The sequence below is a fragment of the Flaviflexus huanghaiensis genome, from assembly GCF_014118685.1.
In the GTDB taxonomy this organism is placed as follows: domain Bacteria; phylum Actinomycetota; class Actinomycetes; order Actinomycetales; family Actinomycetaceae; genus Flaviflexus; species Flaviflexus huanghaiensis.
In genome coordinates this window covers 172,278-229,948 of record NZ_JACFAK010000002.1, presented here as the reverse complement: position 1 = coordinate 229,948, position 57,671 = coordinate 172,278, and the positions used below count along the sequence as shown (strand labels likewise).

Here is a 57,671-nt window from a genome sequence, read left to right as displayed (position 1 = left end):
GAAGGAACTGGTTTGCCTGCAACTGGTAGCCGAGGGTCGACAGCTGCCCGTGGCCGGTGCACAGCACGGTGTCTGGGTTGATCGACACGGTGAGCATGCGCAAGGTCGCCTGCATCTCCCGATCATCCCCGCCAGGCAGATCGGTCCGCCCAATCGACTCACCGAGGATGACATCGCCGATGAAGAGAATGGCGACCGGCTCGGCTTCGCCGCCGGCCCCACAGTCACACCCGTCACAGCCGCCGCCTCCGCAGCCGCCCGATGACACGGTGATCGCTCCAACTCCGTCCTCGAGAGTTCCCGCAGTCAGGTAGCCAACTGACCCTTCCGTGTGGCCGGGCATGAGAACGGCCCGAACGGGGAAGCCGGGGAGAATCTGCGCGCCGGAGCCCTGGAGGCATGCGTCGGGGATCATGTGGACGTTGTCAGGCTTGTCCCACGTGAGGAACTGGCTGATGAGGGGAGAGGCGGTGAATGGCGTGTGCGACAGCGGGTCATCAAGCCTGTACGCATCCGGCTTGGCGATGAAGACCGGCTTGTCTCCAGCCACCTTCGCAGCATCCCACACGTGGTCCGGGTGCCCGTGAGTGAGGAGCACGCCGACGAGCTCCAGTCCCTCGGCCGCGAGCTTCTGCTCGACCCACTCGGCGCTACCCGCACCGGGGTCAACGACCATGGCCTGCTTCGTGTCTGTATTCTCCCAGATGTAGCAGTTCGCCTCGAAGGCCGTCTCGGTATAAATGAACAAGCGCATGAACCCACGTTAGCCCTGTCCGTCCGGTCTTTCCAAGACGATGAACTTCCGTCCGAGTACCCATAGGCGCCGGGGAACGTCGTACAATGTTGACGTCCGAACACGAGAACGGTTACGCGCTTGCCGACCCCGTCCCAAGGAGCGATATGACGCAGTCAACGCAGGGTCATGAACCCACAGAAAACGAAGATCCCAGGGTCCCCGACCTCCCTGAGGAAGGTAGCGAGACGCCTGCGTCTGACGCCCCCCTCGTCTCGCCCGGGCCGAACACCCAGACGCCCGTCCCGACCGACCCAGTCGAAGGCACAGCAGTCCCACCCTCGGAGCCCACTCCGGCCGACCCGACGGAGGAACCGTCCGCACCGCCCGAGACTGAGAGCCAACCCGAGCGAGCAGATGAGCCAGCTCCCGAGACGACATCGGCCGAGGATCTCCTCACCGACACACCCGCACCCGATCCTGTGGCCGCGGTGAGTGACCCGGGTCGTAGCGGTGACGGCCAGACGTCGGATGCGGAAATCTCAACCGAAGCCACTGTGGATGACGTCGCGACAGACGCACCCGCAACCGTCGCCTCCGACACGGGGGATGTGCCCGCCGCGGAGAAAACGGATGAGCCTGACGTCGAAGGAGCTGAGTCTCAGTCCCCTAAGTCTGAGCAGGCCCAGCGCGCCCTCTCCCCCTCACATCCCAAGCCCGCACTCGGGGCCGCACAGGAAAAGCATGCACTCGGCGCGGCTCAGAACAGGCAGGCACTCGAAAGTGGCGCGGGTCAAGCCGTTCCTCACGGCACAACGCCTGCCCCGGGGCGGCCGACTCCGAAGCCGCCGAAGGGCGGCCCGAAGGCCCCTCCGCTCCCGAAGAAGCCCGCGAGTAAGCCGGCAGTCGTCCCGCCCGCTCCCCCGGTTGATCCGAAGGCGGCCTCCGAGGCTGCCGCCTGGGGCCGTGTTGACGACGAAGGCAATGTCTACCTTCGTGCCTCTGGCGATGAGGGCGAGCGTCTCGTCGGACAGTACGCGATCGGCGATTCAAAGGATGATGCGCTTTCCGTCTTCGTCCGTCGGTACCTCGATCTTGTCGCGCAGGTTGCACTCCTCGAGTCCCGTCTCGAGTTCGTCAACCCGCAGGAGATCGTCCCCGCGCTTAAGTCTCTCGAAGAGTCACTTGTCGAGCCGGCCGTCGTCGGCGACGTCGCGGCGCTGCGCACGCGCACCGAGGCCGTCCGCGAACGGCTCAAGGTTCGCCAGGCGGAGTTTGAGGAGGAGCGCAGGGTCGCGAAACTGCAGGCGCTCGCCGAGCGCACCGCGCTCATTGAACGTGCCGAAACAATCGCCGCTCAGGACCCGGCGAAGACTCACTGGCGTGATTCACGTAATGAGCTCAACTCGCTTCTTGATCAGTGGAAGGCCGCCCAGAAGTCTGGGCCGAGGATCGATCGTTCTTCTGAGGAATCGTTGTGGAAGCGTTTCTCGCGGGCCCGCACAGAGTTTGACCGTCATCGCCGCCAGCACTTCTCGCAGGTCGAGGCGAACCGCAACGAGGTGACCGCCAAGAAGGAGGCCCTCATCAAGCGAGCCGAAGAAATGTCGACCTCAACGAACTGGGGTGCGACATCGGCCGCCTACCGGGATCTTCTCGAAGAGTGGAAGGCCGCTGGCCGGATCACCCGCAAGGAGGACGACAAGCTGTGGGCACGGTTCCGTGCGGCCCAGCAGGTGTTCTTCGATGCTCGGCAGGCCGACCGGGACTCCATCAGTAGCGAGCAGAACGCGAATCTCCAGGCGAAGCTTGAGCTCATCAAGGAAGCTGAATCGATCCTGCCGATCAAGGATATCCAGGCCGCCAAGGCGAAGCTCCACGATATCCAGGACCGCTGGGAGGACATCGGCTTCGTCCCCCGCAAGGACATGAGCCGCACCGAGGGCAGGCTGCGTGACATCGAATCCGCTGTCCGCTCCGCTGAGGACGAGCAGTGGCGCCGATCCGACCCGTCGAAGGTTGAGCGCGCCTCCGGGTTCGCCGCGCAACTCGAGGAGGCCATCGCCAAGCATGAGGCTGAGCTCGAAGACGCGAAAGCGAGGGGCGATGAGCAGGCCGCCGCGCGTGCCCAGGAGGCACTCGATGCTCGCCGCGCCTGGCTCGACCAGCTGAAGTAGCACCATCTCAGGCATGGGGCCCCGTCCACTCGGACGGGGCCCCATTCGTTCATCCACAGCCCTGGGGAGCGGCGGCCATCGCCATCGCTGGATCGTGGTGTCCTTGAGCAATGAGTTGGCGTCCGGTGGTGACAATAGCGGCGGGAACAGATTTCTACGGGGATCCTCGCGGTGATGAGCTGTGCGTCGTCGCCCGCGGCAGGGCAGTGCCGTCGGACCTGTGTCGAACCGCGAGCATGCGGGCACATGCCGTCCACGCCAACATCCGCGGCAATGCGGTTCTTGTCGATGAGGCCGCCGTCTTCGTCCACACCGGGCAGTGGACCATCAACCCGCGGTCGATGCGGGAGATTCCTACCGCTCCCCTGCCGGGTAAATCAACCCGATGGACGACAGATCGCAGGCTCCTCAAGGACGATCACGTCCTCTGGTTCGACGGGGTGCCCGTCACGACTCTTGTTCGGACGACGGCTGATCTTCTCATGGCACCACCGGCCCGCGCTGTTCCCGCAGTCCTCGCACTCCTGCGCCACGGTGTCGAGACGCACGAGGTCATCGACTTTCTCGGTGACCGCTTCCGCGGCCGGGATACGTGGGCTGCTATCCAGCTGATTGCTCAGCTGGCTGTGACGGGCGTGTCGTACCGGTAATCCGGTACGCGTCGTAGACTCCCTCAATCTCCCGCAGGGCCCGCAGTACCGTCTGCAAATGCCTCGCGTCCGCCATCTCGAACGTGAACCGCGAGATCGCGACGCGCTCCTTCGTCGTGTTGAGGTTGCCGGAAATCATGTTGACCCCATGCTCGGACAGGACGCGGGCGATATCGGCGAGAAGGCCGTTGCGGTCGAGCGCCTCGACTTGAACCTGGACGAGATAGATCGACCCGCCCTCGTCGGACCACGAGACCGGCAGGAAACGCTCCGGCTCACGCTTGAGGCTCTTGACGTTCGGGCAGTCCGCACGGTGGACGGACAGTCCGTTGCCCCGGGTCACGAAGCCGACGATCTTATCCGGCGGCAGTGGCGTGCAACAGCGAGCAAGCTTGACGAGCACATCGGAGTCGTCGAGATTCTCGACGACAACGCCGGCGCTCCCTCCGACCTGGCGGGTCCTGATTCTTGTCGGCGTGACGGCCTCAGCGAGCGTCTCCTCGACGCCCGCCTGGCCGCCCTGGGACGCGATGAGTTTACGGACGACGTTCTCAGCCGACACGTGGCCTTCGCCGACGGCGGCGAACAGGTCGGACACATCGGAGCGGTTGAGATCATCGGCGACACCCTTGAGGGTGTCGTGGGTCATGAGGCGCTGGACGGGCTGGTTCTTGCGGCGGATCGCCTTGGCGAGCCGCTCCTTGCCGACGTCGATGGCCTCCTCGCGTCTGCTCTTCGTGAACCACGATTTGATCTTTGCGCGAGCTCGCGGCGAGGCGACAAATTCGAGCCAGCCCTGGCTTGGCCCAGCATCGGGGTTTTTAGCGGTGATGATCTCGACCGTGTCACCCGATTCGAGCTTGTGGTCGAGCGTGACAAGGCGGTCATTGACCTTCGCGCCAACAGTGCGCTGGCCGACCTCGGTGTGAACGGCGTAAGCGAAATCGACCGGTGTCGATCCCGCCGGCAGATCCATGACCTCGCCCCTGGGGGTGAACACGTAGACGCGGTTTCCTGACATTTCGTATCGCAGGGAGTCGAGGAACTCCGTCGGATCGGCAGTCTCACGCTGCCAGTCAACGAGCTGGCGCAGCCAGTTGAGCTGGGTCTCCTGGTCGGACGTTTGATCGCCCTTCTTCGAGCGAGCCGCGTTCGGATCCTCCTTGTACCGCCAGTGCGCAGCAACACCATACTCAGCTCGCTTGTGCATGTCGTACGTGCGGATCTGCACCTCCATCGTGTTGCCCTCTGGGCCGATGACGGTCGTGTGTATCGACTGATAAAGGTTGAACTTCGGGGTTGTGATGTAGTCCTTGATCCGGCCTTGGATGGGAGTGTAGAGGGTGTTGACGACACCCAGAGCCGCATAGCAGTCGCGGACAGACTCGACGAGGATACGGACCCCGATGAGGTCGTAGATATCCTCAAAGTCCCGTCCCCGCAGGATCATTTTCTGGTAGATGGAGAAGTAGTGCTTCGGCCGGCCCGTGATCGTGCATCGGATCCGGTTAGCCTTGAGCTCCGACGCGATCTGATCCTTGACCTTCTCCAGGTAGGCCTCGCGCCCGGAACTGCGTTCGGTGACAAGCCGCTCAATCTCCCGATAAACATCGGGGTAGAGCGTCTTGAACGACTGATCCTCCAGCTCCCACTTAATCGAGTTCATGCCGAGCCGGTGTGCCAAAGGAGCATAGATCTCGAGAGTCTCGCGAGCCTTCGCTTGAGCAGACCCAGAGGAGACGTACTTCCAGGTTCGGGCGTTGTGGAGGCGGTCTCCGAGCTTGATGAGGAGAACACGGATGTCCTTCGACATCGCGATCACCATTTTGCGTACCGTCTCCGCCTGGGCCGCCTCGCCGTACTCGACCTTGTCGAGCTTCGTCACGCCATCGACGAGAACTGCGACATCGGAGCCGAACTCCTGTTTGACGGAGTCGAGAGAATAGCCGGTGTCCTCCACCGTGTCGTGGAGCAGGGCAGCGACGAGCGTGTCCGTGTCCATCCCGAGCTCCGCAAGGATCGTCGCAACCGCGATCGGGTGGGTGATGTAGGGCTCTCCAGATTTCCGTGTCTGACCCTGGTGGCAACGCTCCGCGATCTCGTAGGCGCGGATAACTTTCTGGCGATCGACGTTGCCGCCCTCAATGGCAGCCATGAGCGGTTCGAGGGCGGCCGGCACATGAGGAGTCCGCCCGCTCAGCCAGGACAGCCTGGACCGGATGCGGGGAACATCACTCTCGATTTCGGCCATAGGTCACATTGTACGGCCGGGACTAGACATTTCGGAAACGCCTCGAGGATATCAGCCGCGCATGCGCACCGTGTTGCGTCAGTACGTGAGGACAGAGTGGACGTGACGGTCGTGCAGGCGGCCGCGGCCGCCGAGGTCAACGAGTTCGAGGAGCACGCACAGGGTGTCCGCAACGCCGCCAGCGGCCTCGATGAGCTGGAACGCAGCATCGGCCGTGCCGCCTGTCGCGAGAACGTCATCGATGACGAGGACGCGGTCCCCGTCCTTGACCGTGAAGGGCTGCAGCTCCATGCGGGCCGAGCCGTATTCGAGGTCGTAGTCGATCCCGACGACCGGGCCGGGTAGGCGGCCAGCTTTACGGACTGTCACCATGCCGACGCCGAGAGCCACGGCCAGGGGCGCCCCGAGGATAAAACCGCGGGACTCGAGCCCGGCCACGGCATCAACCGTGCCGCGGTAACGGTCCGCGAGAATGTCGATGAGGGAGGCGAAGGCGACCGGGTCGGCGATAAGAGGGGTGATGTCCCGGAAGAGAACACCGGGTGCGGGAAAGTTCTCGACCTCCCGGACATGGGATTCGACAAGCTCCACAACATCCTTGGGGAACGGGTGATCTGTCATGCCTTCTTCTTCCGAATAATCGTCGTGTCCTGAGCTCCCTGACGGGCGCTGAGCACGCGCTCCGTGTGCTCCTTGATGTCTTTCCTTCGCTCTCCGAGTGTGACCGCAAGAGGTGCGGCCAGGAAGATCGACGAAACAGCCGAGATCAGCATACCGACAAACAGCGCGAGCGACAGGTCGCGTAGCGTTCCTGCTCCCTGGAAGAGAACACCGATGACGAGGATCGACCCGACCGGGAGTAGCCCGGTCACGGAGGTGTTGATGGAGCGGATAAGGGTCTGGTTGACGGCCAAGTTTGCCTGTTCCGCGTACGTCGTCTCGTTCTGGTCGAGGAACCCGGCCGTGTTCTCGCGAACCTTGTCGAATACGACAACCGTGTCATAGAGCGAATAGCCGAGGATTGTCAGCAGACCAATGACGGTCGCGGGCGTCACCTCAAATCCCGAGGCGCCGTACACACCGACTGTGATGATGAGGTCGTGTAAGAGAGCGCCAATGGCGCCAACCGCGATCGTCCACGTTCGGAAATAGCCCCACAGGATGAGCGAGATGAGGCCGACGAACATGACAAGTGACTGCAACGCCTTGCCCGACACGTCGGCTCCCCACGAGGGGCCGATGAAGGTTGACGTCACGTCATCGATTGGCACGTTGTAGGCCTCGGCGAGGCCCGCCCGTACTTCTTGCGTTTGCTCATTCGTCAGCTCGGACGTTTGAACCCGGATGGAGTTCGCGCCCACCTCGGAGACTCGCGCTGTGTCATCCCCCGTTTGTTGCGCGAGGACGTCAATCGCATCCGACTGGCTCATGTTCGCCGTGCCGGAGATCGTGAACTGCGACCCACCCCGGAAGTCAATGCCAAAATTAATCGGCTTGACGAGGAGAAGGAGCGCGGACAGAAGGACGAAGACGAGAGCGATCGTGTACCACAGCTTCCGCCGCCCGATAATGTCGAAACTGCGCTTGCCAGAGTAGAGATCGTTGCCGAGAGAGTACATCGACATTTACTCCTCCTCCTTCTCTGCGCGGCGCTGGGCCGCTTTGCGCTGGGCAAGGGTCATCGGCTTCTCGCCGCGTGTGGACCGCGACTCCGTCCCGCTTGCCTTGTCATCCGCCGTCTTGGTTTCTCGCTCGAGTGTGTCGACTGAGGCGGCAGGTTCTGCGCGCTCGGCTGCGGCAACACGTGCTGCGGCGGCCGCTCTCGCGGCCTTCTTCTTGGCCGCCTTCGCCTGCGACTTTGACACGCCCGTGTCACGGATCCGGCCGCGGCCGGCGTAGACGGGGTCGGCGCCGAGCGAAGCGGCTGACATGCCGGACAGCCTATGACCCTGTCCGAAGAATGTCGTCCGCACGAGCAGCTTGACGACGGGGTAGGTGAAGAGGAAGACGACAATGACATCGATGACAGTCGTGAGGCCGAGAGTGAACGCGAAGCCGCGTACGCTGCCGACGGCAAGGAAGTAGAGAACGGTTGCGGCGACGAGGTTGACGGCGTCCGAGACGAGAATCGTCTGACGGGCCCTCGTCCAGCCGTACTCCACTGCATCCTTGAGCGTTCTGCCCTCGCGGATCTCATCACGTATTCGTTCGAAGTAGACAATGAAGGAGTCGGCAGAGATGCCGATGGAAATGATGAGGCCGACAACGCCGGCGAGCGACAGTCTGTACCCGATCGTCCACGACAGAAGGGAGATCGTGAGGTAGGAGATCCCCATGACCGCCGTGATCGACATGATCGCAAGGACGCCGAGCCCCTGGTACTGCCACAGGAGGTAGAGGACGATGAGGCCCGCACCGACGGCGCCCGCAATAAGGGAGTTGACGAGCTGCTCGGAACCGAGTGTCGCCGAGATCTGTTCTTCCGACTGCACCTCGAACGTGAGCGGCAGGGAACCGAACGACAGCTGGTTGGCGAGTGACGCCGCCTCGGGTGCCGTGAATGATCCCGAGATTGAGGCGCTGCCGCCCAAGATCGGAGCCTGAAGAGAGGCGACGGAAATGATCGAGCCGTCAAGGACAATGGCGAAGAGGTTCTTTGCCGTGCCGTACGGATAGCCGGCAAGACGAGTCGTCACCTCGCCGAAAAGGTCCCCGCCTTCGCCGGTGAAGTCCATGTTGACCTGCCAACCGCCGATTGTCTGGCCCATCTCGTTCACACGCGGGCCCGAGCTCGCCTGGTCGATGTGGCTACCATCGAGCTCAGCAGGGCCGAGAATGTAGGACGCCCCCGTCGCGGGGACACACGCGACGACCGGCTTGTCAGCCTGGCTATAGGCGTTCTGAACGCGGGCGGACTCTGACGTGCAGTCGAGCGTCATCGCCTGGACGAGGATATCTTCAGTAATCCACTCATCTGCCGATGCCGATTCCGGCGCTTGAGCCGGTTCGGTCGAGATCGTGCCATCACCGTCAAGGTCAGCGAGTTGACGTGCCCGGGCAAGCTGCTCCTCGGTCACCTCGCCGTCCGGCCCGTAGACAGTCTCGAGACCCCTCGTGGCGAGCACCTGCTCCGTGTAGTCAATGACAGCGCGCAAGCGGAGTACCGCCGATGTGCGCACGAGGTCGAGAGTCTCCTCGCTCGGCGTGCCGGGAAGACCGACAACAATGTTCGACCCGCCCTGGGACGTGATTTCCGCTTCGGCGACACCCGAGGCGTCAACGCGCTGGCGGATGATCTCAATGGCCTGGCTGATGTCTTCGGCTGTGATCTCAGAGCCGTCATCGGTGACGGGCGTGAGGATAATCTGGGTGCCGCCTTCGAGGTCGAGGGCGAGGTCTGGGGACCAGCGGGACTCCGACCCCGTCAGTGTGCCTGCCGCAAGGGAGGCGACAAGCGCAATGACAATGAGGGCGAAGACGATAAGACGCGGGCGAGGCGACCTGTCGGTCGCCTCTTCTGTCGCTGTCACCTACCGGTCGCGGTCGATGTCAGAGTCGCGGGGCGCGAGACCGTCGTACGGCTCTTCCTCGTCGGACCCCTCTGCTTCGTAGGCTTGCTCGTAGGGCGGTTCAATGACCGACGAGATGCCGGTGGTCAGCCACTGAGTCTCATCGCCCGACGCGGACTCGAGGGTGACAACGCCGCCGTCGATCTCAACAATCGTGCCGATCATGCCGGAGCCGGTGACGACCGTGTTGCCGATCTCGAGCGCGTTCTCGCGCTGCTCGGACACACGGTTCGCCATCTTCTTGTTGGCGCGAGACATCATGAACATGAAGCCGCCGAAGATGGCGACGAGAATAAGGAGTTCCACGGGGTACTCTCTTTCAACTGGACAATCAGGGCCGAGTATACGGCAGAACCGCTATGTATCGAAGAGCGTGCCATCGGGCGGAAGAAGGCCGAGATGCTCGTATGCGGCCCGGGTTGCGGCCCTGCCCCGAGGGGTGCGAACCAGCAGTCCTTCGCGGACAAGGAACGGTTCGGCAACTGACTCAACTGTCTCCGGTTCCTCCCCAACGGAGATGGCGAGCGTGGTCAATCCCACAGGACCTCCTCCGAAGCGGGTGCAGATGAGTTCGAGGACGGACCGGTCGAGCCGATCAAGGCCAAGGTCATCGACTTCGAACACGTCGAGTGCGGCCTTCGCGGCGGCAAGGTCGAGGATGCCGGTGCCACGCACCTGCGCCCAGTCCTGAACACGCCGCAGGAGGCGGTTGGCGATACGGGGGGTGCCGCGAGAGCGGCCCGCAAGCTCAGCAGCCGCATCACCGGTCAGTTCTGCACTGAGCAGGCGGGCCGAACGAGTGACGACCTGGGCGAGCTCCGAAGCAGAGTAGAACTCGAGATGCCCGGTGAAGCCGAACCTGTCTCGCAGCGGTGCCGGTAGCAGGCCCGCCCTCGTCGTTGCACCGACAACGGTGAACGGCGGAAGGGGTAGCGGGATCGACGTTGCACCGGGACCTTTGCCGACCATGACATCGACCCGGAAATCCTCCATCGCCAAATACAGCATCTCTTCGGCGGGCCGAGCCAGACGGTGAATCTCGTCGATGAAGAGCACGTCACCCTCCTGCAGGGAGGACAGGACGGCGGCGAGGTCACCCGCATGCTGGATCGCGGGCCCGGATGTCAAGCGTAGCGCTCCCCCAACCTCGGCTGCGATGATCATCGCCAACGTTGTCTTGCCGAGCCCGGGCGGGCCCGACAGAAGGACATGGTCGGGTGTGGCGCCGCGTGCGACAGCGGCCTGGAGAACGAGGGACAGCTGGCTGCGCACCGTCTCCTGCCCGACAAACTCGTCGAGCACCTTCGGACGTAGCGCAGCTTCGGCGGCCCGCTCAGCGGACGGCGCGGACGCATCGACGATCGAATAGTCCTCGCTCATCGCTTGCCTCCCAGCTTCTGCAGGGCAAGCTTGAGCATCTGCGACACCGGTTGAAGCCCTGCCTCACCCTCGACCTTTTTCACGGCCTCGGCGGCAGCCGGCTCGGTCCAGCCAAGCCCGACCAGAGCAGCGATGACATCGGTGGTGACGGAGGACGGCGTGGCCGCCTCGACCTGGGACGTGGCGGGCCCGAGCTTGTTGCCGAGTTCGAGAAGGATCCGCTGAGCTCCCTTGCGACCGATGCCGGGCACCCGGGTAAGTGCTGCAATGTCCTCCCGTTCAACGATGCCGCGCAGATTATCCGGGGTATGAACAGATAGGACGGCAAGCCCGATCTTCGGGCCGATGCCAGACAGGCTGATGAGGATGTCGAACGTGTCCCGCTCGTCCTCGTCGGCAAAGCCGTAGAGGGTCATCGAGTCATCGCGGACAATGAAGGATGTGGGAACGGTAGCTTCCGTGCCGACCCTCATCTGGGACAGTGTTGTCGGGGTCCCCATGACCCGAAAGCCCATACCGCCGACGTCGATGACGACGTTCGAGGCCGATACTGACAATACCGTGCCCCTCAGGATCGTGATCATGCAGGCTCCCTGATATCGAACATGTGTTCCATCGTATCAGCGGGCGCGCCTCGCGCTGGCCTGCGCGACGACTCCGGAGAGCCGCGTGCCGCGCTCGGCCTCAGCCCATGCTCGTTGGGCGGCAGTGAGCCCTTCCTGGTCGGACCGCGGCAGGGCCGCACCTCCGTGCTGAGCTGATTGGGCAGTGGGCGACATAGCGCCGCCCCGCCACGCGTGGGTGATGGCGAGCGCCAGCGCGTCCGCCGCATCGGCCGGCTTCGGCGGAGCAGACAGGCGAAGGATGCGCTGGACCATGACTTGGACGGCCTTCTTCTCGGCCCTGCCATCGCCCGTAACTGCAGCCTTCACCTCGGAGGGCGAGTGGAGTGCGAGCGGCAGGCTCGCACGAGATGCTGCGAGCATGGCGACGCCCGCCACCTGTGCGGTCGAGATGATCGAACGGACGTTATCTTCGGCGAACATGCGCTCAACCGCGATGACGTCGGGGTGATGGAGGGCGATCATCCGGTCGATCTCGTCGGCAATGATTTCGAGCCGTTTGTGGGGCGCGGTCTCGGCTGTCGAGCGCGCGACGGTGACATCGACGTAGGCGACCCTGCGGGCACCCGCCGCGTCGATGACTCCCATGCCGCACCGTGTCAGGCCGGGGTCGATCCCTAAGATTCGCATCGTTCCTCCGGGACTAACCTAGCGCATCGACAAGTCCCCGCAGGAGCGTCGACACGGCTCCGAGCCCTGCGACGGCAATAGCGATGCGGCGCGCGACCTGGGGACTCACGCGCAGGGCGAGCCGGCTGCCGAGGGAAACGGCGGCGAGGACAGTGACGAGGATGAGTGGCAGGACCCAGGCGCTTGGCAGATCGCTCACCGGTGTTGCTCCGACACCGATCTTGACGGCGACCGACAGCAGGCCGATCCAGAGAAAGAACGGCTGGAGAGTCGCCGCGAATGAGCGCTGGTCCCAACGCGACGCGAGGGCGTAGATGATGAGAACCGGGGCGCTGATCCCGGAGACCGTGTTGAGGAACGCTCCCGTCGCCGCAAAGGGAATGATCCACGCGTTGTGCCGCAACTCCGGTAGGAGTGTGAGACGGTCAGCCCAGTAGGTGAGCGCGAGAGCCGTGAGAATGATCCCGCCGACGAGGACCGCGAGCCAGCCCCCGTCCATTTCCCGCACGAGCAACCCGCCTGGGATGCTCCCGACGAGGGCAGAAGGAACCATGTAGGCGTATCGGTGCCAATCGATCTGGGCCCGTAGGACGATGCCGATGGTGAAGGCCGAGAAGATCGTCGTCACGTTCGCGACGGTCACCCCGACCGCGGCGCCGAAGATGAGGGTGAGGATCGGGGAGATCATGAGCCCCATGCCCATCCCCGACACGCGTTGGATGGTCCCGCCCATGAGCACCGCTGCAAGCAGTAGCGCGAGGGCGCCGACCGACATCAGTCGAGCTCGGCGGCGACGTGATCCGGGATGTCGAGGTTGGAATAGACGTTCTGGATGTCATCGACATCGTCGAGTGCGTCGATAAGTTTGAGAACCTTCTCTGCACCTTCCTTGTCGACCTCGACCTTCATCGTCGGCACGAACTGGACCTCGGCCGAGTCGTAGTCGAAGCCTGCGTCCTGCAGGGCTGAGCGGACGGCGACGACGTCATTGGGGTCGCAGAGAATCTCGAAGGACTCACCCTCATCGTTGACCTCTTCCGCACCCGCGTCGAGAACCGCCATGAGGATATCGTCCTCATTCACGTCATCGCCCTTCGCGACTTCAACGACTCCCTTGCGGTGGAAAAGGTACGAGACTGAACCCGGGTCGGCGAGCGAGCCACCGTTCCGGGACAGTGCGACGCGCACATCGGATGCTGCACGGTTGCGGTTGTCGGTCAGACACTCCATGAGGATGGCAACGCCGCCCGCCGCGTAGCCTTCGTAGAGGATTGACTCGTACTGGACGCCGTCGTCGCCTTCACCCGCGGCACGCTTGATGGCGCGCTCGATGTTGTCGGCCGGAACCGAGTTCTTCTTTGCCTTCTGAATAGCGTCGTACAGCGTCGGATTACCGGCGGGGTCGGGGCCGCCGGTCCTACCGGCCACCTCGATGTTCTTGATAAGGCGCGCGAACAGCTTGCTGCGCCTGCTATCGAGGACAGCCTTCTTATGCTTGGTTGTTGCCCATTTCGAATGTCCCGCCACGGGTATGTACTCCTGTCAACAGATCGTCCTACCGAACAAGTGTAGCGCGCCCACCGCGTCGCCTCGCTCTCGGCTGTTGCGCGCTCCGAGCGGACCGGCTCGACACGAAGGCGCCTGCGGCTCGGCTGCGCCCGCGGACCTGTCGGCGGACCACACGCCGATGCATGCAGGTCGCTGTGCCGTGGTCTCGTGAGCCGTCTTGGTCAGTCGCCTTTTTTCAGGGTTCGTTGACGTGAATGACGGTCCCATCCCAGTCGTTCCACCACTGCCGTGCGTGCGTGGCGATGCTCAGGGGGTAGATGTGGGTGCCGCGACCTTGAGCGTGTTCGATCTCGTCGATCGTCCACCAGGCAATCTCGTCAAGAACGTCTCGTTCCAACTCGGTGAGGTGGTCCTGGTTCCACGTACTGACAGCGTCGACCTCGTCGTTGTCGACGTGGAGGAGGAAGAACTTCTCAAACTGCCGCCGGTTCTGGAAGGTGAATCGGAAGACGGCCGTCCTCTCCATGACCGGGCCGATGAGACGATCCGGGTTGACCTTGAGGCCCGTTTCTTCGAAAAGCTCCCGAGCGGCTCCCACATGAGCATCCTCGCCGACATCGAGCCCTCCGCCGGGGGTGAACCACCACGTGTGATGGGGATCTTCAGAGTCGTGTCCACGCAGAAGGAACAACCTGCCTTCACGATCGAACATGACGACGCGGGCCGCGGTCCTCTCAAGGAGCCCATCGGGTCCGAGCGTCCACTCGTCGTCGCCGCTCACCGCACTCCTGCCATGAAAATGCTCCTCGCTTGAGCTATCGTTGCTAAAATCTTTGCTTCCTCGCGCTGGGCCGAAGCACCGGGAATAGTTCCTAACGCGGCACGCTGCCTATTGAGAGCGAGGTGTGTGGCCTCCTGCTGGAACCGCTTCATCGCCTCTTTTGCGTGGCCGCCACGGCTCGCTGCCCATGCAGTTGCTCGCCTGCGGCCCTCGAGGCTGCCGAGCATCTCCACCTCGTACGGAGCGAACCATCCGGCCCGCTGATATTCGTCAAGCCGCTGGGAGATCGTGAGGGATTCTTCGTGGCGGAACCAGACAACGAGAATGACGGCCGCGAGATAGGAAGGGATTTGGACGGCGAGGTAGTTGAAACTCATCGACCCGTCCGGCTGAGAATCAGCGATCGTCGCCCACCCGTTGTGCATGAAGTGGATCGCGACGGCAAGGGCATAGCCCGGAACGAGAAGAGGCACTGCTACCCACCGCGACCGTGCGTAGACCGCGAAGCCGAGAAACATGCCAATGATGGCCGTGCACAGCGGATGAAGAAGGGGCGAGGAGAACCGGAGGATCGCAATCTCCCCGAGGTATTCGAAGTAGCGCGTGAAGTAGAGGATGTTCTCCGTGAATGCGAAGCCAAGGCCAGACATCGCCCCGTACGCGAGCCCGTCGAGGGGGCCGTTGACATACTTCCGGAAGAATACGAAGACAAGGACGACTCCGAGACCCTTCGCTGCCTCTTCGACGATGGGAGCGGATACGACCGCAGCCCACATGCTCGCTTTGGCGGCATTGCCGGTGGCGAAATAGTAGGACTCCGCCCAGGCCGTGTTGATCCACGCAGCTAGAGCTACAGCCACTCCCCCGCCCCAGAGGAACATGGCGATCATGATCCACCGCGGTTCAGGCTCCCACGAGTCCACCCACCAGATGATGGCGGTGACAACGATGACAGGAATAAGAGCGATGATTCCCGAACGGGCGGCGGCCCCCGTTCCTGCTGACTCAGTGAGGAGGGGAAGAACAACGATGAAACCGGCGACCCCGACAAGGGCAAGAACCGCGACCGTCATGTAGAAGCCGACCGAATGGCGCCGCGGCAGGCGGTATGGCACCGGCCCGGGCACACCTCGCGGGTTCGGTGCAGGAACCCACGGCCGCTCCTGGGCGCGCTGCCAGTCCATCACAACTACTCGTCATCCATGTCGACCGGCCGTGGCATGGGAGCTCCTCCTGCCATGCGTGCCGCCCGAACGAACGGGTTCACGCGAAGCCGACGAGTCTGGTCGACAAACGCGTTGTGGAACCTGCGGGCGAGCCGGACATTCTCCCTCGTGTCCTCAAGAATGTCGTGGGCCTTCTGCTGCACGGTGCTGAGCTCATCCTCATCGAGACCGTCATGGACAAGCCGAAGGGTGCGGGACAGGTTAGATTCGAGCATGAGCCGATCATCGTCCGAGTCGCGCGACACGTGGCGATATCCTGGACCTGCCTCGAGACCGTCAGAGGCAATCGGCTGATGAGACTGCGCAAGCGCATTTTGCGCCGCATCGGCTAACAGGATGACGCTCGCGACATCGAGCGCCCCGCACGCGGCGAACTCCGCAGACGCAGTTGCACGCTGAGTGAGCGCCTCATTGAGAGTCAGTCGAGACTGGATGACCGTTCGGTGCAACCGGTCAAGTCGGCGTGCCGTCAGCACCCAGATAACGGCAAGGATGAGGAGAACCGCGGCTGCGATGATCCCGACGATGCCCCAGTTCATCGCCCCCACCCCACGACCTCGTGGCCCGCGGTGCGCACCGCCATGGAATAGACGGACAGGATCTGGGAGGCGACGGTCGACCAGTCGTAACGCCAGGCCGCCTTTTCTGCGGCGGTGATTGTCTGTGCGCGACGCTCCGGATCCGCGATGGCAGCGAGGATGACTCGGGCGAGGTCCGCGGAGTCTTCGCTGCGGAAGTGGTCGCCATACGTGCCATGTTCGAGCACGGCCTGGAAGGCGGGGATGTCGGATGAGACAACGAAAGAGCCTGCGCTCATTGCCTCGATGAGGACAATCCCGAAGGACTCACCACCGGTTTGGGGGGCGACATAGATGTCGACGGACGACAGCATGGCAGCCTTGTCTTCCTCAGTGACAGAACCAAGGAACGTCACCGCCTTAGCGGCGTCACCAAGAATGTCGAGGGCTTTCGAGTTGTCCCCGCGGCCCGCGACGAAGAATCTCGCGTTCGGGTACTGGGCAAGAACGGGTGCGACCGCAGCCGCGAGGATCGGCAGGCCCTTGCGAGGCTCGTCGATCCGGCCAAGGAATCCAATGGTCGGACTGTCGGGTGTGCCCGTGAATCGTGGATCCTTCTCCGAGACCGTGAACGCGCCAACATCGACGCCGTTCGGGATGACGTACGCATCCCCGCCGAGATGTTCAACCGCGGTTCGGCGGGCCTCTTCCGAGACCGCGATCCGCGCCCGCGTCTTCTCGAGCACGGGGACGAGCAACGGCGAGGCGATCGAGAGGAACTTCGACCGATCCATGGCCGTGTGGAACGTCGCGACAACCGGACACTCCGCGTTCATGAGCGCGAGCATCGCGAGAGAGGGAACGAACGGCTCGTGAACGTGAAGGACATCGAAGTCCCCTCCGGCGAGCCACCTGCGCACCTGAAGATTGACACGGGGTCCGAAAGCGAGCCGCGCGACCGACCCGTTGTATGGAATGGGGACGGCGGCTCCGGTCGGGATGACGAAGTCGGGCAACTCGGTGCCCTCGACGGCTGGGGCGATGACGGAGACCTCATGGCCACGCCCGATAAGCTCGTCGGCGAGGTCGCGGATGTGGAACTGCACCCCGCCTGGAACATCCCACGAGTAGGGGCAGGCAATACCGATCTTCACTAAAACTCCGCTCTCACACCGTATCCGCTTGGCGCGCTCTCACTCGGTCCATGTCGAGGTCATCGACGAACACCTTCTGAAGCATGTGCCAGTGCACATAATGCTCCCTCATCCACGGCTCAACCGCATCCATCCAGTCGACACACATGCGTTCCACGTCTGCTTCCTGCTCGGCTCGCGGCGCGTCCGGGCCAACGGTGGGGGCGATCGGGTCGAAAACGTCGATGTGGGTGACCCACCGGGTACCCGCCCTCCGACGCTCATCGCCCGTGACGCGCGTGTGCCTCATGAGGAGGGGAACGAAAGGACGACCCGTGCGGATCGCAAGGAGCGCGGGGCCGGGAGCGAGCATGAGCTCGTGCCCGCACAGACGTGTCGGCACACCCGAGGACGTGAGGTCGCGATCGGCGAGCAGGGGAAGAAGCACCGGGCGGGCGGCGTCCTCGACGAGGCTCTCAAACACGTTCGCGCCTCGCTCGGCAAGATAGATCGACATGCCGAGCCCGGTCCGGTAATCGATGAATCTCTGTGCCATCCGCGGGTCGCCGAGTTTCTCGGCAACGGTGATGACATGGGCGAGGTTTTTCTCGGCCCATGCCCCGGCCAGGTCCCAGTTGCCCGTGTGCATGAGAGCCGCTGGTACCGACCGGTGTTCAAGCTGGTCGCGTAGGTAGTCATCCGGGACCATGCGGACGCGGTGGGCGAGCTCCTCTTGAGGGATGCTCGGGGCACGAAACATCTCGTAGTAGTAGCGCATGTAGTTCCGCATGCCGGTGATGGCTGCGCCCTGAAGCGTGAGTCCTTTGAGGTTCGGGTCGATACGGGAGTAGTTCTTTTTCAGCTGCCGTACGCCTTTGATGTTTGCTAACGCGGCACCGATGCCGGCGAGATCGAAGACCGCCCTGCCGAGCGGCTCGGGAGCTTTCTCAACGAAGGCTTGGGCCTTCTCAAAGAGAGCATACGTATCCACTACAGCGACTCGCCCTTCGATTGCTGGCGGACGGTCGCCATCCGCTGGATGACCGTGAAGAAGCCGGCCACGACAAGGAGCCAGGACGCCCCCAGTAGCCACCAGTCCCCCCATTCCATGCCAACGAAGAAGACGGCGACAAGGATGACGAGCAGGCGGTCCGCTCGCTCAGCCAGCCCCACGTTCGCCGTGAAACCAAGAGATTCGGCACGAGCCTTCGCATAGGGCACAACGCCGCCCATGAGGAGCGCGAGCACCGCACCGAGGGCGATCCAGTTCGCATAGGCCGGCTCGGCGTGAAGGACGGCCCAGATCGCGACGGCAAGGAAGATCGCACCATCGGCGAACCTGTCCATCGTCGAGTCGAGGAACGCACCCCACGACGACTCCGTGCCCGTCAACCGGGCAATCTGGCCATCGAGATTATCGAAGATGACAACCGCGAAGATCGTCCACGCTGCCGCCGTCAGATGGTCGGTGGGGATGAGCCAGAGAGCGACAGCGCACGTGAGAATTGTGCCAGCGATCGTCACGGCATCGGCGGTGATGCCGAGCCGGACGAACAGCTTCGCTATCGGGCCGAACAGCATCTGGGCGAGCGGACGCCCGCTACGACTGAGCATGGCGTTCCCCGCTACTGGTTGACCCGTTCGCGGACCTGGCGAACGATCTCCGCGACAGCCTCAGCGATGGGGACACCGTTGTTCTGCGAGCCATCCCGATACCGGAAGGACACGGCGTTGTTCTCAGTGTCCTCGCCGCCGGCAATGAGAACGAACGGCACCTTATCCTTGGCGGCGTTGCGGATCTTCTTGCCGAACCGATCATCAGAGCGGTCAATCTCGACTCGGATACCCTCGGCGCGCAACTGTGCGGCGACGCCCTCAAGGTAGTCCTCGAATGCTTCGGCGACGGGGATGCAGACAACCTGGACGGGCGCGAGCCACGCTGGGAACGCGCCACCGTAATGTTCAACGAGGACGCCAAAGAAGCGTTCGATTGAACCGAAAAGTGCGCGATGGATCATGACGGGACGCTGGCGAGAACCGTCCGGAGCCGTGTATTCGAGCTCGAACAGATCGGGCTCGAAGAAGTCGAGCTGGATCGTCGACAGCTGCCACGTCCGGCCAAGGGCGTCCTTCGCCTGGACGGAAATCTTCGGTCCGTAGAAGGCGGCCCCGCCCGGGTCGTCAACCAGTTCGAGGCCTGATTCGTGAGCGACCTCAGCAAGCGTGCGAGTCGCCTCGTCCCACGTCTGCTCGTCGCCAACCGACTTTTGAGGATCGCGGGTCGACAGTTCGAGGTAGAAGTCGTCCATGCCGTAATCGCGGAGCAGGTCGAGGACGAAGCCGAGCAGACTCGCCAGCTCATCTTTCATCTGCTCTCGGGTCGTGTAAATGTGGGCATCATCCTGGGTGAAACCGCGGGATCGGGTAAGCCCGTGAACAACACCGGACTTCTCGTAACGGTAGACGGTCCCGAACTCGAACAGGCGTAGCGGTAGCTCGCGGTAGGAGCGTCCGCGCGAGCGGTAAATGAGGTTGTGCATCGGGCAGTTCATCGGCTTGAGGTAGTAATCCTGGCCCTGCTTCGTGACATTGCCCTCGGCGTCCCGTTCCTCGTCCATGTGCATCGGCGGGTACATGCCGTCCGCATACCATTCGAGGTGCTTCGAGGTCTCGAAGAGATTCTTCTTCGTAATGTGAGGGGTGTGCACGAACGAGTAACCCGCCTCGAGGTGCCGCTTGCGGGCGTAATCCTCCATGACCATTCGCACCATCTCGCCCTTCGGATGGAACACGGGCAGGCCTGAGCCGATCTCATCCGGGAAGGAGAACAGATCGAGCTCGGTGCCGAGCCGACGGTGGTCACGCTTCTGAGCTTCGGCAATGCGGGTCTGGTACTCGCTGAGCTCATCCTTCGAGGGCCACGCGGTGCCATAGATTCGCTGGAGACCGTCGTTGTTCTGGTCACCGCGCCAGTAGGCTGCGGATGCTCGGGTGAGGGCGAAGCCGTTGCCGAGATACTTCGTTGTCGGCACGTGCGGTCCGCGGCAGAGGTCCTTCCAGGCAACCTCGCCGTTTCTGCGTACGTTGTCATAGATTGTGAGCTCGGCTCCGCCGATCTCAACGGAGGCGCCCTCGGCTGCCTCCTCGGCGTTGCCGGTGATGCCGAGGAGCTCGAGCTTGTACGGCTGGTCGGAGAGCTCGCTGCGGGCCTCTTCGTCGGTGACAACGCGGCGCCGGAAGGACTGGCCCTCCTTGACGATCTGCTTCATGATCTTCTCGATCGCCTTGAGATCCTCGGGGGTGACCGGGTCGATGTTGCCGAAGTCGTAGTAGAAGCCGTCAGTGATAAAAGGCCCGATACCAAGGTTGACGTCAGGGTTGAGCTGCTGAACCGCTTGGGCGAGAACGTGGGTGGCCGAGTGACGGAGAATGTCGAGGCCGTCCTGCGACGAGACGTCGACGCCTTCGATGCTCGTGCCCTCGGTCAGCGTCGCCAGATTCGTATCGAGATCTTTCAGCTCCCCGTCGATTCGCAGGGCGATGATGTTCCGCTGCTTGTGGTAGTGGTCAAGACCGGTCATCGGTCCATCGATCTCGAGCGGCGATCCGTCGATAACGAGCATGGGCACAGTAGTTCTCCATTCGGTTGTGTACGCACATACGGCGGTGCGCACGGTCATCATCATACCCATCCCCGCCCTTCAGCCCGGTGCTGGGACCAGGGCGGGATGTGCTCGTGACCGACCTCTCGATGACGGCCCTGGGTAGACGTCCACTCGCAATGGTCAGGTTCGAGAACGCCGAATGATGAGATGACGAGAGTGTGGGACCTACGTCACTTAATCTGGCATTCTCATGCTTATCAACGAAGGGAGTTCAATGACGAACGAACGTGACATCTTCTATCCACCGGCCGAGACTGCTCGCGGGTCGTGGGCGGAAAATTGGGAAGACCTGGAAAAGCGCGCTGCCGCGGACCTTGAAGGCTACTGGGCTGAACGAGCATCGGAGCTCGAATGGTCCAAGCCGTGGGATCGCGTCATCGACGACTCGAACGCGCCGTTTTACTCATGGTTTACGGGCGGCGAGACAAACATCGTGACGAACGCAGTCGATCGGCACATCAGCGGTCACCGGAAGAACAAGCTCGCTCTCCTATGGCGCTCGGAGGATAATAAGGAAACTCGGACGTTCTCCTACTTCTCTCTCCACCGCGAGGTTGTGAAGATGGCGAACATTCTCAAGGCCATGGGAATCGAGAAGGGCGATCGGGTGACGATCTACCTGCCGAGGATCCCCGAGGTCGTCTTCGCGATGCTGGCGTGCGCAAAGCTCGGCGCGATCCATTCGGTCGTCTTCGCCGGATTCTCTGCCGACGCGCTGTCGTCCCGGATCGACGATTCCGAGTCGAAGCTTGTCATCACCGCAGACGGGTCGTGGATCAATGGCAGTGTCTTCCCACTGAAAGACATCGTCGATGAGGCGGTGCGATTCTCCCCGACGGTGGAGAACATCATTGTCGTAAGGCGTACGAATACTGACGTCCACATGGATTCCACGCGGGACCACTGGTACCACGACCTCGAGTCACTTCCGATCTCCCGCGGCCCGTGCCCCACCGTCCAGGTCGATGCAGAGCATCCGCTGTACATCCTCTATACCTCGGGCAGCACCGGGAAGCCGAAGGCGATCCTCCACACCCACGGTGGATACATGGTGGGCACCTATACGACGTTGAAGTACACGTTCGACGTCAAAGAAGAAGACCGGTTCTGGTGCACGGCGGATGCCGGGTGGGTGACGGGACATTCCTACGTTGTGTACGGGCCCCTCCTCACCGGCGCGACGACACTCATGTACGAGGGCGGGCCGACCTACCCTCATCCCGACCGCTGGTGGAAGCTCATCGAGCACTACGGCGTCACGATCTTCTATACGGCCCCCACTGCGATCCGCTCGCTCATGAGGTTTGGCGATGCGTGGGTGAACCGCCACGACCTGTCATCCCTCCGGCTACTCGGCTCCGTTGGCGAGCCGATCAACCCAGAGGCCTGGCTGTGGTTCCACGGGGTCGTTGGGGGCGGCCGGGCGCCGATTATGGACACGTGGTGGCAGACGGAGACAGGAATGTTCCAGATCACCGGAGTTCCCGCCATGCCGCAGAAGCCCGGATCGGCCGGGCGGCCCGTTTTCGGGCAGGAGGCTGAGATCGTCGATGCGGATGGCAATCCTGTACCCGACGGGACCGAGGGTTTCCTTCTTCTCAAGAATCCCTGGCCGGCGATGGCCCGCACGCTCTACAACGACGACGACCGATTTGTTGAAACGTACTGGTCAAAATATCCAGGTCGGTACATGACGGGCGACGCCGCGAAGCGAGATAAAGATGGCTACTTCTGGATCATCGGCCGCACTGATGACGTCATCATGGTCTCCGGCCACCGACTCGGCACCGCCGAGGTCGAAGCGGCCATCAACTCCCATGGAGCAGTCTCCGAATCAGCGGCGATCGGAGTGCCACACGAGGTTAAAGGTCAATCGATCCTCACGTACGCGGTGCTGAACCAGGGCTATTCAGGCTCTCGAGAGCTCGTCGAGGAGCTCCGGGCCCACGTGGCTCAGCACCTGTCCCCCATCGCAAAACCGGATGACATCCAGTTCGTCGATAAGCTCCCGAAGACTCGATCCGGCAAGATCATGCGTCGAGTGCTTCGTGCACGGGCACTCGGCCAGGACGAGGGTGACCTGTCGACCCTCGAGGAATAGTGCGCCATGTGCACGCCCGCCGACCGGGCGTGCACATGTTCAAAACCGCAGCCAGGCGGGGTTCGAGCCCTGGCCAGCATTCCTTGTTGACCTCAGGCCGTGATGGCTCGCCACCCCGCCATGCACGTCGCGAGAGTCGTTGCTCCTCGTTCACAGCGGTCCGCAGGGTCGCAGGTCGAGCATCGACCGTCAGCGATAGGTGATGGCCTAAGAGTTCGCGCTGTGACGTCACAGTCAGACATCTGGCTTATAGGACAAAATGTGTTGGTTTTGTTTGATCGGAGGGGTGTCAGTCCCAGGTTGTGATGTAGCTGGTCGAGTGGTGGAGCTCGTTCCAGACGGCTGCGGTGCCGATGCCCGTCAGGCCGATGTCTCGGGCGTGTTCGCCGCGGCTGGCCGCAGCTCGGTAGTAGGCCTGGATCTGGGTGTCGGTGGGCATGGTCCTGAGGATGTGTGCGGGGCTGGCAGGGTGTTCGGTGTGCATGTAGCACCACCACATGATCGCTTTGATCCGCCTGTCCAGGCTCATCCCGCGGTGATCGCGCAGCAGGGCCCGCAGTTGAGTGTTGATCCCACCCTCGATCCGGTTATTCGTCGCTGGCAGCGGAGCGTGCAGGTAGGCGCTGGCGGGGAAGTTGGCGGGATCGACGTAGGTGAACAGGGTCTTGGTCCGGATCAGCGTATCGAGGGCTGAGCGGGCCGTGACCAGACGCTGGTGAGTGAGCACGACCTGCCCCGTGGCGAGTCGAGTGCGCTCAGCCAGGAAGGTCTCCCATGTGGCGCGCCACTGGGTGTAAGCGGCCAGCCATGCGGCGGCCCCGGCGCTATCGCGGACGTGGAGTAGCGCTTTAGCCAGGCCGTAGAGTTCCACTCCGGCCTGAGTGCGGGGCCGGGTCGTGGTCTGGCGACGCACCTGGCTGAAAGCATGGAACGTGCAGCGCTGGACCTTTGTGGTGGGCCAGTGCGCCCGGCGGGCTTTGGCGAAGCCCGATCCACCATCGGTGACCACGACCTGCGGCGGTGCGATTCGGGCCAGCAGCGCTGCCCAGGCCTGGCTGTGTTCGCTGCGTGCGAGGTACCAGCCCACGACATGGGTGTCGGTGGAGGCGATCAGGATCACGGCTCTGCGTCCGAGGTGAATCCCATCGACGTAGATCACCCGGTGGACCTCGTCGACCACATCAGGGGTGGGCCACAGCTGCCAGAACCGTGCGGTGCGCCGACGGAAGGTCCGTCCCGCCCCGGGCAGGTCTCGCTGGCGCTGGCGGGAAAACAGAAAGGACAAGAACAGGGCGAAGTCTTTCGCGGAGGTGTCGATCGCCGCTACGCGACTCGTCCTGCACCCGGCACAGCGGTAGCGCTGACGTCCCGTACTGGTCTTTCCATAGCGTGTCATCGCCTGCTCGCACGGGCGGCAATAAGGAGTGTTCACCCTCCCTATCAGGCAACTTGGACCCTGCCTTTCCGTTGAGAACGCGCCGAAAAGTCGGGATCAAACCAACACGAAATGTCCTATAAGTCAGCCCCGTGAAACCAACTTCGACCCCCACTTTTCCGCGTCAAAGCAACAAAAGGTCGGGGTCAAGCCAACACGAAATGTCCACCCATCAAGTTCAGCCGCACGAACTTCAACACCAACCTAATGGCGGCACAGCAACAAAAGATCAGGGTCAAACCAACACGAAATGTCCTATAAGCCAGACATCTTCAGTGAGCAGGACTCGAGACATGACGAAGGCCCCGAGATTATTCTCGGGGCCTTGCTGGTGGGCGATACTGGGATCGAACCAGTGACCTCTTCCGTGTCAGGGAAGCGCGCTACCGCTGCGCCAATCGCCCTCGCATGCGAGGTGGGTACGGGATTCGAACCCGTGTACACGGCTTTGCAGGCCGTTGCCTCGCCTCTCGGCCAACCCACCGTGCGAAATCCTTGCGGATTTCCCGGAGCGGACGACGGGATTCGAACCCGCGACCCTCACCTTGGCAAGGTGATGCTCTACCAACTGAGCTACGTCCGCGTTACCTTCCGGCTTCCCGGCGGTGCTCAATTAATATATCCACTTTGAGTTCTCGTTGTCCAACCGCGCCGATGTAGGAAGCATCACGCAGTTTTCCGCGTGTTTACAGCCTGTCCGCGTGGCGTTGGGGCGATATTTTCAGTATCCTTCAAGTCGCGACCAATGATGGTCCGCGGGCGATTAGCTCAGTGGTAGAGCGCCTCGTTCACACCGAGGAGGTCACTGGTTCGAACCCAGTATCGCCCACCATGCGTTCGACTCGAAGCCGTGCGGTGAAGACGGTCTGAGGGTGAGAGAGGTATCGGAGCTTCACGGCAGATGGAGCTCGACCACATCAGTTCCACCGCCGCCGGGCAGCACCAGCACACCACGGTTTTCTGCGGCCTGGCGGCGTTAACGGAAGGACTGTAGCCGGAGCCTTCGTTGTGTTGGCGCGTATTCACCAATGTCCGTCGGTGAGAAGATCGCTGGATGTCCGTACTCCCCGAAGCCTTGCATCAGTGTCGTGACTCAGCCTTGTCCTAGCCTCGCTGTTACTGCTGGAGCTTAATAACGTATTGGTATCTATTGCCCGGTGAAGTGCTTCGGACGTATTCAATCGGCTGGCCCCGGGAGTCTGACGTCCACCGATATGCCGTCAAAAGTGGCGTGCCCTGCTCGACGCCAAGCATTCTTGCCTCGGCAAGTGTCGCGGCCTCCGCTCGAATGATTTCGGTGGCGTGTGCAGGACGCAGGTCCATATCAGCGAGGATTCGATAAAGCGACTGTGTCTCTTCAAGATGTGAGGGCACGATGGAGGATGCTGCCGCATCGGCCAGCCATGACTGCATAAGGCAGAACGGCTGTCCATTAGCAGTTCGTACTCGTTCGATCAGCCACAGGTGCTTACCGGGAAGGAACTCCACGGCTTCAGAAGGCGGATCAGGGTCAACATAAATGGTGACGTCACGCACGCCTGGTTTCATCCCCAGATCCTCAATGATCTCGGTGAAGCTCTTCAAGTCGCCCAAAACATGACTCACGCCCTGTTCAGCCACGAACGTCCCTTTGCCTTGGTGACGTCGAATGACGTTGGCATTGGCGAGAGTGTCGAGGGCACGCCGGATCGTATTTCGCGAAACCCCGCATCGTGCCGCGAGCTCCATCTCGCCAGGGATCCGGTCGCCGGCACGCCAACGATTCTCAGTGATCTCAGCTCGGAGCATATCCGCCACCCGTTCATGCGCACTGCTCATGTCCTACCCTCCCACTCTCATCATCTCACCGACGCTTTGTAAATTCAGCGCATTGTCGCGAAAAACGGCGCCTCTCAGATTAAACAATTCATCTTGTACCAACAAGTGTTGACACTTGGTCCTACATGTGTCAGCATAGCCAAATCGTGGCGTTCGCCACTGTCTATCGAGGAAGATCAATGAAACACGATATGCAGGTATCCGCTCTCGCGACCTCAACCTTTACCCGCCTGGAGAACAAGGTTCTCGGCTCGCTGTCTGCTGCCGTGATTGGCGACGCTTTAGGAGCGCCGACCGAACAGCGGAGCATGAACGAAATCCGCCAACTGTTTGGTGGTCGGGTCGAAACCTTCTTCGCTCCACCGGGAGACTCGCCCTACGCCAAAGGCAGAAAGGCGGCCCAGTTCACCGATGACTCGAGTCAAATGATCATGCTGGCCGAGGCCTTCGTTCGCGGAAACGGCCAGGTGACGTCAAGAGACGTGGCTGACATGCTTATTACCTGGTCACGCAACCCTGACTACTTCCCGCACTTCGCTGGCCCAAGCACACGGCGAGCCATAGAAGCCCTGGAAAATGGCGCTGACCCCGACACCATCGGGGCGGAAGGTCGCGAAGCGACCATGGGAGCCAGCAACGGCGGCGCCATGCGTGTCGCCCCCGCAGGGCTTGTCCACCCAGGCGACGTAGAAGGGGCCGTCCGTGCTGCGGCAGTGACCTGCCGACCAAGCCACTTCACCTCTATTGGAGTCTCGGGGGCTGGCGCGGTCGCTGCCGCGGTCGCGGTCGCGTTACGTGACGACGCGACGATCCTCGACGTCGTGCGCGCGGCCCTCCATGGCGCCGAACTCGGCCACAGCATTGGAGCCATGGAAGGCCGCGAAGTTGCTGGAGCCCATATCGGCCGACGCATCGAGCTGGCCGTACGGATTGCCTCGACATCGCCGGATCTGGACACCGCGGTCCGCGACATCGCCCAAACAGTGGGCACTGGCCTTCACGCCGCCGAGGCAGTCCCGGCCGCGATTGGCTTCTTCGTTGCAGCCGCCGGGGACCCCTGGCTCGCCGCCGTCGCCGCCGCTAACTCAGGCGATGACACGGACACCGTCGGATGCATGGCCTGCTCGATTGCCGGCGCCTACGCGGGATTCGACGCTGTCCCGGCAGACAAGCTTGCACAAGTGCTCGAAGCCAACAATCTAGACCTCAACCCGCTCGCGGCCGACATCGCTCGTGTCGCCCGCGCGACCCTCTGACGCATAACTGTCCCCAACTTCAGCAAAGGAGCTGACATGAAATCACGCACAGCGGCCGCATTCGTGGCCCTAGCCTTAGGTAGCACTGGGCTAGCGGCCTGCGGCGCCTCCGACTCGGACGATGGCGCCTCGGCGGGAGGCGAGACCCTGCGAAGCGGGGAAACGTATGACCCCCGCGCTTTTGAGGGCTCCTCAATCAACCTTCTTCTCATCGAGCACCCTTTTGTCTCAGCGCTTGAACCCCTCATCCCCGAGTTCGAGGAGCAAACCGGCATCGACGTGTCCTACGAGGTGTTCAGCGAGCAACAGGGCTTCGACAAGCTCCAGGCCGATCTGTCAGCCGGCTCTGGCAACTACGACATTCTCATGACTGACCCGCTACACAACTGGCAGTATGCTGCCGCTGGTTGGCTCGAGCCACTTGAGGATTACATCGCGAACGACGCAGTGACGATGCCAGACTACAATGTCGAAGACTTCGTGCCCGGAATCTACGAATCTGGGCAGTGGAACCTCGAGCTGGGTGAAGGAATCGGCGAGGGATCAACGTGGGCGTTGCCGATCAACTTCGAGTCCTACAACCTCACGTACCGCCCCAGCATGCTCGAAGAGGCCGACGTCGAGGTCCCTGAGACTTACGAGGAGGTCCTCGAGGTCACAGAGAAACTCAGTGAGACTCTTGAGGGTAACAGCTACCCTATCGTCACTCGGTTCGACCGGTACTGGGACCTCACGTACCTCACATGGGCGAGCATGGCGCAGTCCTACGGCGTCCATCTTCTTGACGAGAACGGTGAAGTCGCGATTGCCAGCCCGGGGGGCATCGAAGCCGCCGAGATGTTCCTCGAAATCGTCAAGGCCGGATCACCGGACGATGCCGCGGCGTTCACATGGTACGAGGTCCTGCAGGGCATGGCTTCGGGACGATTTGCGATGGCCCTTAATGAAGCCGACCTCTTCGCGGCGACGTATGAGAATCCGGAGGAATCCTCCATCTCCGATGATGTCGGCTACGCACTGGTTCCTGAGGGGCCTGCTGGCCGCGCCACTGGTGCGTGGGTGTGGCAGGTCAGTATGAACTCCGGTTCCCAGGACAAGGGCGCTGCGTGGACCTTCATGCAGTGGTTGACAAGTCCCGATGTCTTGCTCGAGACAAACCTTGCCGGCAACATGAACCCGGTTCGTGCTTCCGCCTGGGAGGACGAGGAGCTCTCGGCAATGGTGGACGAATGGGGTGAGACCCCAGGGCAGTACCGTGAGGTTCTCGAGGCCACAGCAGAGATCTCCGCGATTAGGTTCCCCCCTCACCCTGAACTCACCCGCGTGCTGGACATTTGGGCTGAAGCTCTACAGGCGTCCTATTTTGACGGCAACACTGAAGAACATCTGAAGTCTGCCGCCGACGAGATTGATTCCATCCTCAACTGACAACCTGTTCCCGCATCCATAGAGGAGTGCCATGTCCGCGACGCCGACGTCGCGCAGAGCTCCCGCCCTTCGCCCTTCCGGCACGAACCCTCACGAGGTCCGTGCCGGAAGAGGGGCACAACGTTCAGCGCAGCGCACATATGTCCTGATGCTTCTGCCCGCCCTGCTTCTGCTTATCGGGATCATGATCCCGTTCGCGGACGGAGTGTGGACCAGCCTCACAGACGAGAAGAGTTACACCGGAAGTCCGAACTTCGTCGGTCTGAGTAACTACATTGAAATGCTTAGCAATCCCTCTTTCCTCGCAAGCCTCGGCCGGACAGTCTTTTACGCCGCCGCGGTCCTGGCGATCCAACTCCCACTGTCAATCGCGGTCGCTGTGCTCCTCTCCCGGTCGAGCTTCGGCAGCTGGATAGGTCGCCGTACACTCGTCCTGCCTCTCCTCATACCGCCGATCGTCGCTGGCCTCATGTGGAAGACGATGATGCAGCCGAGCTCCGGGGTGCTGAACTGGATGCTCGGATGGTTCGGTGTGGACCCCTTCCCTTGGCTGACTGACACCAGTACAGCCCTTATGTCCGTCATACTGATCGATACATGGGTGTTTACTCCCTTCAGCGCGCTCATCGTCCTCGCCGGGCTACAATCGCTACCCACAGAGTTGCATGAGGCCGCCAAGGTGGACGGCGCCAGCGCGTGGAACATGTTCCGTCACGTCAGCCTGCCGTGGATTGCCCCCTATGTCGTGCTCGTTTCCATTTTCCGAGTCGCCGACAGCCTCAAGCAGTTCGATCTCATTTGGCCGGTCACCCGCGGCGGACCCCTCGACTCCACCCGGTTGCTCCATGTTCTCGGTTACGAAGAGGCCTTTCGCTTCTCGAGCCCCTCAGCGGCTATGACGATCATCTTCATTCTCTGGATAGTCGTCTACGTCGTCAGTTTTCTTCTTCTGCGGCTCTGGCGCCGAACAGTCAACGCGGTCGGGTGAGGGAGACTCATGACACGAACAATTCCGAAGCTCGGCTTCCTCGTCGCCTACGTCGCATTGCTAACGTTCCTGCTTTTCCCACTCGTGTGGATCGTCATGATGTCGCTCAAGGGGTACGGCGATGTCATCGCCTACCCTCCGACGTTCGTCTTCCAACCAACGGTGGAGAATTACCAATCTGTCATCCTGGGTGACTCGTCGTCTCTCAGCTCCGGAGCAGGCGAGTTCGTCCGCTACCTCCGCAACTCGGCGATCATCTCCGGCGGTGCAGTCCTTCTGTCCCTGCTCGTCGGAGTGCCGGCCGCGTACGCGCTGATCCGGGGTCGCACTCGCGGAGAGGATTCGCTCGCCTTCACATTCATGTCATTTCGGTTCGCTCCGGAGCTGATGGTCATCATTCCGCTTTACGGCATCTATCAGCGGATCGGTCTCTACGACACCTTCATCGGCATGATCCTCGCCCACCAACTCATCACGATCCCCATGGTGATCTGGATCGTTCGCACTTTCCTCAGCGACGTTCCCGTCGAGATCGAGGAGGCGGCCCAGCTGGACGGTTGCAGCCCTCTTCGCACGCTGTGGACCGTCGTCATACCCGTGATTCGTCCCGGTGTCGCCAGCGCAGCAATTCTTGCGTTCATTTTCAGCTGGAATAACCTCCTTATGGGACTCGTGCTGTCCGGCCAGAACACCCAGCCCGTCACTGTAGGTATCCTCCAGGCCATCGGCTTTGACCAAGTACGGTGGGGATGGATGGCGGCAGCCGCCATCGTAGCCGCACTGCCAGGAATGCTCACCGCCTTGTACATGCAGCGCCACCTCGTCATGGGTCTAACCATGGGGGTGGGGAAGTGAAGCTACCCCACCCCACCCACTCCGACGGCAACCTCGCCGTCGAAAAAATGAAAAGGAGATAACAATGACGAGTAATCATACAACCGATGGGGCGCTGGGCGTTATCCAGTCCGGCGTCGCGACATTCTTCGGTCGCCCGCAGGCCCCAGCTACCGATCTCGGCGGCGCGCTCTGCGCCATCGCAGGCGTGCCCTGGGATGAAGGAAATGCTGGACGCAATGGCGCAAACATGGGCCCGCGTGCCTTCCGCGATGCCTCCAGCTGGTTCTTCGGTTACGACGCCCAGCGGGGACACGACCTGTGGAGCGCGCTCCCCACCGTCGATGCAGGAGACGTCGCCGTCATTCCGCCCAACGCCGCCCGGACGATGGAGAGCATCGCCGACCACGTCCGCATGATTCGAGACCAGGGCGCGCTACCTTTCCTGGTTGGCGGCAACCATTCCCTGACGATCGGGGCGACGCAGGGCGCGGCCGCAACCGTCTCCCGCATGGGATACATCGCGATCGACGCCCACCTCGACACGGCTCGAGACGTTGCAGGTGAGCGTCTGAGTAGCGGCTGTCCAACAATACGCACTGCGGAGCTGCCGAACGTTGGTGGTGCGAATACGGTCGTATTCGGCGTACACGGCTGGCTCAATCCGCGCGACCAAGTAGAGATGGCGGCGGAGCTTGGCATCACCTGGTTCGGCATGGACCGTATTGAGGAGTTGGGACTGGAACGTGCGCTGGCCGAAGCAATCGAGATCGCAACCGACGGAGTCGATGGTCTCTACGTCACCTATGATCTCGACTCGACCGACGCCGGGGCGTTCCCCGGAACCGGAACGCCCGAGCCCGGAGGTTTCACGGCCCGCGAAGCACTGAAGATCGCCCGCATACTTGGCCAGGCCAAACCGATTGCGATCGACATGGTGGAACTTGCTCCAATCTATGACCTATCGGGTATTAGCGCTCGGCTCGCCTGCGGCATCGCCCTCGAGATGCTTGCAGGGACTTGCGAGCCGTGATTCGACCGGCACGGGTAAGTGTCATCGGTGACGCCGCCGTTGACTACATCATTGAACTGCCGATCGAACCGGCAGCCGATGAGAAGGTAACGCCACTGCGGAGCCGGTGGGGGCTGGGAGGAACTGGCGCGAACTCCGCATTCGCCGCCCGTTCACTGGGCTCCGAGGTCACACTGCACGCGGCGATCGGGAACGACCCCAACGGCCAATGGGTCTTAGAAGCCCTCCGTGAGCGCGGACTCGATAACTCGCATACTGCTGTGCGTCCCGGCCGGACAGCTTTTGCCACTGTTCTCCTGCGTGGTGAAGCCCGAGAAGTGATCGTGGACATCGGTGTCGGCCTAGATCTCGAACCCTTGGACCTCAATCAGCTGGCGCTAGCCGACCTCGTCTACGTCTCCTACTCCCCCACGGCCATCATTGCCCTCGTCGCGGCGGGACAAGGTCATCGGGTTGTCGCCGGTGTCGAAGAGTGGATGGTCCACGACGAAGCGGTCAGGCATGCCCTCGATCATTGCCGACTCCTCATCACTAACGAAGCCGGGTGGGACGCACTCGCAGGAGTCTCATCTCGACCGCGCACAACTGCCGTTGAGACCCGCGGATCGCGCGGCGCCGTCATCTATCCCCCGGACGGGGCCCCATCCAGCCTTCCCGCCCACCGCGTAGAAACGGTGGACGCAACCGGAGCGGGCGACTGCTTCGCCGGAACACTGTGCCACTATCTCGCGCATGGCCATCCGGTTGACTTTTCAGTGAGGCGAGCAATGGCGGCAGCCGCGATCTCGACGACTGTGATCGGAGCGCAGGGGTGGAAACCAAACAGCGAACAGATTGACGCCGCACTCGAGTCTCTATCGGCCAGCGATCTCTGAAAAAGCGGCGCTCTGAGCGGCGCTGATTCTGCGGTTCTATCAGCACCGAGCCGACATTGTCGATGCAATGGCAATGCCAACGGGCCATGGGCTCATATCTCCGAACGTTCTGCGGGATCTGCCAGGAAGGATGAGTAAGATGGTGCCGCACTTTACTCCCCAATCCCGAGCTTGAAGTGTTGGATACGCCGGCAGGCAAAGGGAGAGAAATGAGGGGCGAATGACGAAGGAGAACACCGCATGTCGAACCCACTTGATCTTGGCGAGCCGAGCCGACCTGCAGACAACCCGCTGATCCTCGAACCGCCAAGGCCTGCGGACGCGGTCGTGGTCCATCAACCCGAGAAGGTCGGTGGAATGATCCTCGTCGACTCCGATGAGCAAGAGAAGCACGCGGATACAGCACGCAGGTTTCTTGACGATCTCCTCGCAGCGGAGCCGCGCAGTCCGGAATTTCAAACAAAGCTCGCTCAGCTCACTCGGCTCGGCGAGGGCATCATGGCCCAGGCGAGCACGTCGTCGAGCCGCATGCTCGACCGGCCCGCCTCATTCTCTTCCGCCGGCAACGATCCGGCCTCGCGCACGGGCAAAACGATCGAAGAGCTTCGGCAGATCGTCACCGACCTCGACCCGAAGAGGCATGACCTCACAGGCGGTAAGAGACTGTTCAAGTTCCTGCCGGGCGGAAAATCTCTCGAACGCTACTTCATGAAGTACGAGTCAGCTCAGTCGCACCTCGACGCGATCACAAAGTCGCTTCGCGGAGGGCAGGATGAGTTGCGGCATGATAACGCTGCGATCCAGACCGAGCGGGATGCGCTGTGGGAGGCGATGGGATACCTCGCCAACTATTCGGTCCTCGCCAACCATCTCGGCAACGAGCTCGAACAGCGCATCGCCAACCTACGGGCCGAGGGACGTGACGACGATGTCGCCGCGCTCGAGACCGATGCGCTCTTTTACATTCGTCAACGCCACCAGGATCTCATGACCCAGCTCGCGGTCTCCGTGCAGGCGTATCTCGCACTAGATGTTGTTAAGAAGAACAACTCCGAGCTCATCAAGGGTGTCGACCGAGCCCTTGATACCACTCTGTCTGCACTTCGCGTTGCCGTCATTGTTGCGCAAGCAGTTGCTCAGCAAAAGATCGTTCTATCCCAGATCGAGGCACTCAACACGACGACGTCAGACATGATCCTTCAGACATCCGAGATGTTGCGCTCCCAAGGCACTGCCATTCACGAGACCGCCGCAAAGGCGACGATCGATCCTGACAAATTGCAGCAGGCGTTCGACAACGTCTTCCAAGCCCTGGACGAAATCGATAGGTTCAAGGTCGAGGCTGCCATCGCTATGAAGGACACGACAGCGACGCTACAGAACCAGGTAAACCGGGCGCGACACCAGCTCGAGCGTAGCCACGCAACAGACGCCGCGACGGCCCACGACCAGAGGAGCTGATATCCATGTACCGCGTGAAGAACGCCTTCAAGATCGCACTTGTCGTCTTGTTTTTCCCGTTTATCGCATTCCTGCTTCTCGTGGTTGGGATCGGCGCAAAAGACAAGAAGATCACGCTTGAGGGAGCTGTCTACGCAACGATATTCATCGTTGCGGTGGCGGGTCCCAATCCGTTCGTTTTCCTCGCTGCGATGGCGCTGTCTGGCGGCCGTGCATTCTGGCGCCGTGATCTGTGGCTTGATGATCCCAAGAAGCCCACGCCTTCTCGCACCAAACCGCAAGTCCAGTCGCAGCCAGCACCAACTCAGCTTCCTGAGCGCCCGGTCCCAGTTCAGTCCGCAGTAACGACGCTTTCGGCGGCGATCAACTGGGCATCCGCCCACGCCAAGGCGAACAAGCACCAACTTCCGTCCGACTCCTATGTGGCGATTCTCGAGTGCTGCCACACCCTCGACGCGATCATTGACGCCGAACGAGTGCACCCGTCACGCAATGCTCAATTCGAATACGAGCTGGAAGCACTCACGACCGACTATCTACCGACAGTCCTCAAGGGGTACCTCGCCATTCCAGCCGACATGGTCGATACTCCCCAGCCCAACGGCAAGACGCCAAACGAAGAGTTTGCCGAACAGGTACGGCTACTCCATAGCCAGGCGGAGACGCTTCATGCCACCCGGCACAGCGCATCATCAGCAAAGCTGACGAGCAGCGGGAACTTCCTCCGGGAACGGTTCGGCCACAAGCAGGAAGAGTTCGACTTCGGCGTCGAGTAGTCACGAGATGGCAGGCGCACCGACCGGTATGCCTGCCATCTCACACTTGATCGTCAACTGCACACCGCGGACTACGAGTTCGCCACGTGTGGGGAGATACACCAGCCACGTTGGCCAGTGAGCACTTAGAATAGGTGTGGGCTGGCGAGCAATGCTCCACAGCCGTTCAACATTTTGAGGAGTTCTTTTTGTCATCATTTCTCGCTGTGGCCACCACCGTGTGGGGACTGATCATGGCGCTTGCGCCGCTCCTGCAGATTCGACTCATGCTCCGTACTCGGGATTCCTCCAACGTCTCGCTGTCGTGGATGATCATCCTCGTCATCGGATACGGCCTGTGGTTCTCTTACGGCATCGTCTCGGGGGCGCTCCCCCTCATCATCGCCAACACCGTGTCGACTCTCGTTGGCATCGCCATGATCGCTGTCATCCTCTACTACCGGCAGCCGTCGAAGAAGACACTCGCCGTGGCGGTCGATAGTCAGGATATCGCCGCATAAACGCATGAGGCGGGCAGCTAGCTCGCCTCCCGACGCGCGCTCTGAGGCCGCGTCCGTAAAACTATCCCCAAGGTCACTCGCGTTTACTAACGTTGCACTCGGGTGACGCGGACGCCCAGACGAAGCGGATTGCGGCACGGGTGCGGGCGTCAGTGGTTGCGGCAGGGCGGCCGCGCCACCCGCTGAGACGACTATCATCGGCGGTCTAGGGCCAAAGTCCTCGTGCTGACTTCGCCTAGAACTCAAGAAGTCGGCGGGTCGTGCCAGTTCATGACATCCTAAAGGCATGGAAAAATGGCCTGGAAAACCCTATCCGCTCGGCGCCACATACGATGGCTCGGGCACTAATTTCGCTGTTTTCTCGTCTGTCGCGGAACGGGTGGAACTCTGCCTGCTCGATGATGACAAGAACGAAGAACGAATCGAGCTGACTGAAGTCGACGCTTTTGTTTGGCATTGCTACATCCCCGGCGTGCGTCCCGGACAGCTCTATGGTTACCGCGTCCACGGGCCTTACGATCCACCCAATGGTCACCGCTGCGACCCGTCGAAGCTTCTTCTCGACCCTTACGCGAAGGCGATCGATGGTCATGTTGAGAACTCACCGGCCGTGTTCTCCTACTCGTTCGATGACCCGACTCAACGCCATGAGGAGGATTCGCTCGGCCACACGATGGTGTCCGTTGTCGTCAACCCGTTCTTCGATTGGGGCCACGACCGCCCGCCGGGTCACGACTACCACAACTCGGTGATCTATGAAGCGCACGTCAAGGGAATGACGATGCTGCACCCGGACGTCCCGGACGAGATGAAGGGAACCTACTCAGGGCTCGCCCATCCCTCGATCATCGCGCACCTCAACGACCTCGGCGTGACTGCGATTGAGCTCATGCCGGTCCATCAGTTTGTTAATGACACGTACCTTCAGGAAAAAGGCCTGTCGAACTACTGGGGTTATAACACGATCGGCTACTTCGCCCCACAAAACACGTACGCATCCTACGGCACCCGTGGTGAACAGGTGGACGAGTTCAAGGCCATGGTCAAGGCTTTCCACGAGGCCGGCATCGAGGTCATCCTCGACGTTGTCTACAACCACACGGCCGAGGGCAACCACATGGGCCCGACTCTGTCGTTCCGCGGCCTCGACAACGCGTCCTACTATCGTCTCGTGCCTGGCGATGAGGCGCACTACTTCGATACGACGGGCACCGGCAACTCGCTGAATATGTCATCTCCTCACTCCCTTCAGCTCATCATGGACTCGCTGCGCTACTGGGTGACGGAAATGCGCGTGGACGGGTTCCGCTTCGATCTGGCCTCAACGCTGGCTCGTGAACTGCATGAGGTCGACCGCCTGTCGGCATTCTTCGACATCATCCAACAAGACCCCGTCATCTCGCAGGTCAAGCTCATTGCCGAGCCGTGGGATGTCGGCGAAGGTGGCTACAACGTCGGCGGGTTCCCTCCGCTGTGGACCGAGTGGAACGGTCAATACCGCGACACGGTCCGCGACTTCTGGCGCGGCGAGCCATCGGTCCTTTCAGAGCTCGCATCGCGCCTCACTGGATCCTCCGATCTCTACGAGCATTCGGGCCGCCGGCCCGTTGCCTCGATCAACTTCGTCACCGCGCACGATGGCTTCACGATGAGGGACCTCGTTAGCTACAACGAAAAGCACAACGAGGAGAACGGCGAAGGCGGCGCTGACGGCGAGTCGCATAACAGGTCTTGGAACTGCGGAGTCGAGGGACCGACGGATGATCCGGATGTCACTGCTCTGCGACTTCGCCAGATCAAGAACTTCCTCACAACTCTCCTCATTTCGCAGGGCGTTCCGATGATCTCGCACGGCGACGAGGTGGGCCGAACCCAGCTCGGTAACAACAACACGTACTGTCAGGACAACGAGTTGTCCTGGGTCCACTGGAAGCTGAGCGAGGAGCAGGAGGAACTGCTCGACTTTGCTCAAAAGATCGTCAACTTCCGCCACAGCCACCCCGTCCTCCGCAAGCGCCGCTTCTTCGCTGGCGGCTCGACGCACGGCGGCGAGTCCGAGCTCGGCGAGATCGAATGGCTGACCCCGTCTGGTGAACGGATGCACGACGAGGATTGGAACACGTCGTACGCGAAGTCCGTCATGATCTACCTCAACGGCGCCGCAATTACGGAACCCAACCGTCGCGGTGAGAAGGTTATCGACGATGATCTCCTCATTCTCATCTCCGCCGATGGGTCAGACATCGACTTCACCCTTCCGAATGAAAGCTACGGAATCACGTGGCATGAAGTGCTCAACACGGCCTCTCCCGAGACGGAGGGGAGCGAACGTAAAGCTGGCGGAACTTATACCGTGACAAGCCGGTCTATCGTCATTCTCATGAGGCCCGCCGAGCAGCGGGAGGAGGAGCTTGAGCTCCGCCGGGAAGCTGAGACAGACGCACAAGATGAACCTGACGTGTCCGAGAGTGGCGTCGCCGCCACAAAGTTGACTCACCTGGAGGAGACAGATGCCTGAACGCCACGCACATTCACACGCCCCGCGGGAAGGTCGGCGCCAGCCCGTGTCGACGTACCGCCTTCAGCTCGGACCTGACCTGACGTTTTCGCAGGCAAAGAAGCTGCTGCCATACCTGCACAACCTCGGCGCCACCGACATCTATTGTTCCCCCATCCTCCAAGCTGTACCTGGCTCGGCTCACGGCTACGACGTTGTCGATCATTCGACGATCTCAGCGGAAATCGGCGGGGAGCGTGCGTTTCGCTCCATGGCAGACGAGGCGCACAAGCTCGGTATGGGTGTCATCGTCGATGTCGTTCCGAACCACATGGCGGTGCCCACTCCCCTGTATCTCAACAAGGAGCTGTGGTCAGTTCTCAAGTATGGGCCCGAGTCGCCCTACGTCGACTGGTTCGACATTGAGATCGAAGAGGGCGGTGAGGGGGTTCTTATGCCGGTCCTCGGTACGAGAATCGGCACCGCTCTTGCCGACGAGACTCTCTCGCTCGAGACGCGCGTCGTCCCCGGCTTCGAGGACGAAGGCGAACAGCACGTCCTCACGTATTACGACCACATCTTCCCGGTTAAGGACCAAACCGAGGCGCTACCGCTCGCTGATCTTATTGAGCGCCAGTTCTACCGGCTCGCCTACTGGAAGGTCGCGAACGAAGAGCTGAACTACAGGAGGTTCTTCGACGTCGATACGCTCGCAGCCGTCCGTGTCGAGCGTGACGAGGTGTTCGCAAAGACCCACAGCCGCCTCCTCACGCTCTACGACAAGGGCTACATCGACGGCTTCCGCATCGATCATCCCGATGGGCTTGCTGATCCGCGAGGCTACTTCCGCGACCTCTCGGAGGCGACGGGCGGAGCTTGGGTTGTCGCGGAGAAGATCCTCGACGGCGATGAGGAGCTCCCTGACGACTGGCCCGTCGCCGGTACGACCGGCTACGACTCGGCTTGGCGCATCCAGGCCCTCCAGACGGACCCGAATGGGATCATCACGCTCGGCACGATCATGGAGGAGATCGCCGGTGATTCGGCTGGCGACCTTCCCGCCATCATCACGGAGGGCAAGCAGCAGATCATCACGGAGTCGCTCTTCGCCGAAATCGACCGCCTCGCAGAGATCCTCTCAGCCCTGTGCCGCTCCGACGTGCGACTGCGGGACCACACGTTCCGCTCACTGCGCGAATCGGTTGTTGCACTCATCTTGGAGATGGACAGGTACCGGGCCTACGTCGTTCCCGGGGAGCGACCAAACCCGCAGGCCGAACGTGCTTTGCGGGAGGCCGCCGAACGGGCGAAGAAGCGCTTGGTCGAGGATCGGCACGAGACTCTCGATATTGTCGTCGAGCTGCTTCTCGGCGCCGAGATCGGCTCTGCTGGACGCACCCACGAGAAGAAGCGCGCGGAGCTCATCATCCGCTTCCAGCAGGCGTGCGGTCCCGTCATGGCGAAGGGCATTGAAGACACCGCCTTCTACCGGTGGACGCTTCTGCTGTCATCGTGCGAGGTTGGCTCCTACGCGTTCACTCCCACGTACTCTGCCGATCAGATGCATGCGTGGGTGCAACGCACCCTCCCGGCGTGGCCGGTGACGATGACCGCGGGAACAACTCATGACACGAAGCGCGGCGAAGACGTCCGCGCCCGCATCAGCGTTCTGTCCCAGTACGCGCCCGCCTGGCGGTCACTCCTCGAGGAGGTGCGAGAACTCGCTGCGAAGCAGCACCCCGCGAACCTCGACGGCCGCACGGAGAATCTCCTGTGGCAGACAATCTTTGGAACATGGACAGACCGGGGACCTATCAGCCACGACCGTCTCGTCCAGTACCTCGAAAAGGCCTCGCGCGAACAGAAGGCGTGGACGACGTGGACGGAGCCGAATGAGGACGCAGAGAACGCACTCTTCATGTTCGCCCGTTACCTCATCACCGACCCGAAAATTGGCGAGAAGATGACGGAGTTCTACGAGTACACCGCTCCCGCGGTTCGCTCTGTTCTCCTCGCCATCAAGGCGATCCAGCTAACGATTCTTGGCGTTGCAGACAATTACCAAGGCGAGGAGATCACACAGAACTCGCTCGTCGACCCGGACAACCGGCGGCCCGTTCATTACGGCGACATCATTCCCATGCTCGAGAAACTCGACGAGCACGGTCTTGGTTCTCATCCGACCCTTGACGAAGAGAAGCTCTGGCTCGTGTCGCGGATCCTGCGCTTGCGCAGAGACATCCCCGACGTGTTCGTCGGCGGCGGCTACAAACCCCTGCCGGTCACGACAGGGCACGCCTTCGCATTTGCTCGCACCGTCGGCGATGAGGCGCGAGTCGCTGTCATCACCGAACGTCTCCACGCCGAACTCGCTCAGACAGGATTCGGCGACCATACGGTTGTCGTTCCGGACGGAACGTGGACCGATATTCTCACTGGAAATTCCTACGAAGCAGGCAGCATCGCCCTGGCCGATCTGCTGAGCTCCATGCCCGTAGCCATCCTCAGGAGGGAAGACTGACATGTGGGCACCTAAACCGACGACACTCGACATCCTTATTGGCGGCCCCGAATGGGAGCCGGGCGATGACATGAAGAGAAGGCCGCTCTCGAGGAATGGGGATTACTGGGAGATTCCCGTCCTACCTCACGGCACAGCGTACGGCTTCTCGATCGACGGTGGCCCGCTCCTGCCGGATCCGAGGAGCGCCGAACAGCCGTGGGGGGTCCACGGTCCCTCCCGGGTCTTCGACACCTCGACGATTGAATGGACCGACAGCGACTTCGATGGCGTCGACGGCCGGGGCGCTGTCCTGTACGAGATGCACGTGGGGACCTTCACCTCCGAGGGAACGTTTGCATCCGCTATCGACCGGCTCGACCATCTCGTCGAAGTCGGGGTCGACATGGTCGAGCTCATGCCGGTCGCACCCTTCCCGGGTGAACGCGGCTGGGGCTATGACGGAGTGAGTTGGACAGCCGTTCATGACTCCTATGGCGGCCCGCTCGGCCTTGCGCAGTTCGTTGACGCCTGTCATCGCCGCGGACTCGGCGTCTGTCTCGATGTCGTCTACAACCATCTAGGCCCGGACGGAAACTATCTTGACCAGTTCGCCCCCTACTTCACGGACAAGCATGAGACGCCGTGGGGTACCGCCATCAACCTTGACGACGAGGGTAGCGAGGGGGTCCGCGAACACATCCTCTCCTCAGCGCTGCGTTGGTTCGAGGATTTCCACATCGATGCGCTTCGGCTTGATGCGATTCACGCGATGATCGACGACTCCCCCGTTCATGTCCTTGCCGAACTGGCTGACGCTACCCGGGCACTGTCCGGCGAACTCGGTCGCCCGCTCACCCTCATAGCAGAATCGGACCTCAACGACCCGACCGTTATCTCCCCGACCGAGCAGGACGGTTGGGGCATGGACATGCAGTGGGCGGACGATGTCCACCATGCTCTCCACGCCTACTTCACAGATGAGACTCACGGTTACTACGTCGACTTCGGCGACGACCAGGCATTGTCGAAGGTGTTCCGTGGCGCTTTTTATCACGACGGTTCGATCTCAACTTTTAGAGACACGTCGTGGGGCCACCCAGTTCCGGACTCGATCGACGGGCATGCATTCGTCGTCTACGACCAGAACCACGATCAGGTTGGCAATCGAGCCCAGGGTGACAGGCCCTCGGAGCACCTCACCGAGGTTGAGTCACTCGCTTCGCTCGCGCTCGTTCTCCTCTCCCCCTTCACCCCGATGCTGTTCCAGGGCCAAGAGTGGAATACGAAGTCGAGGTTCGCGTTCTTCACCGACCACAATGATGAGCTCGGTCCGCTCGTCTCGAAAGGCCGGCTTTCCGAGTTCGGCGCCCATGGCTGGGAAGAGATCTACGGCCCGGATTTCGAGGTGCCTGACCCGCAGGCGATCGAGACTTTCGAAGGATCAAAGCTCGACTGGGACGAATTGGCTGAGAACGGCAATATTCTCGAGTTCGTCAAACACCTCATTCGCATCCGCAAGGAAGAGCCCGCCTTCGCATCACCCGATCGGCTTTCGACTCGCCTGGAGCGGCCCGCACCAGGGCAGATTATCCTCCACAGGGACACGGCACGGCTCGTCATCAACATCTCCGACGAGCAGCTGACGGTTCCGGCAAGCGAGGTTCTTCTGACCCGCGGCAGTGTCACTCAAGACCAGACAATGACGCTCGAGCCGCAGTCCATCGCCGTCATGAAATAGCGGACGGTTGTTGAGGGCCGGTCGGCAACAGCTGACCGGCCCTTTGCCTACCCACACTCGTCACGCCGCGTGCAGTTGAGGACAGCGTTCAGTCGATGCTCGGCTCAACCCGGTACCGGGTGAAAGCGGGGACGAGGAGCGCACAGAGAAGGACGAGCAGGACGACGAGGACTCCGCCGCCGCCCGTCGCAAGCGCGGTTCCGACATAGATCGCGGCCGCGCCATGGGCAACATCGGCAATCCGGGGACCGCCGGAGACAACGACGAAGAACACGCCCTGGAGTCTGCCACGTACCTCGTCGCTCGCTGCTGTAAGCAGCATGGCCTGCCGGAAGGCTGCTGACGCAATGTCGGCCGCACCTCCGAGCACGAGGAAGAACGCGCCGATCCACAGCCAGTGATCGGGGGCGCCGGTCGCGAAAAAGACTGCGATGCCGAAGCCGGTCATTGATAAGCCCCAGGCGACGATGCAGAGGATGACGGCAAGACCGTGGCGTCTGATGCCGGAGACCCAGCCTGAGAAGATGCCACCGAGGGCTGAGCCGAGCGGGATCGCGGCATAGAGGATGCCGAACGCGAGCCCGCCGCTCATGCTTGACCCAAAGGATTCGTGGGCGATCTGTGGGAACAGGGCACGCGGCATCCCAAAGATCATGGCGATGAGGTCGACGACGAAGCTCATGAGAAGGATTTTGTGGCCCATGAGATACCCGAGGCCTTCGACAACCGACCGCCATCCCGGCGCCCGCTTCTTCTCCTCGTAGCCGGCGGGAACGAGACTCGGTAGGCCGATGACGGCGAGCAGAGTCGGCATGAGAAGAACGATGTCGGCGAAGTAGAGCCACTGGAAGCCAAGCACGGGGATGAGGGCACCGCCGATGAGAGGCCCGGCAATGCCGCCCGCTGATATGACCGTCATGTTGAGCGCAGTCGCCGCCGGTATCTGACGGTTCGGTAAGAGCTGCGGAAGGATCGAGATACGGGCCGGCTGATTGGCGGCAAAGAATGCTTGCTGGGCCGAGAACGTGAGGAGGATGAGCCAGACGTTCGTGTTGCCGAGCGCGGTCCACACGAAGAACAGCGCCGAGGTCAAGACGATGCCGATGACGGTGACGATGAGGAGGCGCCTGCGATCCAGGGCGTCAGCCAACGCCCCACCCCACAGGCCGAAAATGAGGAGCGGGACAAGACCGAAGATGCCGGAGAGGCCGACGTAGGCAGAACTACCGGTCAGCGAGTAGAGCTGGGCGGGAACCGCAACGAGTGTCATCTGAGCGCCGATGACCGTGATAATGTTCGCTGACCACAGCCTGCGAAAGTGCGGATTGCGCAGAGGACGCGTGTCAGCGAAGAGAGCGCGTAGCGCCATCAGCCTTCACCCCGCACCGACCATCATCGACCAGCCGCATGGCTGAATTCTCTTGCGGGTGAGCAGCCCGTCGACACAAGGAGGCCGCGCCAGTTTCGCGGGCTCCTCTGACGAGGTGTCGCACGATCTTTTCGGCCCCGCTGTATCGCCCCGGCGCAAGTTCGCAGTACCCGCCGGGGCTCGGTTCGGATTCTCACGTGTCGGACCTGCTCCGGAGCTTCTTCATCTGTGACATGGCCGCCCTCTTCGCCTTGAGCGCGAGAGTGAGTCCCTGGTACATGACCGGTCGAAGCGGCAGATCCCAAGCGCCGGGGACCTCGGCGATCTCTTCTGAGAACTTCGTTTTGAAGCCGCGCACGCCCGCCAGCTGAGGTGCACGCTCGGAGTCGACGCCCATGAGATCAAAGCTTGTGACACCCGATTCGCGAAGCTTCTCGGTCATGTACCACACGAGAAGATCAGGAGCTCCCGCCTTCCGACCTTCTGCGGATGACGCGGCGTAGTAGTACGTCGCACGGGGACCGTTGACGGTCACGATTCCCCAGCAGTAGGGCTCGCCGTGAGCGCGGACCGTGAACAGCCTGGCATGTTCTGACCCGAGCGACGTCAGCATCCGCATGTAGGAGGCTTTCGGTGCAATACCGAAGCCGTCACGATCACCGGTCTCTTTGAGAAGCTCGTAAAGTTCGTCGAACACGAGGCTGGCCTGGTCAGTCTCTTCAGCCGCGACGAGGTTCTCGTTACGTAGCGACTTGCGAACGTCGCGACGGCCGCGCTTCTTCATCGACGCCATGAGGGCATCGCTATCGAGAGACAGGTCGAGGATAACGGTGCGGTCGAACGGGATTGACTGGAGGAGTTCGTGCAGGCGCACCGACGTGTGGTGAGCATGCAGGCGGACAAAGACGTACGTCCAATCCTTCTTGAGAACCCGCGTGAGATCGCTATGGAATCGCTCCTCCACCTGGGCGGTTGGCGGCTCCGTCCACACGGGGCCCTCCTTGGCCCACAGGTAGTGGAAGCCCCTGCCCCTATAGTCGGTCAGCGAGATGAAGGCGCGATCCTCGCCATCGACCTGCCACACGTAGCGCCCGTAGGGTTGCCTGCCCGGTGAGGCGAGATCGTAGGTGTCCCACGCGGCGGACTGCTCGAGCGGCAGATCGACTCCGGCGGCGCTGGCTCGGGTCATGAACTCTTCCGTCGGCAGGGCGACGATGCGAGACGTGGGCATGATTCCTCTGGTTTGTCGGGGGTGAGACAGGGTCAGTCTACCGGCGCGCCTGCGGGCACCGCATGTACCGACTCGATACGGTGCATATGTGACCGACGTACCTGCGCTGTTTCTCGCGAGTCTGGACTCGCTGCGCGACCACGTGTTCCGGCGTGAGTTTCGCCTGCAGGAAATACCCGCGCCGAAGAGAATCGCGCCATGGTCCGCAGCCCTCTCCGCCGAGATCAATACGTCAGGGCCACTCCTTGACCCGGACGGCTACCTCGGGGAGGCACGGTTCGTCCTTCTCTATGATCCCGACGGTCAGCCAGCGTGGAACGGGTCTTTCCGCATCGTCTGCCACGTGTCCGCCCCCGTCGAGAACGAGCTCGGTGACGATCCGCTCCTCGGTGAGGTCGCTTGGTCGTGGCTGACCGATGCGCTCGCGGCGCACGGAGCTGAATATCACAGCCTGAATGGGACGGTCACGCGGCAGATGGACGAAACATTTCGTGGGTTACACTTGGAGGACAGCCGCGTGAGCGTCGAGGTGCGGGCCTCCTGGTCCCCCGATTCCGAAGATGTCTCCGACCATTTGGATGCGTGGGCGGAATTCGCCTGCACGGCAAGCGGACTGCACCCCCCATCCGTCACTCCACTGGATCGCCTGTGAATGTAGATGTCCCACAGGGCGGAATACCGCCCCTGCTGTCAACGCGCGCCGAATTGATGTCCACCATCGAATCGCTGAAGCGTGGTAGCGGGCCCTTCGCCATCGACACTGAGCGCGCTCAGGGTATTCGCTACTCGAATCGCGCCTACCTCATACAAATTAAACGAGCAGGGTCAGGAATCTTCCTCCTCGACCCGCCACCACTCGAGAACCACATGGCGGACCTTGCCGAGGTGCTCGCCGAGGACGAGTGGATTCTCCATGCGGCTGATCAAGACCTACCAAGCCTTCGGCGGGAGGGTCTCACGGCGCCATCACTGTGGGACACCGAGGTTGCTGCACTTCTTCTTGGTGATGAGAGAGTCTCTCTTCAGGCCGTTATTTCCGCCAATCTCGACGTTCAGCTCGCGAAAGAGCATTCGAACTCCGACTGGTCGGCTCGGCCGCTCGCTCCCGAGCTGCTGTCCTATGCCGCGCTCGACGTTGATCTGCTCATTGAACTCCGCGAGGTCCAGCATCGCCGCCTGACGGAGGCCTCGCGGCTTGAGTGGATGCTTGAGGAATGCGAGTACCTTCGCACAAACCCGCCGAATCCTCCCAATCCGGAGCCATGGCGCAAGATCGCAAGCTCGCTGAGGATTCGAGACCCCCGCACCCTCGCAGTCATCCGCGAACTGTGGGTGGAACGGGACGAGATCGCCCGGAGTCGCGACGTCGGTCCGGAAAAAGTCTTGCCTGGAAAAGCCCTCGGTGCGCTCGCCGCTTCGTTGCCAACATCATTCGATGACGTGCAACGCTCATCCGCTCTGCGATCCAGGTCCCGTCAGGACCTGTCGAAGCGCTGGTGGGCGGCAATCGAGCGCGGCCACGACACACCCGACCTGCCCTCGCGTCACCCACTGTCGAAGGACGGGCTCCCGGATGTGAGGAGCTGGAAGAACCGCCACCCTGATGCCGCCGAACGTTGGGACATTGTGAGGCCCGCCGTCCTCACGAGGGCTGAGGAACTTGGCATACGTCAAGACGTGCTCCTCAAGCCCGCGATCCAGCGTCAGCTCGCGTGGGAGGGCTGGAACTCGGTGACATCAATGGTCGACGTCCTTTACCGGGCCGGTGCGAGGCCCTGGCAGATCGAAGAGGTCGCCGTCGTCTTACCGCGCACGCCAGAAGGCTGACACGGTCAGTCTGCGGAGAAACGGGGCAGGGGCGCGGCTTAAGCCGCGCCCCTGTTGCACTAAGCGTCGCTCGCGATGGAGAGCGCCGGGCCCTGCCCGGCAGCTGCCCGAACAGCGGCGATGACATCGTCGCCAGTCATGTGTTCACGGGCGAGGATGTCTTTCCTGCCTGCGTGGTCGATGAAATGGCGGGAAACGCCGAGGACGGTCACGGGAGGGTCGACGAGGTCGGCGATCTGCTGACCGACGCCACCTTCGCGTAGCCCGTCTTCGATCGTCACGATCGCATCGAACTCGTCTGCGTATTCGACGAGCTCTTCGCTGATCGGCAGGACCCAGCGGGGGTCGATGACTGTGACAGAAGCGTTCGTGACGGACGCAGCTGCAAGAGCCGCATCTGCCATGGCACCGATCGAGACAACGAGGATGTTGGGCCCGGACAGCCCGTTACGACCGATGACATCAAGAGAGCCGATGCGGTCGATGGCGGGGATGGGGTTGGGGACGGTTCCTTTGGGATAGCGCAGCATCGTCGGGCCATCGTCAACTGCCAGTGCTTCGTTCAACTCATCTCTGAGCGTCGCCTCATCGCGGGGCGCGGCCACTCGCAGGCCCGGGATCATGGCAGCAAGCGACAGGTCCCACATACCGTTGTGGGAGGCGCCGTCGTTGCCAGTGATGCCAGCGCGATCGAGAACGATTGTCACAGGAGCCTTGTGGAGGGCAACGTCCATGAGCAACTGATCGTAGGCCCTGTTGAGGAATGTTGCATACAGGGCGACAATGGGGTGATAACCGGCAAACGCAAGACCCGCCGCGGTTGTCACGGCATGCTGTTCGGCGATACCGGTATCAATGACCCGCTTCGGGTACAGGTCCCTCATCGGGCCGAGTCCAACTGGCCGCAACATGGCGGCCGTCAGGGCGACAATCTTCTCATCCGTCTTCGCGGCCCGAAGGATCTCATCGGCGAAGACCGACGTCCAGCCGAAGCCGGACGGCACGATCGGAAGGCCCGTCTCGGGGTGGATTTGCCCGACCGCATGGAAGTGGTCGGCGACGTCGTTGAGCGCGGGCTCGTAACCACGGCCCTTCTCGGTGATGGCATGGACGACAACGGGCCCGCCATACTCCTTTGCCATCTCCAGAGCGGTATCGAGATCGCCTATCTTGTGACCGTCCACGGGACCGACGTACTTGATGCCGAGGGCGTCGAAGATCCCCGCATTCACCAGCACATCCTTGACGCCCCGTTTGAAGCCGTGGATCGCATCGTACGCGAGCCGACCTGGTGCGCCGGAGGCCCTCAAGGTCTTCTTTCCCCAGTTGAGGATGTTCTCGTAATCCTTCGATACGCGAACCTGGTCGAGCCTGCGCGTCATGCCAGTGACGTCCATCTTGCGGGCCATGCCGCCAATCGTTGGCTCATACGACCGATCGTTGTCATTGAGAACGATGACGAGGCGCAACGACTGATCTTCGGCGATGTTGTTGAGCGCCTCCCACGCCATGCCGCCCGTCAGGGCGCCGTCGCCGATGACGGCGACAACTGTGCGCTCGTCGCCGGAAAGGCGATAGCCGCGCGCGATGCCAGCGGCCCACGACAGGGCCGTGGACGCATGAGAATTCTCGACAACGTCATGGACGGACTCAGACCGCGACGGATATCCGGAGAGGCCGCCCTCGGACCGCAGGTTCGTGAAGTCTTTGCGTCCCGTGAGCATCTTGTGCACGTAGGACTGGTGGCCGGTGTCGAAGACGATCGTGTCGCGAGGCGAATCGAACACCCGGTGAAGGGCGATCGACAGCTCGACGACACCCAGGTTAGGGCCAAGGTGGCCTCCCGTCTGCGAGACTGAATCGACAAGGAAGGACCGGATCTCCCTCGCGAGGACGTCCACCTGCCTATGCGACAGCCGACTTACGTCGGCCGGAGAAGTGATTGTCGACAGTATGCTCACACTGATCCTCCTGTACTGCCACATGAGCCTACCACTGCGGCCCGCCACACTGTGCCCCGACAGTGCGTGAAGCCAACTGCGCAGTCAGCGCGGCATACGAGACGAGGAGCGGCCGAAGCCGCTCCTCTTATCTCACACGTTGAAGCCGAGAGCGCGAAGCTGTTCGCGGCCCTCAAGCGTGATTTTCTCCGGGCCCCACGGCGGTAGCCAGACCCAGTTGATCCGAACATCGGTCACAAGGCCCTCGAGAGCCTGGACCGCCTGATCCTCGATAACGTCCGTCAGCGGGCATGCTGCCGACGTGAGCGTCATGTCGATGATGGCGGAGTTGCCGTCAAGGGTCACTCCGTAAAGCAGACCGAGGTCAACGATGTTGATCCCGAGCTCGGGGTCGATGACGTCGCGCAGAGCTTCCTCTATTTCGGCGGCTGTGATGTCACTCATTCGCCTTCTCCTTTCCCTTTGCTGGCCTTGATAGTTGCGTCGCGCATCGCCATCCAGCCAAGCAGTGCGCATTTGATGCGTGCGGGGAACTGTGCCACGCCCACGAAGGCGGCCCCGTCTTCGAGACGGTCAAGCTTGTCATCCGCAATTCCCTTGCCGCGTGCGTTCATGAGCTCCTGGAAGAGTCCGAGCAGTTCCTCTGACTCAGCCACGGTCTTGCCCTCGACGAGCCCGGTCATGACTGAGATCGAGGCCTGGGAAATTGAGCATCCCTTCCCGTCCCACACGAGCTGGCGGATTGTATCGCCCTCGAGGTTGACCTGAACGGTGACCTGGTCACCGCACGTCGGGTTGACCTGGAAGGACTCTCCGTCCGGGTTGTCGAGAATCCCCTGGCCGTGCCGTGCCTTGGCATGGTCAAGAATGATCTCTTGGTATAGGGAATCTAGGCTGCTCATGACACTCCGAAGTAGGGGCGGACACCGGCGAGCGCGTCGAGGAACGCGTCAACATCTGCCTCAGTATTGTACGGGCCGAGTGAGGCCCGAGAGGAAGCGAATGTGTCAAACACCTGATGGATCGGTTGCGCACAGTGATGACCGACACGGATTTCGACGCCCTGTGAATCGAGCACCTGCCCGACATCGTGAGGGTGAACGTCCTCGACGACGAACGCGACTGCCCCGAGGCGTTTCTCGGTTGTCGTCGGTCCAACGACGCGGACACCCGGAATGTCTGCAATGCTGGCGAGAAGTCGCTCAGTGAGCCGATCCTCGTGGGCGAAGATCTTGTCCATCCCGGCGACCGTGAGATAGTCGGCAGCCGCAGCAAGACCGACGGATTGAGAGACCATCTGTGTTCCCGCCTCAAACTTCGCAGGAGGTCGGAGGAAGGTCGTCGATTCCATTGTGACAACCTCAACCATCGACCCTCCCGTGAGGAACGGCGGAAGTGCGTCAAGCACCTCCGAGCGGCCCCACAGGACGCCGATCCCGGTCGGGCCGAGCATCTTATGACCGGAGAACACGGCAAGGTCAACTCCGAGTGACGGCAGGTCGACCGGGATGTGCGGAACCGATTGGCACGCGTCGAGGACGATGAGAGCGCCGACCGCTTTCGCGGCCGCCACGATCTCGGCGACGGGCGCAATAGCACCGGTCACGTTCGACACGTGTGCGAAGGCAACGATCTTCGTCTTCTCGTTAATGACGCCGAGAGTCGTGAGATCCAAACGGCCCTGATCCGGGCCCCCCATAGGCACGACGTCGAGCCAGCGGAGTGTGGCACCGGTGCGGGTGCACAGCTCCTGCCACGGTACGAGGTTCGCGTGATGTTCAGCTCTCGTGACAACGATTTCGTCGCCGGGACCGACAGCGTATGGCGAGGCCGCCTCGCCGCCCCTACCAGCCGTGATGTTCGACAGGGAGTAGGCGACGAGGTTGAGACCTTCGGTCGAGTTCTTTGTCCAGACCACGTCATCTGTCTGCGCGCCGACAAAGGAGGCGACGGTCGCACGAGCATCCTCGTACGCCTGCGTTGCCTCCTCAGCGAGCAGGTGGCTACCCCGCTTCACTGCACCGTTCGCGGTGACGAGGAACTGGCGTTCCGCGTCGAGGACCTGGACGGGCCGCTGCGATGTCGCGGCGGAATCCAGGTAAACGAGACGGCTGCCTTCCCGACCTGGACGAGCCAGGATCGGAAAGTCGGAGACCGGCACAGGGGTGGTCATGGTGTCTTCTTTCACAGGTAGCGGTCGTAGCCCTCTTCTTCGAGCTGCGTGGCAAGTTCGGGACCACCACTCGCTGCCACCCGGCCGCCCGCGAAGACGTGAACGTGATCGGGGGTGATGTACTGGAGGATCCGGGTGTAGTGGGTGATGAGGGCGATGCCGACATTCGTCTCGGCATGGACTCGGTTCACTCCCTCGGAGACGACGCGCAGGGCGTCGACATCGAGGCCGGAGTCGGTCTCGTCGAGAATCGCGAACTTCGGCTTGAGCAGCTCCATCTGGAGAATCTCATTGCGCTTCTTCTCACCACCGGAGAAACCCGTGTTGAGGTCGCGCTGGGCGAAGTCGTCCTCCATGCGGAGCTTCTTCATCGAGTCCTTGAGCTCGCCAACCCACGTGCGTAGCGCGGGTGCCTCGCCATCGATTGCGGTCTTCGCGGTACGGAGGAAGTTCGAGACAGTGACGCCGGGAACCTCGACCGGGTACTGCATGGCAAGGAACAGACCAGCGCGAGCCCGCTCATCCGTCGACATCTCGATGATGTCCTCACCGTCAAGGTAGACCTCACCCTCGGTGATCGTGTATTTCGGGTGGCCGGCCAGGGCGTAGGCGAGGGTCGACTTGCCGGAACCGTTCGGGCCCATGATGGCGTGGACTTCGCCAGCGTTGATCGTGAGGTCGACGCCGTGAAGGATCGGCTTGTCGCCTTCGTTCGTCTCGACCGAGACGTGGAGGTTCTTGATTACGAGGTTGGACACGGGGGTCCCTTTCTTGCTTAAAAAATTCAGTTGTGAGGGCTGTCGATGTCGACCCAGATGGAGCCGTTCTCGACCTTGATGGGGTAGACCGCTACGGGTTGGACGGCGGGTAGGGAGCGGGGTTGGCCCGTCTCAAGGTCGAAGACCGAACCGTGCTTCCAGCATTCGATTCCGCCGTCTTCGACGTCGCCATCCGATAACGACACATTGCCGTGTGTGCACAGATCATCAAGCGCGTGCCACGAGCCGTCGGAGTCACGCGCGATCGCGAGGTCAACCCCGTTCAGGGTCACCTGCATAACATCCGCGGGTTCGACGTCTGACTCATGGCACGCAACCTGGAAGGTCATGCCTGCACACCGGCCATCGTCTGGTCGAGCTCGACCTCGATGGCGGCCATGAGCTTGTCCTGGATGAGCGGGACGCCGATCTGGTTGATAAGCGAGGCAAAGAAGCCCCGCACGACCAGACGTCGTGCCACATCCTCAGAGATGCCGCGGGCACGCAGGTAGAACAGCTGCTCGTCATCGAAACGGCCCGTCGCGGATGCGTGTCCCGCACCTTCGATCTCGCCCGTCTTAATCTCGAGATTCGGCACAGAATCAGCCTTCGTCCCCTCCGTCAAGAGGAGGTTGCGGTTGAGCTCGTACGTGTCGGTGCCGGTTGCTTCGACCTCGATGAGGACGTCGCCAACCCAGACGGCGTGTGCGCCGTCGCCTTGGAGTGCGCCCTTGTAGGTTGCATTCGATCGGCAGTCGGGCGCTGCGTGCTTGACGAAGAGCCGGTGCTCCTGGTGCTGGCCAGCATCCGTGTAATAAGCGCCGAGAAGCTCCATGTCGCCTCCGGTGGCCGTGTACTCACCGTCGGTTGTCATGCGAACGATCTTGCCGCCGAGAGTGACAACGATATGCCGGATTGCGGAATCCTTGCCGAGGCGAATCCTGTTGTTCGACAGGTGGATTGCCTCGTCCTCCCATTCCTGGACCGTGACGAATGTCAGCTGTGCGCCGTCCTTGACGTCGATCTCGACCGTCTCTGACACCTGGCCGTCGCCCTCGTGGGAGAGGACGATTGTCGCCTCGGAGTTCTCCTCCGCCACGATGTGGAGATGGAGCGCAGCCGGGTCACCGCCCTGGCCCTCGACCTTGATGAGGCCCTCGACCTTGGCATCCTTCGCAACGGTGGCGACGTAGGCCTCGTCAAAGCTGTTCCAGGCGACGACCGAGGAACGATCTCCGGGGGCCTGGATCGTGCCGAGGCGCGGATCCTCACGTCCGACGACGTCAAGCTCGATGCCCTGTGCGGTGACGAGCGGCTTCGTGCCGTCGATCCGGTCAGCGAAGAACGGTGCGAGGTCCTTGACAGGCGTGAAGCGCCAGTCCTCTTCGGTGCCGTCCGGCACCGCGAAGTCGTTCAGATCGAACGACGAGGACCGGTCGCCGCGGGACGTGCCGACGACCTGAGTGAACGACGGGTCGTCCGTGGCCAGCGTGGCCCGGGAATGATCGGTAGACAGATTCGTCGTCATATCAGCCGACGGCTCCTTCCATTTGAAGCTCAATGAGGCGGTTAAGTTCGAGGGCGTACTCCATGGGGAGCTCGCGGGCGATGGGCTCGACGAAGCCACGGACGATCATCGCCATGGCTTCTGCCTCCGCCATTCCCCTCGACATGAGGTAGAACAGCTGGTCCTCGCTCACCTTCGAGACGGTCGCCTCGTGACCCATCTCAACGTCATCGACGCGAACGTCAACGTACGGGTACGTGTCCGACCGGGACTCGGTGTCGACGAGCAGCGCGTCACACAGCACGGTCGACTTCGAGTGCTCGGCCTCTGGCATGACCTGGACAAGCCCGCGGTAGGAGGCGCGGCCGCCGCCGCGTGCAACCGACTTGGACACGATCGAGGACGACGTGTGCGGTGCCATGTGGACCATCTTCGAACCCGTGTCCTGGTGCTGGCCAGCACCGGCGAATGCGATCGACAGCGTTTCCCCGCGTGCGTGCTCGCCCATGAGGTAGACGGCCGGGTACTTCATTGTGACCTTGGAGCCGATGTTGCCATCGATCCACTCCATGACGCCGCCTTCTTCGACGACGGTGCGCTTCGTCACGAGGTTGTAGACGTTGTTCGACCAGTTCTGGATTGTCGTGTAGCGGACGCGGGCGTCCTTCTTCACGATGATCTCGACAACGGCCGAGTGGAGCGAGTCCGACTTGTAGATCGGGGCTGTGCATCCCTCGACGTAATGGACGTAGGAACCCTCGTCGGCAATGATCAGTGTCCGCTCGAACTGACCCATGTTCTCCGTGTTGATGCGGAAGTAGGCCTGGAGCGGAATCTCGACGTGCACACCCGGAGGGACGTACACGAAGGAACCGCCCGACCAGACAGCCGTGTTGAGTGCCGCGAACTTGTTGTCGCCCGATGGGATGACAGTGCCGAAGTACTCCTCGAACAGCTCCGGGTGCTCCTTGAGGGCCGTGTCGGTGTCAAGGAAGATGACACCCTGCTCTTCGAGGTCCTCGCGGATTTGGTGGTAGACAACCTCGGACTCGTACTGAGCTGCGACGCCGGCGACGAGGCGCTGCTTCTCCGCCTCCGGAATGCCGAGGCGATCGTAGGTCTCCTTGATGTCCTCCGGGAGGTCCTCCCATGAGGTGGCCTGCTTCTCGGTCGAGCGCACGAAGTACTTGATCCGATCGAAATCGATGTCGGTCAGATCGGCACCCCACATCGGCAACGGCTTGCGGTCGAACAGCTTGAGCGCCTTGAGGCGGCGCTCGAGCATCCACTCGGGCTCATCCTTCATGGCCGAGATGTTGCGGACAACATCCTCGTTCAGGCCGCGGCGCGCATTCGCGCCCGCCTCATCAGAGTCATGCCAGCCGAACTTGTAGTGACCGATCGACGCGATCGTCTCTTCCTGAGTCATCGGCTCGCCGACACCGGCGTCTGGCCGTGTCTGTGTCATTGATTTCCTTCCGTTGCGTGTGCACGCGTTGGTGTCCCCGGGGGGCGTGATTGGATCAATAGCGGGATGTGGGTTGTGCAGACGTGATCGCCTGAGGCGAGCGTCGCGAGTCGCTGCACGTGAACTCCGAGAAGGCGAGAGAACGCCTCGGTCTCGGCTTCGCACAGCTCAGGGAACTTTTTCGCGACCTGCTGGACTGGACAGTGCCCCTGGCACAACTGAAGAGCATAGCCGCGCGGCCCGACAGTTCGGAGTGACGCGGCGAAGCCCTCGTCGGAGAGCTTTTTCACAAGGGCCTGCGCCCTCAGCGCCGGTTCGTCTCCAGCGGCGTCAACCTCTGGGCGTAGCCGCTCTTCGAGCGCGGCAACGCGCTCGTTCGCGAAGGCCTCGACCATGTCGTTGCCGAGCTCGTCCCGGATAAAGTCGAGCGCGTCAATCGCGATAGTCGAGTACTGGTTCTTGAGGATGGACTGGCCATCGAGTGTCGCCACGTAGTGGCGGGCAGGCCGTCCGCGACGTGCACGGCTCGTCGGTAGGGTCTCATGCACCTCGATGAGGGCGTCTTCTTCGAGGACACCGATGTGGCGCCGCACTGCGGCTGGGGTGAGGTAGAGGAGCTGAGCCAGGTTCGCCGCGGTAATTGGACCACGTTCAATAATGAGCTGGAGAATCGTTTCGCGCGTTCCGGATTCAGGTTCCTTCACGTCTGCCATGACCCCTCCTTTCACGCTCATTTGCTTTAAGCAACATTTTCGTTGCTTATTTCACGTAATGCAAGTGCCTGGCCCGTGGCTCAGGTCTCCATCCCTCGGAAATAAGCCGTTTTCCCCGGTAACTCTTCGGCGGGTCGCGTTGACTGCAAAGCCGCAGTGCTCTCTGCCCTAGAATGGTGCGCATGCTCCACGCTCTCGAAGTCGACGGGCTTGTCATGGCCTATGGCGGCCGCCGCGTCGTCGACGACGTCTCCTTCGCTGTCGCCCCGGGCACGATCGCCGCAATACTCGGACCGAATGGTGCCGGAAAGACGACGACGGTCGAGATCTGTGAGGGACTGCGGAAACCGGATAAGGGCGCGGTTCGTCTGCTCGGCCTCGACCGGGCGAGAGACGATGAGGAGCTGCGCCGCCGAGTCGGCGTCATGCTTCAAGACGGTGGGCTTCCTCAGTCGCCGAGGGCACGCGCCGTTCTCACCCACGTGAGCCGCCTCCACGCGAACCCGACATATGTCGATGAGCTCATGAACATCCTCGGCCTTGCCGAGCACGGCCGGACGAGGGTCCGGCACCTGTCCGGCGGGCAACGCCAACGCCTTGCGCTCGCCTGCTCCCTTGTCGGCAGTCCAGAGCTCGTGTTTCTCGATGAGCCGTCGTCCGGGCTTGACCCCGCCTCGCGGCGGGACATGCACCACCTCATCAGGCAACTCGCCGCCGACGGCACAACTGTCGTTCTCACAACCCACCTTATGTCCGAGGCAGAGGCGTTGGCCGACCAGGTCATTGTGCTCCGCTCTGGCCACGTGCTCGCCGACGGGCCCGCTCACGACCTTCTCGGGGGCCGCTCCATGTGGATCGAAGGAGGCGACGTGGCAGCGATCCGGGCAATGCTCGCACGGGAGCTACCCGCCTTCACGTACCGCGTCCAGGGCACTCAGCTCGAGGTGAGCACACAGTCAGATGCGATGCCGGCGGACCTCGCGCGGCTCGCGAGCGCCCTCGACCGTCTCGAGCTTCATTCCCTCAGCGTCGCCCTGCGGCCCAAATCGTTGGAAGATCTCTATTTCGAGCTCGTGGAGGCGCAGTGACAGCATCAGATCAGGCGCGCACCGCGCTTGCCCAGACTCGGTTCGAGACCGGCACGATCATGCGCAACGGCGAGCAGGCTCTTCTCAACATCATCATCCCGGTCGCAGCCCTCATTGCACTCGCCAATGTCCCGTTCGCGGGGAAGGAGGCAATGAGCGTTGAACACGCCTTCGCGTCCTCCCTCGCACTTGCGTGGGCATCGACCGCGTTCACCTCCCAGGCCATCGCCATCGCGTTCGACCGCCGGTGGGGTGTCATGCGCATGCTGGCAACGACTCCGCTCGGCCCGAGAGGGCTGTTCCTCGGCAAGCTCGGCGCCGTCGGCATCGTCGCCCTCGTTCAAACACTCATTCTCACCGCTGTCGCGATGATGCTTGGCATGGGACTCGATGCGTCCATGCTCCTGCCGGGCCTCGGTTTTCTCATTCTTGGGCTCGGTGCGTTCCTGGCCCTCGGTCTTCTCGTCGGGGGTACGCTCCGGCCGGAGGCCGTTCTCGCTCTTGCAAATCTCCTGTGGGTGGCGATGGCGGGACTCGGCGCGATCATTGTGCCGGCCGACAGCTACCCGACCTGGTGGGCATCGATCGTCACCTTGACCCCGCCGGGAGCACTCGGCGAGGGATTGCGCTCACTTGCCGATGGCGGGGGTATCGCCATTCACCTGGCTGTTCTGGGAGGATGGACAGTGGGAGTCGGACTTCTCGCCGCTTCCCGTTTCCGATGGGACTCGAAGTAGGAAGACATGACCCTCGATAGAACGACCCACAGCCTCGCCATCGCCAACCTCGTTGCGCAGATCGGCATCATCGTGACGGGCGGCCTCGTCCGGTTGACCGGCTCAGGTCTCGGGTGCTCGCAGTGGCCGCTGTGCGAACCGGGCCAGTTCACGCCCCAGTTCCGCGAAGAATCCTCCATCCATCCCTACATCGAGTTCGGCAACAGGACCTTGACCGGTGTTCTCACGATCATCGCGGTTCTTCTCCTCATCGCCGTCTACCGCCGTGAGCCAACGAAGTCCCGCCCGTCGATGAAGCGGCTTGCATGGTGGCCCCTCATCGGCATCATTGCCCAGGCCATCATTGGCGGGATCACGGTCTGGGTCGACCTGCACCCGGCCATTGTCGGCCTCCACATGCTCATCTCACTGTCACTGGTTGCCGTGTCTGCCTACATTCTGTGGCGGTTGCCAAGGCAGGACACCGCACCCTCCCCGCTCTTGCCCCAGTCGCAGATTCTTTCCTACTCCGTCTCGCTGTCAGCCGCCCTCCTTGTCATCCTCGGAACGGTTGTGACAGGGGCCGGCCCACACTCGGGCGATGCGACGGAGCCCTACAGGTGGGGCATGGATACGGTCATGGTCAGTCGTGTCCACGCACTATCCGCGTGGCTGTTCACCGCCATCGCAATCGCCGGGCTCGTCCTTATCCTCCGCCACCGGAAAATGAACCCGTCGGCCGACGCTGACGTCGCGGTCACGGCCTGGTCGG

The 57,671-nt window shown here is 62.1% G+C and carries 51 protein-coding genes, 4 tRNA genes and 1 pseudogene (2 of these 56 cut by a window edge); 21 read left to right on the top strand and 35 right to left on the bottom strand.

What is annotated here, in order from left to right:
- Positions 1-754 carry the 5' portion of an MBL fold metallo-hydrolase gene (locus tag H7E91_RS02730; protein WP_182353557.1) on the bottom strand. It extends 26 nt beyond the left edge of the window, so 754 of the gene's 780 nt are visible here — the first part of the coding sequence; it begins with the start codon at positions 752-754; its stop codon lies beyond the left edge, outside the window.
- A gap of 146 nt (positions 755-900) precedes the next feature.
- Here H7E91_RS02730 and H7E91_RS02725 point away from each other — a divergent pair, with 146 nt between their 5' ends.
- Together H7E91_RS02725 and H7E91_RS02720 are read left to right on the top strand one after the other, a co-directional pair.
- On the top strand, positions 901-2,910 hold the full coding sequence (locus H7E91_RS02725) for a DUF349 domain-containing protein (RefSeq protein ID WP_182353556.1): 2,010 nt from the start codon (positions 901-903) through the stop codon (positions 2,908-2,910).
- Positions 2,911-3,035: 125 nt separating this feature from the next.
- Entirely contained in the window at positions 3,036-3,560 is a 525-nt protein-coding gene (locus H7E91_RS02720) for a hypothetical protein (RefSeq protein ID WP_182353555.1), read from the top strand.
- Here H7E91_RS02720 and H7E91_RS02715 read toward each other — a convergent pair.
- The 17 genes from H7E91_RS02715 to thrS all read right to left on the bottom strand — a co-directional run bounded on the left by H7E91_RS02715 (position 3,511) and on the right by thrS (position 20,803).
- A complete protein-coding gene (locus H7E91_RS02715) occupies positions 3,511-5,811 on the bottom strand; it encodes a RelA/SpoT family protein (RefSeq protein WP_182353554.1) in 2,301 nt (766 codons plus the stop codon). The two genes, H7E91_RS02720 and H7E91_RS02715, sit on opposite strands and share 50 nt — an antisense overlap.
- Positions 5,812-5,889: 78 nt before the next feature.
- Positions 5,890-6,432, bottom strand: a complete 543-nt coding sequence (locus H7E91_RS02710; protein ID WP_182353553.1) for an adenine phosphoribosyltransferase — start codon at positions 6,430-6,432, stop codon at positions 5,890-5,892.
- Entirely contained in the window at positions 6,429-7,436 is a 1,008-nt protein-coding gene (gene secF / locus H7E91_RS02705; protein WP_182353552.1) for a protein translocase subunit SecF, read from the bottom strand. Before secF ends, H7E91_RS02710 begins: the two co-directional genes overlap by 4 nt.
- Complete coding sequence (gene secD, locus H7E91_RS02700; protein ID WP_182353551.1) at positions 7,437-9,341, bottom strand: protein translocase subunit SecD; 1,905 nt, start codon at positions 9,339-9,341, stop codon at positions 7,437-7,439. It abuts the gene before it with no gap.
- Positions 9,342-9,686 (bottom strand): preprotein translocase subunit YajC, encoded by a 345-nt coding sequence (gene yajC / locus H7E91_RS02695; protein ID WP_182353550.1) that lies wholly within the window; start codon positions 9,684-9,686, stop codon positions 9,342-9,344.
- A gap of 51 nt (positions 9,687-9,737) precedes the next feature.
- Positions 9,738-10,760, bottom strand: a complete 1,023-nt coding sequence (gene ruvB, locus H7E91_RS02690; RefSeq protein ID WP_182353549.1) for a Holliday junction branch migration DNA helicase RuvB — start codon at positions 10,758-10,760, stop codon at positions 9,738-9,740.
- Positions 10,757-11,344: a Holliday junction branch migration protein RuvA gene (gene ruvA / locus H7E91_RS02685; RefSeq protein ID WP_182353548.1), complete on the bottom strand. Its 588-nt coding sequence runs from the start codon at positions 11,342-11,344 to the stop codon at positions 10,757-10,759. Before ruvA ends, ruvB begins: the two co-directional genes overlap by 4 nt.
- A 36-nt stretch (positions 11,345-11,380) precedes the next feature.
- Positions 11,381-12,013, bottom strand: a complete 633-nt coding sequence (ruvC, locus tag H7E91_RS02680) for a crossover junction endodeoxyribonuclease RuvC (protein WP_182353547.1) — start codon at positions 12,011-12,013, stop codon at positions 11,381-11,383.
- 13 nt (positions 12,014-12,026) lie between these two features.
- Positions 12,027-12,788: a sulfite exporter TauE/SafE family protein gene (locus H7E91_RS02675; RefSeq protein WP_182353546.1), complete on the bottom strand. Its 762-nt coding sequence runs from the start codon at positions 12,786-12,788 to the stop codon at positions 12,027-12,029.
- A complete protein-coding gene (locus H7E91_RS02670; RefSeq protein WP_182353545.1) occupies positions 12,788-13,540 on the bottom strand; it encodes a YebC/PmpR family DNA-binding transcriptional regulator in 753 nt (250 codons plus the stop codon). Before H7E91_RS02670 ends, H7E91_RS02675 begins: the two co-directional genes overlap by 1 nt.
- Positions 13,541-13,757: 217 nt before the next feature.
- Positions 13,758-14,303, bottom strand: coding sequence for an NUDIX hydrolase (locus H7E91_RS02665; protein ID WP_338401710.1), 546 nt, complete (start codon positions 14,301-14,303; stop codon positions 13,758-13,760).
- Entirely contained in the window at positions 14,300-15,487 is a 1,188-nt protein-coding gene (locus H7E91_RS02660; RefSeq protein ID WP_182353544.1) for a PrsW family intramembrane metalloprotease, read from the bottom strand. The genes H7E91_RS02665 and H7E91_RS02660 overlap by 4 nt, the downstream gene beginning before the upstream one ends.
- Before the next feature lie 5 nt (positions 15,488-15,492).
- A complete protein-coding gene (locus H7E91_RS02655; protein WP_182353543.1) occupies positions 15,493-16,068 on the bottom strand; it encodes a hypothetical protein in 576 nt (191 codons plus the stop codon).
- On the bottom strand, positions 16,065-17,201 hold the full coding sequence (locus H7E91_RS02650; protein ID WP_182353542.1) for a glycosyltransferase: 1,137 nt from the start codon (positions 17,199-17,201) through the stop codon (positions 16,065-16,067). The genes H7E91_RS02655 and H7E91_RS02650 overlap by 4 nt, the downstream gene beginning before the upstream one ends.
- 13 nt (positions 17,202-17,214) lie before the next feature.
- Positions 17,215-18,171, bottom strand: a complete 957-nt coding sequence (locus tag H7E91_RS02645) for a phosphatidylinositol mannoside acyltransferase (protein WP_182353541.1) — start codon at positions 18,169-18,171, stop codon at positions 17,215-17,217.
- On the bottom strand, positions 18,171-18,794 hold the full coding sequence (gene pgsA, locus H7E91_RS02640; protein WP_182353540.1) for a phosphatidylinositol phosphate synthase: 624 nt from the start codon (positions 18,792-18,794) through the stop codon (positions 18,171-18,173). Before pgsA ends, H7E91_RS02645 begins: the two co-directional genes overlap by 1 nt.
- Positions 18,795-18,805: 11 nt before the next feature.
- Positions 18,806-20,803 (bottom strand): threonine--tRNA ligase, encoded by a 1,998-nt coding sequence (thrS, locus tag H7E91_RS02635; protein WP_182353598.1) that lies wholly within the window; start codon positions 20,801-20,803, stop codon positions 18,806-18,808.
- A gap of 256 nt (positions 20,804-21,059) precedes the next feature.
- On the opposite strand from thrS, the gene acs reads away from it, so the two are divergent.
- Positions 21,060-22,946: an acetate--CoA ligase gene (gene acs, locus H7E91_RS02630; RefSeq protein ID WP_182353539.1), complete on the top strand. Its 1,887-nt coding sequence runs from the start codon at positions 21,060-21,062 to the stop codon at positions 22,944-22,946.
- A 289-nt stretch (positions 22,947-23,235) separates the two neighbouring features.
- Here acs and H7E91_RS02625 read toward each other — a convergent pair whose 3' ends face one another.
- The 4 genes from H7E91_RS02625 to H7E91_RS02610 all read right to left on the bottom strand — a co-directional run bounded on the left by H7E91_RS02625 (position 23,236) and on the right by H7E91_RS02610 (position 24,964).
- Entirely contained in the window at positions 23,236-24,378 is a 1,143-nt protein-coding gene (locus tag H7E91_RS02625) for an IS1249 family transposase (protein ID WP_338401709.1), read from the bottom strand.
- 332 nt (positions 24,379-24,710) lie between these two features.
- Positions 24,711-24,785, bottom strand: a tRNA-Val gene (locus H7E91_RS02620).
- A gap of 9 nt (positions 24,786-24,794) precedes the next feature.
- Positions 24,795-24,865, bottom strand: a tRNA-Cys gene (locus H7E91_RS02615).
- A gap of 26 nt (positions 24,866-24,891) precedes the next feature.
- A tRNA-Gly gene (locus tag H7E91_RS02610) sits at positions 24,892-24,964 on the bottom strand.
- A 174-nt stretch (positions 24,965-25,138) separates the two neighbouring features.
- On the opposite strand from H7E91_RS02610, the gene H7E91_RS02605 reads away from it, so the two are divergent.
- Positions 25,139-25,213, top strand: a tRNA-Val gene (locus H7E91_RS02605).
- 284 nt (positions 25,214-25,497) lie between these two features.
- Here the strand turns inward: H7E91_RS02605 and H7E91_RS11680 are convergent.
- Together H7E91_RS11680 and H7E91_RS12200 are read right to left on the bottom strand one after the other, a co-directional pair.
- On the bottom strand, positions 25,498-26,001 hold the full coding sequence (locus H7E91_RS11680) for a GntR family transcriptional regulator (RefSeq protein WP_338401708.1): 504 nt from the start codon (positions 25,999-26,001) through the stop codon (positions 25,498-25,500).
- 9 nt (positions 26,002-26,010) lie between these two features.
- Positions 26,011-26,199: pseudogene (locus tag H7E91_RS12200) on the bottom strand (GntR family transcriptional regulator); the annotation flags it as partial.
- 179 nt (positions 26,200-26,378) lie between these two features.
- Here H7E91_RS12200 and H7E91_RS02595 point away from each other — a divergent pair.
- From H7E91_RS02595 to treZ, 12 genes are all read left to right on the top strand, one after another.
- Complete coding sequence (locus tag H7E91_RS02595) at positions 26,379-27,455, top strand: ADP-ribosylglycohydrolase family protein (protein WP_182353537.1); 1,077 nt, start codon at positions 26,379-26,381, stop codon at positions 27,453-27,455.
- A gap of 36 nt (positions 27,456-27,491) precedes the next feature.
- A complete protein-coding gene (locus H7E91_RS02590; protein WP_182353536.1) occupies positions 27,492-28,883 on the top strand; it encodes an ABC transporter substrate-binding protein in 1,392 nt (463 codons plus the stop codon).
- A 31-nt stretch (positions 28,884-28,914) separates the two neighbouring features.
- Complete coding sequence (locus tag H7E91_RS02585) at positions 28,915-29,871, top strand: carbohydrate ABC transporter permease (RefSeq protein WP_182353535.1); 957 nt, start codon at positions 28,915-28,917, stop codon at positions 29,869-29,871.
- A 9-nt stretch (positions 29,872-29,880) separates the two neighbouring features.
- Complete coding sequence (locus H7E91_RS02580) at positions 29,881-30,726, top strand: carbohydrate ABC transporter permease (RefSeq protein ID WP_182353534.1); 846 nt, start codon at positions 29,881-29,883, stop codon at positions 30,724-30,726.
- Between the two features lie 64 nt (positions 30,727-30,790).
- Positions 30,791-31,738, top strand: a complete 948-nt coding sequence (locus tag H7E91_RS02575; protein ID WP_182353533.1) for an agmatinase family protein — start codon at positions 30,791-30,793, stop codon at positions 31,736-31,738.
- Positions 31,735-32,613, top strand: coding sequence for a PfkB family carbohydrate kinase (locus tag H7E91_RS02570; protein WP_182353532.1), 879 nt, complete (start codon positions 31,735-31,737; stop codon positions 32,611-32,613). The genes H7E91_RS02575 and H7E91_RS02570 overlap by 4 nt, the downstream gene beginning before the upstream one ends.
- 240 nt (positions 32,614-32,853) lie before the next feature.
- Positions 32,854-34,074 (top strand): toxic anion resistance protein, encoded by a 1,221-nt coding sequence (locus H7E91_RS02565; protein WP_182353531.1) that lies wholly within the window; start codon positions 32,854-32,856, stop codon positions 34,072-34,074.
- 5 nt (positions 34,075-34,079) lie between these two features.
- Complete coding sequence (locus H7E91_RS02560) at positions 34,080-34,850, top strand: hypothetical protein (RefSeq protein ID WP_182353530.1); 771 nt, start codon at positions 34,080-34,082, stop codon at positions 34,848-34,850.
- Positions 34,851-35,038: 188 nt separating this feature from the next.
- On the top strand, positions 35,039-35,350 hold the full coding sequence (locus H7E91_RS02555; RefSeq protein ID WP_182353529.1) for a SemiSWEET family sugar transporter: 312 nt from the start codon (positions 35,039-35,041) through the stop codon (positions 35,348-35,350).
- 286 nt (positions 35,351-35,636) lie between these two features.
- Entirely contained in the window at positions 35,637-37,868 is a 2,232-nt protein-coding gene (gene glgX, locus H7E91_RS02550; protein ID WP_182353528.1) for a glycogen debranching protein GlgX, read from the top strand.
- Positions 37,861-40,368, top strand: coding sequence for a malto-oligosyltrehalose synthase (gene treY, locus H7E91_RS02545; RefSeq protein ID WP_182353527.1), 2,508 nt, complete (start codon positions 37,861-37,863; stop codon positions 40,366-40,368). The genes glgX and treY overlap by 8 nt, the downstream gene beginning before the upstream one ends.
- Before the next feature lies 1 nt (position 40,369).
- Positions 40,370-42,088 (top strand): malto-oligosyltrehalose trehalohydrolase, encoded by a 1,719-nt coding sequence (treZ, locus tag H7E91_RS02540; RefSeq protein WP_182353526.1) that lies wholly within the window; start codon positions 40,370-40,372, stop codon positions 42,086-42,088.
- A gap of 88 nt (positions 42,089-42,176) precedes the next feature.
- Here the strand turns inward: treZ and H7E91_RS02535 are convergent, their stop codons facing one another.
- Both H7E91_RS02535 and H7E91_RS02530 read right to left on the bottom strand, forming a co-directional pair.
- Entirely contained in the window at positions 42,177-43,457 is a 1,281-nt protein-coding gene (locus H7E91_RS02535) for an MFS transporter (RefSeq protein WP_182353525.1), read from the bottom strand.
- Between the two features lie 193 nt (positions 43,458-43,650).
- A complete protein-coding gene (locus tag H7E91_RS02530; protein ID WP_182353524.1) occupies positions 43,651-44,688 on the bottom strand; it encodes a lipid II:glycine glycyltransferase FemX in 1,038 nt (345 codons plus the stop codon).
- Between the two features lie 88 nt (positions 44,689-44,776).
- Here H7E91_RS02530 and H7E91_RS02525 point away from each other — a divergent pair, with 88 nt between their 5' ends.
- Positions 44,777-45,340 (top strand): DUF3000 family protein, encoded by a 564-nt coding sequence (locus tag H7E91_RS02525; protein WP_182353523.1) that lies wholly within the window; start codon positions 44,777-44,779, stop codon positions 45,338-45,340.
- Positions 45,271-46,515 carry an HRDC domain-containing protein gene (locus H7E91_RS02520; protein WP_338401707.1) on the top strand — a complete coding sequence of 415 codons (1,245 nt, stop codon included), beginning with the start codon at positions 45,271-45,273 and terminating at the stop codon, positions 46,513-46,515. Before H7E91_RS02525 ends, H7E91_RS02520 begins: the two co-directional genes overlap by 70 nt.
- 59 nt (positions 46,516-46,574) lie before the next feature.
- On the opposite strand, the gene dxs is transcribed toward H7E91_RS02520, so the two are convergent.
- From dxs to H7E91_RS02475, 9 genes are all read right to left on the bottom strand, one after another.
- Positions 46,575-48,500 (bottom strand): 1-deoxy-D-xylulose-5-phosphate synthase, encoded by a 1,926-nt coding sequence (dxs, locus tag H7E91_RS02515; protein WP_194309100.1) that lies wholly within the window; start codon positions 48,498-48,500, stop codon positions 46,575-46,577.
- 108 nt (positions 48,501-48,608) lie between these two features.
- A complete protein-coding gene (locus H7E91_RS02510; RefSeq protein ID WP_182353520.1) occupies positions 48,609-48,920 on the bottom strand; it encodes a metal-sulfur cluster assembly factor in 312 nt (103 codons plus the stop codon).
- Positions 48,917-49,378 (bottom strand): Fe-S cluster assembly sulfur transfer protein SufU, encoded by a 462-nt coding sequence (gene sufU / locus H7E91_RS02505; RefSeq protein ID WP_182353519.1) that lies wholly within the window; start codon positions 49,376-49,378, stop codon positions 48,917-48,919. The genes H7E91_RS02510 and sufU overlap by 4 nt, the downstream gene beginning before the upstream one ends.
- Entirely contained in the window at positions 49,375-50,649 is a 1,275-nt protein-coding gene (locus H7E91_RS02500; protein ID WP_182353518.1) for a SufS family cysteine desulfurase, read from the bottom strand. Before H7E91_RS02500 ends, sufU begins: the two co-directional genes overlap by 4 nt.
- A gap of 11 nt (positions 50,650-50,660) precedes the next feature.
- Entirely contained in the window at positions 50,661-51,407 is a 747-nt protein-coding gene (sufC, locus tag H7E91_RS02495) for a Fe-S cluster assembly ATPase SufC (RefSeq protein ID WP_182353517.1), read from the bottom strand.
- Positions 51,408-51,433: 26 nt separating this feature from the next.
- On the bottom strand, positions 51,434-51,757 hold the full coding sequence (locus H7E91_RS02490; protein WP_182353516.1) for a non-heme iron oxygenase ferredoxin subunit: 324 nt from the start codon (positions 51,755-51,757) through the stop codon (positions 51,434-51,436).
- Complete coding sequence (gene sufD, locus H7E91_RS02485) at positions 51,754-52,935, bottom strand: Fe-S cluster assembly protein SufD (protein WP_182353515.1); 1,182 nt, start codon at positions 52,933-52,935, stop codon at positions 51,754-51,756. Before sufD ends, H7E91_RS02490 begins: the two co-directional genes overlap by 4 nt.
- A 1-nt stretch (position 52,936) precedes the next feature.
- Complete coding sequence (gene sufB / locus H7E91_RS02480) at positions 52,937-54,382, bottom strand: Fe-S cluster assembly protein SufB (RefSeq protein ID WP_182353514.1); 1,446 nt, start codon at positions 54,380-54,382, stop codon at positions 52,937-52,939.
- Complete coding sequence (locus H7E91_RS02475; protein WP_182353513.1) at positions 54,379-55,095, bottom strand: helix-turn-helix transcriptional regulator; 717 nt, start codon at positions 55,093-55,095, stop codon at positions 54,379-54,381. The genes sufB and H7E91_RS02475 overlap by 4 nt, the downstream gene beginning before the upstream one ends.
- 182 nt (positions 55,096-55,277) lie before the next feature.
- Here H7E91_RS02475 and H7E91_RS02470 point away from each other — a divergent pair, with 182 nt between their 5' ends.
- The 3 genes in view from H7E91_RS02470 to H7E91_RS02460 are tightly spaced (at most 6 nt apart) and all read left to right on the top strand, a layout consistent with a single transcriptional unit that may run on beyond the window.
- Positions 55,278-56,183, top strand: a complete 906-nt coding sequence (locus H7E91_RS02470) for an ABC transporter ATP-binding protein (RefSeq protein WP_182353512.1) — start codon at positions 55,278-55,280, stop codon at positions 56,181-56,183.
- Positions 56,180-56,920, top strand: coding sequence for an ABC transporter permease (locus H7E91_RS02465; protein ID WP_182353511.1), 741 nt, complete (start codon positions 56,180-56,182; stop codon positions 56,918-56,920). The genes H7E91_RS02470 and H7E91_RS02465 overlap by 4 nt, the downstream gene beginning before the upstream one ends.
- A gap of 6 nt (positions 56,921-56,926) precedes the next feature.
- Positions 56,927-57,671, top strand: the 5' portion of a protein-coding gene (locus tag H7E91_RS02460) for a COX15/CtaA family protein (RefSeq protein ID WP_182353510.1). Its footprint extends 206 nt past the window's final position; 745 of the gene's 951 nt are visible here — the first part of the coding sequence; it begins with the start codon at positions 56,927-56,929; its stop codon lies off the right edge, out of view.

What these genes read in the sequence shown, in the direction of transcription:
- H7E91_RS02565 (WP_182353531.1), top strand. Translation starts at nt 32,854, where the DNA reads ATGTCGAACCCACTTGATCTTGGCGAGCCGAGCCGACCTGCAGACAAC.
- H7E91_RS02560 (WP_182353530.1), top strand. Translation starts at nt 34,080, where the DNA reads ATGTACCGCGTGAAGAACGCCTTCAAGATCGCACTTGTCGTCTTGTTT.
- H7E91_RS02580 (WP_182353534.1), top strand. Translation starts at nt 29,881, where the DNA reads ATGACACGAACAATTCCGAAGCTCGGCTTCCTCGTCGCCTACGTCGCA.
- acs (WP_182353539.1), top strand. Translation starts at nt 21,060, where the DNA reads ATGACGAACGAACGTGACATCTTCTATCCACCGGCCGAGACTGCTCGC.
- H7E91_RS02575 (WP_182353533.1), top strand. Translation starts at nt 30,791, where the DNA reads ATGACGAGTAATCATACAACCGATGGGGCGCTGGGCGTTATCCAGTCC.
- H7E91_RS02595 (WP_182353537.1), top strand. Translation starts at nt 26,379, where the DNA reads ATGAAACACGATATGCAGGTATCCGCTCTCGCGACCTCAACCTTTACC.
- H7E91_RS02585 (WP_182353535.1), top strand. Translation starts at nt 28,915, where the DNA reads ATGTCCGCGACGCCGACGTCGCGCAGAGCTCCCGCCCTTCGCCCTTCC.
- H7E91_RS02530 (WP_182353524.1), bottom strand. Translation starts at nt 44,688, where the DNA reads ATGCCCACGTCTCGCATCGTCGCCCTGCCGACGGAAGAGTTCATGACC.
- H7E91_RS02675 (WP_182353546.1), bottom strand. Translation starts at nt 12,788, where the DNA reads ATGTCGGTCGGCGCCCTCGCGCTACTGCTTGCAGCGGTGCTCATGGGC.
- ruvB (WP_182353549.1), bottom strand. Translation starts at nt 10,760, where the DNA reads ATGAGCGAGGACTATTCGATCGTCGATGCGTCCGCGCCGTCCGCTGAG.
- dxs (WP_194309100.1), bottom strand. Translation starts at nt 48,500, where the DNA reads ATGTGGCAGTACAGGAGGATCAGTGTGAGCATACTGTCGACAATCACT.
- H7E91_RS02725 (WP_182353556.1), top strand. Translation starts at nt 901, where the DNA reads ATGACGCAGTCAACGCAGGGTCATGAACCCACAGAAAACGAAGATCCC.
- sufD (WP_182353515.1), bottom strand. Translation starts at nt 52,935, where the DNA reads ATGACGACGAATCTGTCTACCGATCATTCCCGGGCCACGCTGGCCACG.
- sufU (WP_182353519.1), bottom strand. Translation starts at nt 49,378, where the DNA reads ATGAGCAGCCTAGATTCCCTATACCAAGAGATCATTCTTGACCATGCC.
- H7E91_RS02655 (WP_182353543.1), bottom strand. Translation starts at nt 16,068, where the DNA reads ATGAACTGGGGCATCGTCGGGATCATCGCAGCCGCGGTTCTCCTCATC.
- H7E91_RS02590 (WP_182353536.1), top strand. Translation starts at nt 27,492, where the DNA reads ATGAAATCACGCACAGCGGCCGCATTCGTGGCCCTAGCCTTAGGTAGC.
- treZ (WP_182353526.1), top strand. Translation starts at nt 40,370, where the DNA reads ATGTGGGCACCTAAACCGACGACACTCGACATCCTTATTGGCGGCCCC.
- glgX (WP_182353528.1), top strand. Translation starts at nt 35,637, where the DNA reads ATGGAAAAATGGCCTGGAAAACCCTATCCGCTCGGCGCCACATACGAT.
- H7E91_RS02710 (WP_182353553.1), bottom strand. Translation starts at nt 6,432, where the DNA reads ATGACAGATCACCCGTTCCCCAAGGATGTTGTGGAGCTTGTCGAATCC.
- H7E91_RS02500 (WP_182353518.1), bottom strand. Translation starts at nt 50,649, where the DNA reads ATGACCACCCCTGTGCCGGTCTCCGACTTTCCGATCCTGGCTCGTCCA.
- H7E91_RS02535 (WP_182353525.1), bottom strand. Translation starts at nt 43,457, where the DNA reads ATGGCGCTACGCGCTCTCTTCGCTGACACGCGTCCTCTGCGCAATCCG.
- pgsA (WP_182353540.1), bottom strand. Translation starts at nt 18,794, where the DNA reads ATGCTCAGTCGTAGCGGGCGTCCGCTCGCCCAGATGCTGTTCGGCCCG.
- H7E91_RS02660 (WP_182353544.1), bottom strand. Translation starts at nt 15,487, where the DNA reads ATGGACTGGCAGCGCGCCCAGGAGCGGCCGTGGGTTCCTGCACCGAAC.
- H7E91_RS02510 (WP_182353520.1), bottom strand. Translation starts at nt 48,920, where the DNA reads ATGAGTGACATCACAGCCGCCGAAATAGAGGAAGCTCTGCGCGACGTC.
- H7E91_RS02490 (WP_182353516.1), bottom strand. Translation starts at nt 51,757, where the DNA reads ATGACCTTCCAGGTTGCGTGCCATGAGTCAGACGTCGAACCCGCGGAT.
- ruvA (WP_182353548.1), bottom strand. Translation starts at nt 11,344, where the DNA reads ATGATCACGATCCTGAGGGGCACGGTATTGTCAGTATCGGCCTCGAAC.
- H7E91_RS02470 (WP_182353512.1), top strand. Translation starts at nt 55,278, where the DNA reads ATGCTCCACGCTCTCGAAGTCGACGGGCTTGTCATGGCCTATGGCGGC.
- H7E91_RS02715 (WP_182353554.1), bottom strand. Translation starts at nt 5,811, where the DNA reads ATGGCCGAAATCGAGAGTGATGTTCCCCGCATCCGGTCCAGGCTGTCC.
- sufB (WP_182353514.1), bottom strand. Translation starts at nt 54,382, where the DNA reads ATGACACAGACACGGCCAGACGCCGGTGTCGGCGAGCCGATGACTCAG.
- secF (WP_182353552.1), bottom strand. Translation starts at nt 7,436, where the DNA reads ATGTCGATGTACTCTCTCGGCAACGATCTCTACTCTGGCAAGCGCAGT.
- thrS (WP_182353598.1), bottom strand. Translation starts at nt 20,803, where the DNA reads ATGCTCGTTATCGACGGATCGCCGCTCGAGATCGATGGACCGATGACC.
- ruvC (WP_182353547.1), bottom strand. Translation starts at nt 12,013, where the DNA reads ATGCGAATCTTAGGGATCGACCCCGGCCTGACACGGTGCGGCATGGGA.
- H7E91_RS02475 (WP_182353513.1), bottom strand. Translation starts at nt 55,095, where the DNA reads ATGGCAGACGTGAAGGAACCTGAATCCGGAACGCGCGAAACGATTCTC.
- treY (WP_182353527.1), top strand. Translation starts at nt 37,861, where the DNA reads ATGCCTGAACGCCACGCACATTCACACGCCCCGCGGGAAGGTCGGCGC.